Origin of the sequence: Rhizobium sp. AG207R (genome assembly GCF_027109195.1) — a bacterium.
Taxonomy (GTDB): Bacteria; Pseudomonadota; Alphaproteobacteria; order Rhizobiales; family Rhizobiaceae; genus Rhizobium; species Rhizobium dioscoreae.
This window is the reverse complement of record NZ_JAEPVT010000007.1, coordinates 282,878-340,548: the sequence shown is the minus strand read 5'-3', so window position 1 is coordinate 340,548 and position 57,671 is coordinate 282,878. Positions and strand designations below refer to the sequence as shown.

The 57,671-nt window shown below is 60.6% G+C and carries 50 protein-coding genes (1 of these 50 cut by a window edge); 24 read left to right on the top strand and 26 right to left on the bottom strand.

Annotated elements, in window-relative coordinates; genetic code table 11:
* The 3 genes in view from JJQ51_RS18975 to JJQ51_RS18965 are tightly spaced (at most 14 nt apart) and all read left to right on the top strand, a layout consistent with a single transcriptional unit that may run on beyond the window.
* Nucleotides 1-916, top strand: partial view of a UDP-glucose dehydrogenase family protein gene (locus JJQ51_RS18975; RefSeq protein WP_113395477.1) — the 3' portion only. The gene continues 407 nt to the left of window position 1, outside the view; the window shows 916 of its 1,323 coding nt (coding positions 408-1,323); the start codon falls outside the window, past its left edge; the stop codon is at nt 914-916.
* 14 nt (nt 917-930) lie between these two features.
* Entirely contained in the window at nt 931-1,935 is a 1,005-nt protein-coding gene (locus JJQ51_RS18970; RefSeq protein ID WP_269245097.1) for an NAD-dependent epimerase, read from the top strand.
* Between the two features lie 4 nt (nt 1,936-1,939).
* Complete coding sequence (locus JJQ51_RS18965; RefSeq protein WP_269245096.1) at nt 1,940-2,713, top strand: alpha/beta fold hydrolase; 774 nt, start codon at nt 1,940-1,942, stop codon at nt 2,711-2,713.
* Between the two features lie 74 nt (nt 2,714-2,787).
* Here the strand turns inward: JJQ51_RS18965 and rutF are convergent, their stop codons facing one another.
* The 5 genes from rutF to JJQ51_RS18940 form a co-directional block, all read right to left on the bottom strand.
* Complete coding sequence (gene rutF, locus JJQ51_RS18960; protein WP_113330267.1) at nt 2,788-3,327, bottom strand: NADH-dependent FMN reductase RutF; 540 nt, start codon at nt 3,325-3,327, stop codon at nt 2,788-2,790.
* 181 nt (nt 3,328-3,508) lie between these two features.
* The gene (locus JJQ51_RS18955; protein WP_113351619.1) at nt 3,509-4,237 is read right to left on the bottom strand and encodes a class I SAM-dependent methyltransferase; all 729 of its coding nucleotides are present in this window, start codon (nt 4,235-4,237) and stop codon (nt 3,509-3,511) included.
* Between the two features lie 120 nt (nt 4,238-4,357).
* A complete protein-coding gene (locus JJQ51_RS18950; protein ID WP_113330269.1) occupies nt 4,358-4,864 on the bottom strand; it encodes a VOC family protein in 507 nt (168 codons plus the stop codon).
* A complete protein-coding gene (locus JJQ51_RS18945) occupies nt 4,864-5,253 on the bottom strand; it encodes a RidA family protein (protein ID WP_113330270.1) in 390 nt (129 codons plus the stop codon). Before JJQ51_RS18945 ends, JJQ51_RS18950 begins: the two co-directional genes overlap by 1 nt.
* A gap of 61 nt (nt 5,254-5,314) precedes the next feature.
* Entirely contained in the window at nt 5,315-6,211 is an 897-nt protein-coding gene (locus tag JJQ51_RS18940; RefSeq protein ID WP_113330429.1) for a DMT family transporter, read from the bottom strand.
* A 106-nt stretch (nt 6,212-6,317) separates the two neighbouring features.
* On the opposite strand from JJQ51_RS18940, the gene JJQ51_RS18935 reads away from it, so the two are divergent.
* Nucleotides 6,318-6,881 carry a hypothetical protein gene (locus JJQ51_RS18935; protein WP_233788678.1) on the top strand — a complete coding sequence of 188 codons (564 nt, stop codon included), beginning with the start codon at nt 6,318-6,320 and terminating at the stop codon, nt 6,879-6,881.
* Between the two features lie 50 nt (nt 6,882-6,931).
* Here the strand turns inward: JJQ51_RS18935 and JJQ51_RS18930 are convergent, their stop codons facing one another.
* The 3 genes from JJQ51_RS18930 to ung form a co-directional block, all read right to left on the bottom strand.
* Nucleotides 6,932-7,543 carry an alpha/beta hydrolase gene (locus JJQ51_RS18930; protein ID WP_145632126.1) on the bottom strand — a complete coding sequence of 204 codons (612 nt, stop codon included), beginning with the start codon at nt 7,541-7,543 and terminating at the stop codon, nt 6,932-6,934.
* Nucleotides 7,544-7,558: 15 nt separating this feature from the next.
* Complete coding sequence (locus tag JJQ51_RS18925) at nt 7,559-8,491, bottom strand: VOC family protein (RefSeq protein ID WP_269245095.1); 933 nt, start codon at nt 8,489-8,491, stop codon at nt 7,559-7,561.
* A gap of 162 nt (nt 8,492-8,653) precedes the next feature.
* Nucleotides 8,654-9,355, bottom strand: a complete 702-nt coding sequence (gene ung, locus JJQ51_RS18920; protein ID WP_269245094.1) for a uracil-DNA glycosylase — start codon at nt 9,353-9,355, stop codon at nt 8,654-8,656.
* Between the two features lie 228 nt (nt 9,356-9,583).
* On the opposite strand from ung, the gene JJQ51_RS18915 reads away from it, so the two are divergent.
* A complete protein-coding gene (locus JJQ51_RS18915; protein ID WP_269245093.1) occupies nt 9,584-10,123 on the top strand; it encodes an AAA family ATPase in 540 nt (179 codons plus the stop codon).
* Between the two features lie 12 nt (nt 10,124-10,135).
* Here the strand turns inward: JJQ51_RS18915 and JJQ51_RS18910 are convergent, their stop codons facing one another.
* Both JJQ51_RS18910 and JJQ51_RS18905 read right to left on the bottom strand, forming a co-directional pair.
* Nucleotides 10,136-12,586, bottom strand: a complete 2,451-nt coding sequence (locus JJQ51_RS18910; RefSeq protein ID WP_269245092.1) for a GcvT family protein — start codon at nt 12,584-12,586, stop codon at nt 10,136-10,138.
* 6 nt (nt 12,587-12,592) lie between these two features.
* Complete coding sequence (locus JJQ51_RS18905) at nt 12,593-13,471, bottom strand: choline/ethanolamine kinase family protein (RefSeq protein ID WP_113330277.1); 879 nt, start codon at nt 13,469-13,471, stop codon at nt 12,593-12,595.
* A gap of 311 nt (nt 13,472-13,782) precedes the next feature.
* Between JJQ51_RS18905 and JJQ51_RS18900 the strand changes: the two genes are divergently transcribed.
* The gene (locus JJQ51_RS18900; RefSeq protein WP_145316257.1) at nt 13,783-14,592 is read left to right on the top strand and encodes a DeoR/GlpR family DNA-binding transcription regulator; all 810 of its coding nucleotides are present in this window, start codon (nt 13,783-13,785) and stop codon (nt 14,590-14,592) included.
* Between the two features lie 103 nt (nt 14,593-14,695).
* On the opposite strand, the gene JJQ51_RS18895 is transcribed toward JJQ51_RS18900, so the two are convergent.
* Entirely contained in the window at nt 14,696-16,327 is a 1,632-nt protein-coding gene (locus JJQ51_RS18895; protein ID WP_269245091.1) for a Hint domain-containing protein, read from the bottom strand.
* 119 nt (nt 16,328-16,446) lie between these two features.
* Nucleotides 16,447-17,328, bottom strand: coding sequence for a LysR family transcriptional regulator (locus JJQ51_RS18890; RefSeq protein ID WP_269245090.1), 882 nt, complete (start codon nt 17,326-17,328; stop codon nt 16,447-16,449).
* Between the two features lie 115 nt (nt 17,329-17,443).
* On the opposite strand from JJQ51_RS18890, the gene JJQ51_RS18885 reads away from it, so the two are divergent.
* The gene (locus JJQ51_RS18885; RefSeq protein WP_269245089.1) at nt 17,444-18,466 is read left to right on the top strand and encodes a YeiH family protein; all 1,023 of its coding nucleotides are present in this window, start codon (nt 17,444-17,446) and stop codon (nt 18,464-18,466) included.
* On the opposite strand, the gene JJQ51_RS18880 is transcribed toward JJQ51_RS18885, so the two are convergent.
* The 6 genes from JJQ51_RS18880 to JJQ51_RS18855 form a co-directional block, all read right to left on the bottom strand.
* Nucleotides 18,429-20,261 (bottom strand): bifunctional diguanylate cyclase/phosphodiesterase, encoded by a 1,833-nt coding sequence (locus JJQ51_RS18880; RefSeq protein ID WP_269245088.1) that lies wholly within the window; start codon nt 20,259-20,261, stop codon nt 18,429-18,431. The two genes, JJQ51_RS18885 and JJQ51_RS18880, sit on opposite strands and share 38 nt — an antisense overlap.
* 145 nt (nt 20,262-20,406) lie before the next feature.
* The gene (locus JJQ51_RS18875; RefSeq protein WP_269245134.1) at nt 20,407-22,191 is read right to left on the bottom strand and encodes an IlvD/Edd family dehydratase; all 1,785 of its coding nucleotides are present in this window, start codon (nt 22,189-22,191) and stop codon (nt 20,407-20,409) included.
* Between the two features lie 7 nt (nt 22,192-22,198).
* A complete protein-coding gene (locus JJQ51_RS18870; protein ID WP_183813199.1) occupies nt 22,199-23,083 on the bottom strand; it encodes an NAD(P)-dependent oxidoreductase in 885 nt (294 codons plus the stop codon).
* Between the two features lie 275 nt (nt 23,084-23,358).
* Nucleotides 23,359-26,556 (bottom strand): efflux RND transporter permease subunit, encoded by a 3,198-nt coding sequence (locus tag JJQ51_RS18865; protein ID WP_145316251.1) that lies wholly within the window; start codon nt 26,554-26,556, stop codon nt 23,359-23,361.
* Nucleotides 26,557-26,676: 120 nt separating this feature from the next.
* Nucleotides 26,677-27,867 carry an efflux RND transporter periplasmic adaptor subunit gene (locus JJQ51_RS18860; protein ID WP_069611752.1) on the bottom strand — a complete coding sequence of 397 codons (1,191 nt, stop codon included), beginning with the start codon at nt 27,865-27,867 and terminating at the stop codon, nt 26,677-26,679.
* Nucleotides 27,868-28,038: 171 nt separating this feature from the next.
* A complete protein-coding gene (locus JJQ51_RS18855; RefSeq protein ID WP_069611753.1) occupies nt 28,039-28,851 on the bottom strand; it encodes an alpha/beta hydrolase fold domain-containing protein in 813 nt (270 codons plus the stop codon).
* A gap of 234 nt (nt 28,852-29,085) precedes the next feature.
* Between JJQ51_RS18855 and JJQ51_RS18850 the strand changes: the two genes are divergently transcribed.
* Nucleotides 29,086-29,997: a LysR family transcriptional regulator gene (locus JJQ51_RS18850; protein ID WP_095435644.1), complete on the top strand. Its 912-nt coding sequence runs from the start codon at nt 29,086-29,088 to the stop codon at nt 29,995-29,997.
* Nucleotides 29,998-30,052: 55 nt separating this feature from the next.
* Here the strand turns inward: JJQ51_RS18850 and JJQ51_RS18845 are convergent, their stop codons facing one another.
* Nucleotides 30,053-30,511: a carboxymuconolactone decarboxylase family protein gene (locus tag JJQ51_RS18845; protein WP_113330284.1), complete on the bottom strand. Its 459-nt coding sequence runs from the start codon at nt 30,509-30,511 to the stop codon at nt 30,053-30,055.
* Between the two features lie 134 nt (nt 30,512-30,645).
* On the opposite strand from JJQ51_RS18845, the gene JJQ51_RS18840 reads away from it, so the two are divergent.
* Nucleotides 30,646-31,530: a sigma-70 family RNA polymerase sigma factor gene (locus JJQ51_RS18840; RefSeq protein ID WP_269245087.1), complete on the top strand. Its 885-nt coding sequence runs from the start codon at nt 30,646-30,648 to the stop codon at nt 31,528-31,530.
* A 2-nt stretch (nt 31,531-31,532) separates the two neighbouring features.
* Here JJQ51_RS18840 and JJQ51_RS18835 read toward each other — a convergent pair whose 3' ends face one another.
* Nucleotides 31,533-32,294 carry an AraC family transcriptional regulator gene (locus tag JJQ51_RS18835; RefSeq protein WP_145632104.1) on the bottom strand — a complete coding sequence of 254 codons (762 nt, stop codon included), beginning with the start codon at nt 32,292-32,294 and terminating at the stop codon, nt 31,533-31,535.
* A gap of 137 nt (nt 32,295-32,431) precedes the next feature.
* Here JJQ51_RS18835 and JJQ51_RS18830 point away from each other — a divergent pair, with 137 nt between their 5' ends.
* The 7 genes from JJQ51_RS18830 (at nt 32,432) to JJQ51_RS18800 (ending at nt 39,550) form a co-directional block, all read left to right on the top strand.
* Complete coding sequence (locus JJQ51_RS18830; protein WP_145632102.1) at nt 32,432-33,379, top strand: DMT family transporter; 948 nt, start codon at nt 32,432-32,434, stop codon at nt 33,377-33,379.
* An 81-nt stretch (nt 33,380-33,460) separates the two neighbouring features.
* A complete protein-coding gene (locus tag JJQ51_RS18825) occupies nt 33,461-34,177 on the top strand; it encodes a GntR family transcriptional regulator (protein ID WP_145632100.1) in 717 nt (238 codons plus the stop codon).
* Nucleotides 34,178-34,278: 101 nt separating this feature from the next.
* Nucleotides 34,279-35,559, top strand: a complete 1,281-nt coding sequence (locus tag JJQ51_RS18820) for a cysteine desulfurase-like protein (protein ID WP_269245086.1) — start codon at nt 34,279-34,281, stop codon at nt 35,557-35,559.
* Between the two features lie 168 nt (nt 35,560-35,727).
* Nucleotides 35,728-36,510, top strand: a complete 783-nt coding sequence (locus JJQ51_RS18815) for an HpcH/HpaI aldolase family protein (RefSeq protein WP_269245133.1) — start codon at nt 35,728-35,730, stop codon at nt 36,508-36,510.
* A 188-nt stretch (nt 36,511-36,698) separates the two neighbouring features.
* On the top strand, nt 36,699-37,904 hold the full coding sequence (locus JJQ51_RS18810) for a pyridoxal phosphate-dependent aminotransferase (protein ID WP_269245085.1): 1,206 nt from the start codon (nt 36,699-36,701) through the stop codon (nt 37,902-37,904).
* A gap of 80 nt (nt 37,905-37,984) precedes the next feature.
* Nucleotides 37,985-38,782 carry an ABC transporter substrate-binding protein gene (locus tag JJQ51_RS18805; protein ID WP_269245084.1) on the top strand — a complete coding sequence of 266 codons (798 nt, stop codon included), beginning with the start codon at nt 37,985-37,987 and terminating at the stop codon, nt 38,780-38,782.
* A gap of 93 nt (nt 38,783-38,875) precedes the next feature.
* On the top strand, nt 38,876-39,550 hold the full coding sequence (locus JJQ51_RS18800) for an amino acid ABC transporter permease (RefSeq protein ID WP_269245083.1): 675 nt from the start codon (nt 38,876-38,878) through the stop codon (nt 39,548-39,550).
* 9 nt (nt 39,551-39,559) lie between these two features.
* Here JJQ51_RS18800 and JJQ51_RS18795 read toward each other — a convergent pair whose 3' ends face one another.
* Together JJQ51_RS18795 and JJQ51_RS18790 are read right to left on the bottom strand one after the other, a co-directional pair.
* Complete coding sequence (locus JJQ51_RS18795) at nt 39,560-40,075, bottom strand: MarR family winged helix-turn-helix transcriptional regulator (protein ID WP_113330432.1); 516 nt, start codon at nt 40,073-40,075, stop codon at nt 39,560-39,562.
* A 97-nt stretch (nt 40,076-40,172) separates the two neighbouring features.
* Entirely contained in the window at nt 40,173-41,744 is a 1,572-nt protein-coding gene (locus JJQ51_RS18790; RefSeq protein ID WP_269245082.1) for a phytoene desaturase family protein, read from the bottom strand.
* 393 nt (nt 41,745-42,137) lie between these two features.
* Between JJQ51_RS18790 and JJQ51_RS18785 the strand changes: the two genes are divergently transcribed.
* From JJQ51_RS18785 to JJQ51_RS18775, 3 genes are all read left to right on the top strand, one after another.
* Entirely contained in the window at nt 42,138-42,920 is a 783-nt protein-coding gene (locus JJQ51_RS18785) for a cyclase family protein (protein ID WP_113330294.1), read from the top strand.
* 71 nt (nt 42,921-42,991) lie between these two features.
* Entirely contained in the window at nt 42,992-44,581 is a 1,590-nt protein-coding gene (locus JJQ51_RS18780; protein WP_269245081.1) for a phytoene desaturase family protein, read from the top strand.
* A 27-nt stretch (nt 44,582-44,608) separates the two neighbouring features.
* Complete coding sequence (locus tag JJQ51_RS18775) at nt 44,609-45,115, top strand: MarR family winged helix-turn-helix transcriptional regulator (RefSeq protein WP_113231756.1); 507 nt, start codon at nt 44,609-44,611, stop codon at nt 45,113-45,115.
* A 30-nt stretch (nt 45,116-45,145) separates the two neighbouring features.
* Here JJQ51_RS18775 and JJQ51_RS18770 read toward each other — a convergent pair whose 3' ends face one another.
* The 3 genes from JJQ51_RS18770 to JJQ51_RS18760 form a co-directional block, all read right to left on the bottom strand.
* Nucleotides 45,146-46,456, bottom strand: a complete 1,311-nt coding sequence (locus tag JJQ51_RS18770; protein ID WP_113420415.1) for an MFS transporter — start codon at nt 46,454-46,456, stop codon at nt 45,146-45,148.
* Between the two features lie 63 nt (nt 46,457-46,519).
* Nucleotides 46,520-48,079, bottom strand: a complete 1,560-nt coding sequence (locus tag JJQ51_RS18765) for an indolepyruvate oxidoreductase subunit beta family protein (protein WP_269245080.1) — start codon at nt 48,077-48,079, stop codon at nt 46,520-46,522.
* Nucleotides 48,080-48,088: 9 nt separating this feature from the next.
* Complete coding sequence (locus JJQ51_RS18760; RefSeq protein ID WP_269245079.1) at nt 48,089-50,242, bottom strand: indolepyruvate ferredoxin oxidoreductase subunit alpha; 2,154 nt, start codon at nt 50,240-50,242, stop codon at nt 48,089-48,091.
* A gap of 378 nt (nt 50,243-50,620) precedes the next feature.
* Between JJQ51_RS18760 and JJQ51_RS18755 the strand changes: the two genes are divergently transcribed.
* From JJQ51_RS18755 to JJQ51_RS18735, 5 genes are all read left to right on the top strand, one after another.
* Nucleotides 50,621-52,156 carry an ABC transporter substrate-binding protein gene (locus JJQ51_RS18755; RefSeq protein WP_113330299.1) on the top strand — a complete coding sequence of 512 codons (1,536 nt, stop codon included), beginning with the start codon at nt 50,621-50,623 and terminating at the stop codon, nt 52,154-52,156.
* Nucleotides 52,157-52,414: 258 nt separating this feature from the next.
* Entirely contained in the window at nt 52,415-53,422 is a 1,008-nt protein-coding gene (locus tag JJQ51_RS18750; RefSeq protein WP_269245078.1) for an ABC transporter permease, read from the top strand.
* Entirely contained in the window at nt 53,415-54,308 is an 894-nt protein-coding gene (locus JJQ51_RS18745) for an ABC transporter permease (protein ID WP_269245077.1), read from the top strand. The genes JJQ51_RS18750 and JJQ51_RS18745 overlap by 8 nt, the downstream gene beginning before the upstream one ends.
* A complete protein-coding gene (locus JJQ51_RS18740) occupies nt 54,305-55,177 on the top strand; it encodes an ABC transporter ATP-binding protein (RefSeq protein WP_269245076.1) in 873 nt (290 codons plus the stop codon). Before JJQ51_RS18745 ends, JJQ51_RS18740 begins: the two co-directional genes overlap by 4 nt.
* The gene (locus JJQ51_RS18735) at nt 55,174-56,022 is read left to right on the top strand and encodes an ATP-binding cassette domain-containing protein (protein WP_113395513.1); all 849 of its coding nucleotides are present in this window, start codon (nt 55,174-55,176) and stop codon (nt 56,020-56,022) included. Before JJQ51_RS18740 ends, JJQ51_RS18735 begins: the two co-directional genes overlap by 4 nt.
* 15 nt (nt 56,023-56,037) lie before the next feature.
* On the opposite strand, the gene JJQ51_RS18730 is transcribed toward JJQ51_RS18735, so the two are convergent.
* Entirely contained in the window at nt 56,038-57,651 is a 1,614-nt protein-coding gene (locus JJQ51_RS18730) for an AMP-binding protein (RefSeq protein WP_113395514.1), read from the bottom strand.
* Between the last annotated feature and the right edge of the window lie 20 nt (nt 57,652-57,671).

Genomic DNA, 57,671 nt, shown 5'->3' with positions numbered 1-57,671 from the left:
CGAAACCAATCCGCAAGCAGATGTCGCCATTGTCTCCAATCCGGAATTTCTGCGCGAAGGTGCCGCCATCGAGGACTTCAAGCGTCCCGACCGCATTGTCATCGGCCTCAATGACGAGCGCGCCCGCGGCGTCATGACCGAAGTCTACCGGCCGCTCTACCTCAACCAGGCGCCGCTGCTCTTCACCTCCCGCCGCACGTCCGAGCTGATCAAATACGCGGCCAACGCCTTCCTCGCCATGAAGATCACCTTCATCAACGAGATGGCCGATCTCTGCGAAAAGGTCGGCGCCAATGTACAGGAAGTCTCGCGCGGCATCGGCCTCGACGGCCGCATCGGCTCGAAGTTCCTGCACGCCGGACCGGGTTACGGCGGCTCGTGCTTCCCGAAGGATACGCTGGCGCTTGCCAAGACGGCCCAGGATTACGATAGCCCCGTGCGCCTGATCGAAACCACCGTGTCGATCAACGACAACCGCAAGCGCGCCATGGGCCGCAAGGTAATCGCGGCCATGGGCGGCGATATCAGAGGCAAAGCGATCGCGGTCCTCGGCCTGACCTTCAAGCCGAACACCGACGATATGCGCGACAGCCCGGCGATCTCGATCATCCAGACACTGCAGGATGCCGGCGCCACCGTGACGGGCTACGATCCCGAAGGCATGGACAATGCACGCCTGGTCATCGACAACATTGCCTATGCCGAGGATGCCTACAGCGCCGCGCGCGATGCCGACGCGCTCGTCATCGTGACGGAATGGAACCAGTTCCGCGCGCTGGATTTTGCCCGGCTCAAATCCGTCATGAAGGCGCCTGTTCTCGTCGACCTCAGAAACATCTACCGCCATGACGAGGTCACAAAGCACGGCTTTGCCTATACGAGCGTCGGCAGACCCTCCAGTGACGCAACATTGTAAGTAAGGGCGGGATTATGCGTTATCTCATCACCGGCACTGCCGGCTTCATCGGATTCCACCTTGCCAAGCGCCTGCTCGACGAGGGCCATTTTGTCGTCGGCTTCGACGGGATGACGCCCTATTACGATGTTCGGCTCAAGGAGAAGCGCACCGCCATCCTCGCGCGTTCCAATGGTTTCAAGGCCGTGACAGGCATGCTGGAGGACAAGGCAGCGCTGGATCATGCCGCCGAACTCGCCGAGCCCGACGTGATCGTCCACCTCGCCGCCCAGGCAGGTGTCCGCTACAGCCTCGAAAATCCGCGTTCCTACGTCGATTCCAACCTTGTCGGTTCGTTCAACATTCTGGAACTGGCAAGAAACCTGCAGCCGAAGCACCTGCTGTTGGCATCGACCTCTTCCGTCTACGGCGCCAACGAGAAGATCCCCTTTGCCGAAAGCGACAAGGCCGACGAGCAGATGACGATCTATGCGGCGACCAAGAAGAGCATGGAGCTGATGGCGCACAGCTACGCCCATCTCTTCAACATACCGACGACAGCGTTCCGCTTCTTCACTGTCTACGGCCCCTGGGGTCGCCCGGACATGGCGCTGTTCAAGTTCGTCGATGCCATCAGGAACGACAGGCCGATCGAGATCTACGGCGAAGGCAAGATGAGTCGCGATTTCACCTATATCGACGATCTCGTCGAAGGCATCGTGCGTCTCATCGGTGTCGTGCCGTCAGAGGAAAACCGGATCGTGTCGGAAACGGTCATCGACACCCTGTCGAAGAATGCCCCTTTCCGGATCGTCAATATCGGCGGCGGCCAGCCCGTCGGGCTGATGACATTCGTCGAGACGATCGAGACGATGCTCAGCAAGAAGGCGATCCGCAAGATGCTGCCCATGCAGCCCGGAGACGTCCACAACACCTATGCCGTGCCGGATCTCCTGGTGGCGCTGACGGGATTCAAGCCGCAGATCGAAGTCGATGAAGGCGTAAAGCGCTTCGTCGAGTGGTATCAGGAAAATTACTGACCAAATGGCAGAGATCGCTGAAACGGGCCATTGGATCGAGAGTTCCGGCGGGCGCCTCTACGCCAAATCATGGACGCCAACCGTCCTGAGATCGCAGCAACCGATCATCCTGTTTCACGATTCACTCGGATGCATCACGCTCTGGCGGGATTTCCCGGAACAACTCGCCCATTCCCTTGGTCGCCGGGTCATCGCTTATGATCGGCTAGGCTTTGGCCGGTCCGATGCTCGCGACGATCTTCTGACGCAGGATTTTATTGCATCGGAAGCCGAGCGTTTCGTACCGCTTCTTTGCGAGCAGTTGTCCATTCGGGACTTCGTCGCCTGTGGGCACAGCGTCGGGGGCGGCATGGCGGTGGAGACGGGGGCAAGATTTGGCGAAAGCTGCCACGCCGTGATCACCATTGCCGCCCAGGCTTTCGTGGAGGAAAAGACCCTTCAGGGCATCCGGACCGCGCAGCAGGAATTCAAATCGGCCGAAACCTTCGCCCGGCTTGCCAAATATCACGGCAGCAAGGCCGAGTGGGTGCTGCACGCCTGGATCGACACCTGGCTCGCTCCCGAACGCGCCGGCTGGTCGCTCGATCCGGCACTTGAAAAGCTTCATTGTCCGGTGCTCGCCATTCATGGAGACCGCGACGAATATGGCTCCGAAGCCCATCCGCGCCGGATCGCCGCCGGGCGTGGTCCGGTCTATATCATGCCGGATACTGGGCATGTGCCGCACCGAGAGCATCCTGCTCTGGTGTTAAAGGCGATCGAAGACTTTCTGGCGTGAACGGACCTGTTCGCCGCAAGACGACGAAGACCTTGGCAGCATGGATAATTTCGGAAGAGGCTTGAACAACTAGCCTATTCAGCCTGACCCGCAGGATGATAGGCCCGGTCGAAATAGATAAGCCCCTGTCCCTCGTCACGTTGACGAATAGCATCGACTTCGCAGAGCAGGATGTCATGCGTGCCGCCATCGGCCTGACGGACGATGCGACAATCGAACGAGACAAGAGCATCTTCCAGCACCGGAGCGCCGGTCGAGAGTTCCGACCATGCGGCCGCAGCAAAGCGCTCGGCAACCGGGGTCTTGCCGCCGAAAAGCCGCGACAGATCCTGATGTGCTTCCGACAGGACATTGACACAGAGCACGCCGTTTTGCGTGACAGCGGGATGAACGGAAGCGCCGCGATTGAGGCAGACGAGCAAGGTCGGCGGGCTGTCCGTGACGCTGCAGACGGCGGTCGCCGCAAAGCCGGCAAGCCCGGCCGGACCATTGGTCGTGACGATGTTCACTGCCGCCGCCATCCGCGCCATGGCATTGCGAAACTCGGTGCGCGCAATGTCGGGATCGGCGACAGGCACCGCCTTCTCGATTGCCACGGACGTTTTCATGTTCATCGCACTCTTCCCTAAATCGCGCCGACAGCCTCACATTATCGATGGGGAGGATGCGCCTCAAGAAACGACATTTTGCGGAAGCAGTCCTCTGCGAGCAATTAATTTTCTATAAAATCTATCAACAAAAAGAAAAATAGATCGGCTCAGCCTTCTAGGCCGTCACGGCATGCTGAAGCATGCCTCAGGTCCGGGTGGAGATCAGGAGAAACATCGGCCGCTCGCGCTCGATTGCCCAATCGGGATGCGCGGCGAGGTCGTCATCACTCGGCGACCACTCTTCGACATGGGCGATGATGAAACCGGACTTGATCAGGAGGTTAAGCGTCGTGCCCATCGTGCGATGCTGCTTGATGACGCCCTCGGCGAGCCAGTTCGTCACCCGCGGTCCCTCGATCTGATAGGCATTGAGCGGCCAGATCTTGCCACCCTCGGCATCATCGAGCCATTCCGGCCGTCGCGGCGCCATATAGATTGGATGCTCGATCGAAAAGATCAGACGCCCGTCCGGTTTGAGTGCTTGGCGGATGGTCGCCAAAAGGCCGGCGAAATCCTCGATATAGTGGAAGGCGAGCGAGCTGTAGACCAGATCGAAGCTCGCCTTGGGAAGCTCTAGCCTTTCAAGATCGGCCCGATCGTAGCGAACCCGCGCATCCGCCGTTTCCGTTCGCGCGCGTTCCAGCATTTTTTCCGAGACGTCGAGCCCCAATACGCTGGCCGCTCCCTGCTCGGCCGTCCAACGGCAGAACCATCCGAAACCACAGCCGAGATCCACGACGTCGAGGCCCTTCATGTCCGGCATCAAGGCACGGATCGCCGGCCATTCGGCCGCACCCGCCAACCCGTTGATGGAACGCTGAAGGCGGCTATAGCCCTCGAAGAAGCCCGGATCGTCGTAGATATTTTGTGTCATATTTGTCTTCCATGCCTCTCCGCAACATGCATTGGATCGGCAATATCGATGGCATTTCTTCACATAGACAACAAGGGAGCCGGCAGAAGCCGATGATGAGGAAGCCTCGTTCAGCGCCTGTCATGCTAACGGTTTCGGTCGCGACAACCATTCCGAATAGGGCTTTACACCGAAATCTGGTTCGGCGGCCTCCTCAAGCACATGGATGAATTCGATCGAATGCCCGTCGGGATCCGAAAAATATTGCGAGACGGCCGGCATCCAACCTAGAACAACGGGTTCATCGAGCGGCTCGCCATTGAACCCCTTCGGCTGAATGCCACGAGCCTTCAATGCGGCTGCGGAGCCGAGTACATCGGCGAGAGAGGTTCTGAAGGCAATATGAAGGCGCATCTTGAGCGGGGAGCAGCCCGTTTCCCAAAGGCCCAACATGCCCATGCGTTTATCGTCGATCCAAAGGAAGGCGACATTCCTGCTCTCGATGACGGTCCCGACCTCCAGCTTCAGAACGTCGCGATAGAAGGCGATGGAGCGCTGGAGATCGGCAACCGTTAGATGCGTCTCGTAAAGTCCCAGAATGCGGGGGATTGATGGATCGGCCGAATGCTCGAGATGACCGATCGTCATCACATCACCTTGGCTGCCGTGACCTCGACCTCGACCAGGAACTCGGACCGCGTAAATCCGCCGACGATCAGCAGCGTAGAGACCGGCGCGGGATTTTGGACATAGCGATCACGCACGGCCATGTAGGCGGGAAAATCCTCGCGCGTGGTCACGAAACCACCGACGCGGATGACGTCGGCAAACCCCATGCCCGCCTCCTCGAGGATAGCGCCAATCGCCTTGAAACACAGCTCGGCCTGACCGGTGACGTCAGGCGGAATGCGATCGTCGGCACCGATGCCGAGCTGGCCGGATGTGACCAGCAGGCTGGCGCCTGGCGGCACCAGCAGGCCGTGATTGTAATTGCCGAAAGGGCGGCGGACGGATGCGGGGTTGAAGACCTTTTTCATCGATTCCGACTCCTGATGACTGAACCGATTTCAGCATTTTGAGACGAAAGGGGCAAGACGGTCAGTGCGTCCGTGTTGATGTCACCACCCGATTTCGCCGTATTTCCAACAGGATATGTCCGAACAATGCGGCAAGCACGATCGGCCCGCCGATGAGTGTCGCCGTCGAAGGACGCTCGGCGAACACCATCCAGACCCAAAGTGGCGTCAGCGGCACTTCGAGCGCCGTCAGCAGCGCCGCATCCGAGGCCGGCACCAGCCGCGAGCCGAAGGTGTAGAGGCTGAGACCCATGGCGTTCTGGATGATGCCGAAGGCGATGATCAGGCCAAGATCCTGGCCGGAGATCGAAAGCGGCGAGGCGAACCAGAAGGTAATGGAGGAACACAGCCAGGCGGAAAGCGCCATGGCCGGTAGCATCGGCACATCGCGATGCTGGCGCATGACGACGGCAAGGCAGGCGACGGTCAGCGTCATGATGGCAGCAAGCCCCTTGCCGAGCCAGCTGCCGCCATCGCTCGCATGGCCGGAAAGCATGACGAGCACGCCGATAAAAGCAATGCCACTCGCAATCAGCGTCCGCAAATTTGGACGCTCGCGGATGAAGAGGAAGGCGACGCCCGCGGTTACAAAGGGCACGGTTGCATAGATGACCATGGCATCGGCGACCGACGTGTAATAGATCGAGCCGATGCCGCTGATCATGGATGCGGTGGAAAAGATCGTCGCCGCCAGCGAAGGACCACCCATGGAACGCAGGATGCGAAAAGCGTTGCGGCGCTCGATATAGAAAAACAGCGCGAAGACGCCGAGGCCAGAGACGATGCCACGGCAGAACAGAATGGTCATCAGATCGGCATGGATCGCCCGCACGAACAGGCCGGAGGTCGACCAGGCGAGCGCCGAAAGCGCCACATAGGCCACGCCCAGCCTGTATTGCTGCTGTTCCGCCAGCGTCACGATGAAATCCTCCGCCCTATAGCGGCAGAGCATTAGCGGGCGGCAAGGATCCCCACAAGCAAAGCTTGCGTCGCTGCGTGTCGCGGACGCCGGAAGATGGCAAGGGTTGCAGGAAGGCCACGCCCCTTCCCGCTGGCAACCAGGAGACGCCTACCTACCCATTGGTATTGGCTGGATCATATTGATCTTGAACATATTTGTGATCGCTCTACGGTTCTGGCGGTCCGCGTCGAAGGAGAATCAATTGCGCCTGCTGTCGGCCACCTTGTTTGCGTGCGGCTGCGTCAGCCTGGTCGACGGTCCGCTATGGCCGCCGGCGCAAACCTATGTCGACAAGACGGTGCAATGCAGCCAGAGCAGCAATCCCTCCCGCTGCGAACATACACGCGATAGCTGGAAGGCCGATTACGAGGAAGCCATAGCGGGCGGGTATCGAGCGCAGAAACATGTCGCTTTATGCCTGAGCACAGGCTGCGATCAGGCAATCCAACCCGACAGGATGCTCGGCTGCGCCTGGCGCATGGTCATTGTCGAGACAAGGCATGCGCTACCGGACAGTATGGATTTTGCCAATCTCAACCGCTTCTGCGGAACGGACTATATTGACCAGAAGGGAAAACTCGCGGCAGCCTCTCAAGCGAAGGCGATGATGCGCCTGATCGGCAAATAGCAGGCTGCGCAGCAAAATCTCTGCCGCGCAACCGGTGTTTTGCGCAGGCCCTAAGCGTAGGGCGCTAGGAAACTGCGGATTGCCTCGATTTCGTTGGGCCTGATATCGTGGCCGCCTGGATGCCAATCCAGAGTGACCTCGGCATTCTGCCGCGTAAAGTAATCGGCGAGTGCCTTGGTGACTGGAGCGGGTGCGATCGGATCGCGCTCGCCTGCCGTAATCAGCACGCGCTTGCCCTCCAGCCTTGCATTGTCCTGCGGCTGGAACGGGATCAGCGGATGCATCAGCACGGCCGCATCGAAGAGATCGCCATGCTCGATCAGCACATTGGCAAGGATGTTCGCACCGTTGGAAAAGCCCAGACCAAGTACCTGCGATGCTCCGTATTCCGCCGCCAGCTCCGAGACATAGGCGACCATTTTTTCCGTGGCGCGGGCAAGATCGGCCATGTCATAGACGCCCTCGCCCGTTCGGCGAAAGAAGCGCGCTGCGCCATATTCCGAGACATCGCCGCGTGGCGAGACGATGGTAGCGTCCGGCAATAGGCGGGTGGCGAAATCGAAGAACTGGTTCTCGTCGCCGCCGGTACCATGGAAGGTAAAGAAGATAGGCTTTCCGGGTGCACCGGCCTTCAGCCGGTGCACATAAGTCGTATCGGTCATGATATCTCTCCTGGCTTAGCCTTCCAGCGGTTCGAGATGCTGTTCGATCAGCCCACGCAGATGCGCATGCTGTTCCGGCAGCTTCAGCGCTTCGCCGAGATGGGCCGTATCCTCGTCACGATCGAAGCCAGGTTCATTGGTGGCGACTTCGAACAGCACGCCGCCCGGTGTGCGGAAATAGATCGCCCAGAAGTAGTCACGGTCGATGACCGGCGTCACCTGATAACCCGTATCCATCAGCGCCTTGCGTACTTCGAGCTGCTTTGCGCGGTTTTCGACCGCGAAGGCGACATGGTGGACGGAGCCGGCGCCCGGCAGCGCCCGGTTGATGTTCGGCATAGTTTCGAGGTCGACATAATCGGCACCGTTGCCGCCGGGAATGGCAAGCCGCTTGATGCCGTCATGCGTATCGACCACCTCGTAACCCATGTACTTCAACAACTCGGCCGTCGCGCCTTCGTCCCTGAGCCGCATGGCCACGGAGTGGAAGCCTCTGATGGCATGCTCGGCATCGACGCCACCATGCGTCCAGGGCTGACGCTTATCGTCCTTGACCTCGACAAGCGCGAAGCCATCGCCATCTGGACCGGCAAAATGCAGGCGCTTCTGGCCGAAGGATTCGTCGGTCTTCAGGCCCTCGACACCGCGCTGGCTAAGCCGTTCGGTCCAGTAGCCGATGGAACCTTCGGGAATGGAATAGACCGTATTCCCGACTTCGCCGGTACCCGGGCGACCGCGCGCCATCTTCGGGAACGGGAAGTAGGTCATGATCGTGCCGGGCGTGCCAATCTCGTCACCATAGTAGAGGTGATAGACATCGGGAGCGTCGAAATTCACGGTCTTCTTAACGCGGCGAAGGCCGAGCGTATCGGTGAAGAACTTGTTGTTAGTCCGGGCGTCTTCCGCCATCGAGGTAACGTGGTGAAGACCTTTGATCTGGTTAAGCATCTTAAACCCCTTGTCTCGCCTGCACCAGCAGGCGTTCTCATGGGCAGAAGATGATCTTGTCGGCCGCGTTTCGATAGCCCTCAATAGCCAAACGGATTGTCCTCAATGAGTGAACGATAAATTCCGATCGTTCACTGATGTAGCGGTCCAGAAAGCAGCGCCTTACTGAGCATCCGGTTTGGTTGGCAGCGCCCAATCGATCGGATCCCGGCCATGCGCGACCAGATAGGCATTGGCCTTGGAGAAATGCCGGCAGCCGAGGAAGCCGTTATGAGCCGAGAGCGGCGACGGATGTGCCGCCTTCAGCACCAGATGGCGCTCGGTATCGACAAAAGCAGCCTTCTTCTGCGCGTAGGAACCCCAAAGCATGAAGACGACGCCATCGCATTCGTCGTTGACTCTGCGGATGACCGCATCGGTGAAGCGCTCCCACCCCTTGCCTTGATGTGAGGCGGCCTGCGATTCCTCCACCGTCAGTACGCTGTTCAGCAGCAGCACGCCCTGCTTCGCCCAGCTTTCCAGAAAGCCATGGCGGGCCGGCGGAATGCCGAGATCGGTTTCCAGTTCCTTGTAGATGTTGACCAGCGACGGCGGAATGCGCACGCCGGGGCGCACACTGAAGCAGAGCCCATGCGCCTGGCCGAAACCATGATAGGGATCCTGCCCGAGAATGACCACCTGCACCTCGTCAAGCGGAGTCAGATCCAGCGCCCGGAAATACTCGCTGCCGCGGGGAAAGATCACCTTGCCGCGCTGCTTTTCCTCGACAAGAAAAGCCTTGAGCTGCTGCATGTAAGGGCTTTCAAACTCCGAAGACAGCGCCTCTTTCCAGCTCTCCTCAAGCTTGATGTTCGCCTCAGCCATCGTTTCCGGCCTCCGTCTGTTGTCAGCATGTCGATTGAGGATGAAAGAGCAGGCGTGTCAAGAAAATGGCGGACGCCGCGGTGGAGAGATCACAGGTTTTGGAGATAGCGCAGCCTGCTTCCGGGCTTATCTCGTAAATGACGTATAATAGCAGCAGGACACGCAAGCGTTGACAAGGCCGCTCACTTCCGCCAATGGAAGCCATCCCAATTTTCCGACCGGTGTCTCATGCTTCCCTTGCATTCCCTTGGCGAGCGCATCGTCGTGCTCGGCCCCTCCAATGCCGGCAAATCAACCCTGGCGGTCGCCCTTTCCAAAAAGTTGGGGTTTCCGGCTGTACATCTCGATCAGCTTCATCACCTGCCCCATACCGATTGGCAACAGCGCCCTGAAGCGGAATTTGCCGCGCTTCACGACGCGGCCATTCTGGGCGAACAATGGATCATGGAAGGCAATTATACGCGTCTGATGCCGCAACGTTTGGCCCGCGCTACCGGCGCCATCCTCATCACCTCCAATCATTGGCTGCGCTTTTCCCGCTATCTCAAGCGGACCCTGATCAACCGCTCAGATCGAGCAGGGCATCTCGAAGGCGCCAAGGACAGCGTTAAATGGGAGATGATTCATTGGATACTCGTGAAGACCCGCAACAGCGGCGCCAAATACGCAAAAATCCTCCAGGAATCCGGGTTGCCAACGGTAGAATGCCATACGGCGGAGGCTCTGAATAACCTTTATCAGGCGTGGGATCTGCCGAGCAGGCGATAGACCTCATATCAATCACCCCTTAATCCGCGCCATCTGCGGATCATAAAGCGGCTTCAGCGACACCTGGCACAAGACGCGCTGCTGCGCGACATCCAGCTCGTAACGCCCTGAAAGCACGAAATCCTCCGTTACGCCGCCGGGGTCGCGGACATAGCCGTAGCCGATTGCCTTTCCGATCGTGTAGCCGTAGCCGCCGCTCGATAGCCAGCCGACGCGCCGGCCGTCGCGATAGATCGTCTCGCGGCCGAGAAGCACGATTTCGGGATCGTCGGGTACGAAGCAGGCAAGCATCTTCTTGACGCCAGAGGCTAACTGCCGCTCGATCGCCTCGCGCCCACGGAATGCGATGTCCTTCTTCGTCTTCACCGCCCAGGCAAGCCCGGCTTCAACGGGCGTGTGATCCGGCCCAATATCCGAGCCCCAGGCGCGATAGCCCTTCTCCAGCCTGCAGCTCTCGATGGCGCGATAGCCGGCATTGACGAGGCCGTGCTCGCGGCCGGCGGCCATCAGCACGTCATAAACGGTCGTGGCATATTCCACCGGCACATGCAGCTCATAGCCGAGTTCGCCGACATAGGTGATGCGCAGCGCCCGGACGGGGCAGCCGGCGATGCCGACGGTCTTCACCTTGCCGAAGGGGAACGCGGCGTTCGAAACGTCGGCCGAGGTCACGGCCTGCAATATCTCGCGCGACTTCGGCCCCATCAGCGACAGCACTGAATAGGCGGAGGTGACATCCACCAGCTCCGCATGCATCTCGGATGGAATATTGCGGGCGATCCAATCGAAGTCGTGCGTGGCGAAGCCGGTGCCGGTGGTGATGTAGAATTCGTTCTCGGCAATGCGGGCAACGGTGACATCGCATTCGATGCCGCCGCGATCATTGAGCATCTGGGTGTAGGTCAGGGCGCCGACAGGCTTGGCGACATCATTGGAAGCGATCCATGAGATCGCCGCCTCGGCATCCCTGCCCTTCAGCACGAATTTGGCGAAGGAGGTCTGGTCGAAGATCACGGCCGCTTCGCGCGCAGCCTTATGTTCGCGGCCGACCGCATCGAACCAGTTCTGCCGTCCATACGTGTACTCGTCCTTCGGCTCCTCGCCGGCAAAGAGATCGGCAAACCAGTTCGGCCGCTCCCAGCCGAGCTTTTCGCCGAAGCAGGCACCCTGCGCCTTCAGCCGATCGTAGAGCGGCGACTTGCGGCAGGGGCGGCCGCTCGAATGCTCCTCGAAAGGCCATGCCATGGTGTAGTGCTTGCCATAGGCTTCCAGCGTGCGGGTTCGCACCCAGTCCGTATCGAAATGCGGGCGACCGAAGCGTCTGATATCGACCGGCCAGAGGTCGTAAGGCGGCTCGCCCTTGGCGACCCATTCGGCGAGCGCCATGCCCGCCCCGCCGGCAGAGGCGATGCCGAAGGCGTTGAAGCCGGCACCGACGAAGAAATTCTTCAGTTCCGGCGCCTCGCCGAGAATGAAATTGCCATCGGGCGTAAAGCTCTCCGGCCCACAAAGCAGCTGCTTGACGCCGGCCGTCTGCAGCGCCGGCACGCGCACCAGCGCCTGCTCCATGATCTGCTCGAAATGGTCGAAATTGCTGTCGAGCAGCGTGTAGTGGAAATCTTTCGGGATGCCGTCGAGCGCCCAGGGGATGGGATTAGGCTCATAGCCGCCCATGACAAGCCCGCCGACCTCCTCCTTGTAATAGGTCAGCCGGTCCGGATCGCGCAGCGTCGGCAGGTTGGAGGGCACGCCGAAGGATTCGGTGATGAGATATTGATGTTCGACGGAGACCAGCGGCACGTTGACGCCGAAGCGGCCGGCAAAGGTCCGAGTCCATTGCCCGGCGCAGACGACGACGCGCTCGCATTCGATACGGCCTTTCTCGGTGATGACGGCACGGATCCGGCCCTTGTCGATCTCCAGATCGAGAACTTCGGTATCCTCGAAGATCGACACGCCGCTCATGCGGGCGCCCTTTGCCAGCGCCTGGGTGATATCGGAAGGATTGGCCTGTCCGTCCGTCGGCAGGAAGGCGGCGCCGACGAGATCGTCGACATCCATCAGCGGCCAGAGATCGCGCGCTTCCTGCGGCGTCAGCAGGTGCATCTGCAGGCCGAAGGATTGCGCCGTCGTCGCCTGCCGCTTCACCTCCGTCCAGCGCTCCTCATTGCAGGCAAGCCGCAACCCGCCATTCATCTTCCAGCCGGTGGCAAGCCCCGTCTCCGCCTCGAGCTTCTTGTAGAGATCGACGGAATAGCCGAGCATCTGCGTGATATTGGCGCTGGTGCGCAGCTGGCCGACGAGGCCGGCGGCGTGGAAGGTCGTGCCCGAGGTCAGCTTCTTGCGCTCCAGCAGTACGGTATCGGTGAAGCCGAGCTTGCCGAGATGGTAGGCGGTCGAGCAGCCGATGATGCCGCCGCCGATGACGATGGTCTTTGCTGTAGCCGGCAGTTCCTTCATCATGTCACCTCAGGAGTTGCGAAAATCCTGCCAGGCGCTCTCGAACCGCCGCAGGTTTTCAGCTGTATAGGAAGAATAATCGAATTCGATGTCGGAATGGATTTCCGAAACCATGCTCCACATCGTCTCGCGCAGGAGTGAGGCGCATTTCATCGCCTGATAGCGCTGGCGCAGATCATCGCTGACAGAAGCCTCGAAATAGGCCTCCAGCATCGCCTCTTCCTGCGCCTCGGAAAATTCATTGTTGGAGGCAAGCCCGCCAAGATCGAAAAGCGGTGTGTTGAAGCCGGCATAATCCCAATCGATCAGCCAGAGCCGCTTGCCGTCGTCGAGGAAATTCGCCGCCAGCAGATCATTGTGACCGAAGGCAATCTCGAAAGGACCTGCTTCACGCTCGAGCCGCTCCGCAATCTCAAGAAAGGAATGCAGCAACGGTTTGTGACGACTACCGCCCGTCTCCAGAACGGCTGCATAGTCTCTGACCACATGGAAGACCCAGAAGATCGCCGCCGGTCCGCGAAAATGCCTGGCGACGTCCCGATGACAGGACCGGACGAGCGGCACGACCCGGCTTATCATGGCTGGATTTCTTACATCATCGGCTGACAGCGGTTTTGCATCGATATAGTCCAGCACCAATATGCCGGGCTCGTGATGGACCACAGCCGGCGAAAGACCGGCTGCATGGGCCGCCCTGCTTGCGGCCACCTCGTTGGTGCGGCTGATGTGATGAACCGGAATGTCCGATCCAAGCCGCACGACGAAGCGGCGACCATTATCGCCAACCAGATAGTTGCGATTGGTAATGCCGCCCACCAGCGGTTCGATGTCGATCGGCCCGCGCCAGATGCTGAGAGAATGTATCCTGTCTTCCGCCGTCGCAGTCATTCCCCCTCCGGTCCTGCTGCTGAGCATCTTTCCGATCTGAAAAGTTCCTCACAAACGTAAAGCTGTCAAGAACTTCCCCACAAAATGAAACGAATATTTGGCTTTTTGTGGAATTGAGGCTCCATCTCCAATCGGATGAGCTATGGATATCCCAAAGACTGCGCTTCACCGTAGGTGAGATTTGTCTTAAAAACTCAGGCGCGAAGCAACCAGATTGAGGTTGCGTGCATTAACGCCTCCGGCGGCAACGGAACCGGCCAGTCGAAAGCCACGCAAGTTTGGGATCAATACCCATAACAGGATCAGGAACCATGTCGGGCATATCCCAGCCACCGCTTCACTCCAATCATCGCGAGCGCGAAATACTGGAAGAGCTGCGTCTGGCAGGAGGCGCAAGCCGCATCCAGTTTTTGGCCGAACGGCTCGGCGTTTCAGAGGAAACCATCCGCCGCAACATTCGCAGCCTGGAGGCCAACGGCCTTGTGACTAAGGTGCATGGCGGGGTCCATATCAAGGACTCGATGATCGAGCCGCCGCTGCATCTGCGCATGAACGAGAATGCCGAAGCCAAGCGGATGATAGCCGCCTCGGTCGCCGCGATGATCGAGGATGGTGATGCGCTCTTCCTCGATGTCGGCTCGACCACCGCCTTCATCGCCGTCGCGCTGCAGAAGCATCAGAACCTCTTCGTCGTCACCAATGCGGTCGCTGTCGCCCATGCGCTCGCGACCCGCAACGGCAATCGCGTCTTCTTCGCCGGTGGCGAACTGCGCGGCCATGATGGCGGCGCCTTCGGCATGGAAGCGGCCAATTTCCTGCGGCGCTTCAATGTGCGCCACGCCATCCTTTCGGTAGGCGCCATCAACGCGGCCTCGGGCTTCATGCTGCACGATCTGGAAGAAGCGGAATATTCGCGGGAGGCGGCTAGCCGCGCCGAAAACCGCATCGTCGTTGCCGACAGTGCCAAGTTCGGCCGCAGCGCGCCGATCGTTCTGAGTGAACCGGAAAACTTCAACGTTCTGGTTACGGACGAACAGCCGCCGGCAGACATTCGCGCCATGCTGGAGCGCAACGAGATCGAACTCGTCATCGCCAACCGGCAACGGGATGAACGACGTTGAACTGAGATGCATCAGTTTTCTGAGGTAATCCTGACGCGACTGCATCGATAAGGCTTCAGTCAGGCAAGAGGAGGAGCCTCCTAATCGATCCTAGCATGAACGATCAGGCAGCTTGCTCTTGGTCTCGCTCGATTGCAGGTTCTTCGGAAGACTGTGGTGGGATCCAACGCGGCACCGCCGGACCTGCAAATTCGAAAGTTAGCCGAAGAATCCCACCGTAACCTTCCCATAACGAAGAAGGCAGGTGCGCGCGGCCGGCAGTCCAGCGCCGACGGCCATCCTCGACATAATGGAAACCATCATTCAGCCTATTGTCGTCAGCGAAAATATGCCTGGGCTCCGCTACGCCATCCTCAATGACCAATCTCGAAAAGCAGACGCCGAGCCGGCGGCCATCGCCTGAAGAACTGACGAGATTTGGCGCCCCCCATTCCGAGGCAAGCCATAGTTCCGATACTGACGACCGGACGCGGAACTCTGCCCTGCCCTCGTCGATCATGGGATCAATGCGTTGCCCGTCGGCAATGAGATGTATGTCGGCGAAAGGATCGTCACTCAAGGTCCAGCCCATATCCAGAGCGCGTGCATGGATTTGCATTCGCACAGCCTCGATCAGCGGTCCATCTGAGACATAGGTCAGGCATCTTTGTTCGTGATCGTTCACCAGCTGGATCGAAGCGCCCATCGTTTGAGAAAAGAAGCTTCGATTGCCATGATCGACGTAGCTTTCAGTCGGCAATCCGTTCGTCACGAGGATGTCGTGCTCGTCCAGCTCGACATGCCAGTATGTGACTTTTGCGCATTCGACATGGTCGATCGTTGCTCCATTCACGAGCACTGAAGCAGGCATCAGAACATCGGTTACGACAGTGACGCAAATTCCATGAGCCGGAGAGACGATGAGGTCATGCGAGGGTTTATCCGGCCCCATAGCCCCGGCGGCAATACGGATCGGCCAGCACTTCCGAGGATTGGCCGCTTTGCCGCACTCAAGCTCGGTGCTTCCGATCCATCGGATGGGGCGAAGCTGCGATGATGCCGTAACCGCAACATCGCCGATCCGCAGATCCTCGACCGGGATATCTCCTCGTGTCGTGCGGACGAGCGTCCCTGTAACAAGACAAACGACGATCGTTCCTGTGGCGGCGTCCAGTACAAATGCCGAAGGGTCGAGATCGGCGGCGAAGTTGAGCGCATAGTTGCCCGCGGACGTTACGAATGTCGCCGTCTGACCGTCGATCGTGATATTCGAGACCACTCCCGCGCCATTATATGCGATGGTTGTCGCATCGGTGCCACGCTCATCAATTGTCCCGTCGAATTGCGTGGAAAAATTGAAATGTGCGCCAGCATTCAGCGTGACCGATTGAGAAGAACCGGCTCCTCCCCATTGATAGGTTCCGAAGACAACAACCGCACCATCAGCGGAGCTTACCCCACTGCCGGCTTCAAGTGTGGATAGAGGGCCGATATAGAGCGTGCCACCTCCGGATATCGTCCCATCTATCGTCAAGAAGGTTGCGTGGATGCCGCCATAAGCGGACAGCGTGCTTGTCGACGAAACAAAGACGCTGCCAAGAACCGTCGAAACACCCGCTCCCTGGTAACAAAGGACATTGTCGCCATTGTTGATGATGATGGAATCCCCGTTGCCGGGAACGGCATTCGGCGACCAGTTGTCGGGATCGCCCCAAGCGTTGTTGGAGGCGCTGCCGGTCCAGGTGAAGGTTGCCATTGATATCCCTCGGATCATGACGCCACCTGCATAAGCCGCAAAGGCGCCTATCAGTTACCGACTATCACGATAGCACCCAACCCACTTATTAGTCGAATCGAATATATAGATTTCGCCGTTCAGCCCTTACACATCGCCTCCAGCGTCTGCGCGGCTTTGCTCGCGTGGCGCTCCTTGTGACGCAGCAGCCGGAAACTGCGGGCCGGCAGATCGAACTTTGCCTGAACCAGCAGCCCTTGCCCGAGATAGGCTCTCGCTGCGGCACTGGAAATGGCAGCAGCACTTTGCCCCGCGCAGACTGCCGATAGCACGGCCTCATTCGAAGGGAGGACGAGCGCGACATCGAGCTCACGCGGCGAAGCACCAAGCTTGACGATCGCATTCTCGAACTCGGAACGCGTGCCCGACCCCTCCTCCCGCATCACCCAGGACGTGCCGCTTACTAGGTCGGCGGCGGTGAGCTGTCGCCCGTCCCCCCAGGGATGGTGTGGCGGCACGACGATAACAAGCGCATCCTGCGCAACGATCTTCATCGACAATGCCGGCGCATCCACTTCCCCCTCGATGAAACCGAGCTCGGCCGCACCATCGATAACCGCCTCGGTGACGGTCCGGGTATTGCCTATCGTCAGATCCAGCTCGATGCCGGGATAATCGCGGTGAAAGTGCATCAGCAGCGGCGGCAACCAGTAGCTGGCGATGGTCTGGCTTGCGCAGAGGCTGAGCCGCCCGCGCTGCAACCCCCCAAGTTCGGACAGCATGAGTTCGGCCGAGCGCACGCGTGCGAGTGTCGCTCTTGCTTCTCCCAGGAAGGAACGGCCGGTTTCCGTCAGCTCGATCCGCCGCCCGACGCGATGAAAAAGTTCGACGCCGTAATAGGCTTCAAGATTCTTGATCGCGGAGCTGACGGCGGATGGCGTCAAATGGATCGCTTCGGCGGCATTGGTCAGATGCTCTCGCTCCGCGACGGCGACGAAAATGGCGAGCTGTTCGAAGGTCATGGGAAATCATTCTAATTTATCGAATAAAACATAGGATAATATTCGATGGATGTCGACATCGACAGATGAGACTTTCCAGCCGTCACCAAATCACAAGAAACGAATGACAGCACCCATGTCCATCGCTCAACGCGCAAACGAGATCCTTCCCGGCCTGGCCCTCACCTCGGCCGTAGCCCTTGCGGCCTATGCTGCGGAACATGTTGAAGTGGGCCTCCTCGGCGGACGGTGGATCGAAAGCCTGGTGCTTGCTATCGCCTTCGGCATCGCCGTCTGCACGATCAAGCCGCTGAAGCCGGCCATGAAGCCGGGTGTCGATTTCAGCGCCAAGTTCCTTCTGGAAATCGCCATCGTCCTTCTCGGCGCATCCATCAGCCTTTCGGCGATCCGCGGCGCCGGCGTCTGGCTGATCGCCGGCATCGCCATCGTCGTCGTGCTGTCGATCGCCGCCACCTATCTCATCGGTCGGGCGCTCGGCCTGCCGCCGAAGCTCGCAACCTTGATCGCCTGCGGCAACTCGATCTGCGGCAATTCGGCGATCGTGGCCGTTGCGCCCGTGATCGAGGCCGACTCGCAGGAGATTGCCGCAGCACTTGCCTTCACCGCCGTCCTCGGCATTGTCGCCGTGTTCCTGCTGCCGCTTTTCTATTTCCACTTCGGCATGAGCGTACCGCAATACGGGACACTTGCTGGACTGACGGTTTATGCCGTGCCGCAGGTATTGGCGGCGACCGCGCCCGTCGGCCTGCTCGCTGTCCAGACCGGCACGCTCGTCAAGCTCGTCCGTGTCCTGATGCTCGGCCCGGTTATCTTCCTGCTCGGCATCCTCACCAAGGCTGAAGCCTCAGGCAGCGATGAAAGCAGCGGCCATCACCATTCTCTGGTCCCCTGGTTCATCTGCGGCTTCCTGGGATTGATGACGCTACGCTCCTTCGGGCTGATCCCGGATATGCTGGTGACACCGATGGAAACTGTTTCCGGTATTCTGACCGTCATCGCCATGACAGCGCTCGGCCTGTCGGTTAGCATCCGCTCCGTCGCCCATGCCGGCGGCCGGGTGATCGCGGCAGCGACACTATCGCTGTTGACGCTGGGCGCCATCAGCTATGGTCTGATCCTCGCCCTGCAGCTTCAGTAGCATGTGCGGCAACGCTGACTGAAGACCGCCCCGAGCTCGACGCCTCGGCCGATTTCAGCAATGCTGCAGTCTCGCTTTCGGAAGAAGGATAGCCGATAGCATAGCCCTGAAGTTCATCGCAGCCGACCTCGGCCAGAACGAGCGCGTGATCCTCGGTCTCGACCCCTTCGGCGACCACCTCGACATTCAATGTGCGTGCGATTTCGATGATAGAGCCGACAAGACGACGCTGCTCCTCGGACACCGTAACCGCAGTCACCAATTGCCGATCTATCTTGAGCCGCTTCGGTTTGAGTTTGACGAGGCCAATCAGCGAGGCATGACCGGAACCGAAATCGTCGATCTCGATATCGATTCCCATCTCCTTGATGCCGGCGATATTGGCAAGCACCGCCTCGTCGGGTTCATCCAGGAAAATGGTCTCCACCAGCTCGAAGGCGATGGCGTGGCGCGGTATTCTGAGCGCCCTCAATCCGTCGATCAGGTCGGGATCGGCAAGCCGGCGACCGGAGATATTGACAGCGATGCGCGGCGGTGAAAGACCCTGCGAAACCCAGGCTGCCCGATCCGCCAGTGCGCGCTTCAGCACGGCCGCATCGATCTCCGCGGTAAATCCATATTCATCGGCGACCTTGAGGAAGGCTACTGGGCTTAGCAATCCCCTTCCCGGATGCCGCCAGCGTGCCAGCGCCTCCAATCCGACGATGCGGCGGCTCTGCGCATCCACTTGAATCTGATAGAAGGGCTCGATCTGCCGCAGCACCGGCGCCAATCGCAACTCATCGGCCAGGCGGCGTTCTGCATGCAGATCGGACTGGAGCTGTGGCGTGAAGAACTCCACCCGGTTGCGGCCGAGTTTCTTGGCTTGAAAAAGGGCGACATCGGATTCTGCCAGAAGATTGCCTGCGCCACTCGTCTGGCCCATCGCCACGCCGATGGACGCGCCGATCTTCAGCATCTCGTTGCCGAAACGCACTTCGCGGCGCAATCGCGATAGAATATCGCCGGCGATCGCCTGAAGCCTTTCGACACTGGCGATATTGACCAGCACGGCCACGAACTCGTCACCGCCGATGCGGGCAACAATGTCGTTGGCAGTTATCGCTCCGGAAATGCGGGCGGCGGCGCTTTGCAATGTGGCATCACCGGCCGCATGGCCCCATTTGTCGTTGATCTCCTTGAATCCATCGAGATCGATATGGAGGATTGCAAGAGTGCCGATAGACGCATCGCTGCGCAATTCGGCCAGACGCCGGTCGAAATACCGGCGGTTCGGAAGGCCCGTGAGATAATCGTGATCGGCGGCATGTTCTATTCGCGCCCGGCTGTGCTCCAATGCAACGGCACGCGCTTCGGCGATAGCTTTTTGACCGCTCAGCTCGCGATTGAGCAGGACGTCGGCGGTGACGTCCCATTCCGCGCCGATGAAAGAAGGCGCCCCTTCGGCATCCTCATAATAATGCGCGCGCGAGCGCAGATGACGCACCTCGCCTCCGGGCAGGATGATGCGGAACTGAGAATTATAGAAACCCTTCCTGGCCAGCGCGACATCGAAGTCGTGGACGGCCCCTTCGATATCCTCCGGATGCAGCGCGTTCATCCAGACGTCGGAGGAAACCCTATGCTCGTGAAGTCCGGTCCCGTAGAGCTTGTGCATCTGCGAATCCCAGAGCAGTTCCTGCTCGTTGACATTATGCTGCCAGACACCGATTTGAGACGCCTCGAGCGCCAGCTCCAGCCTCCTTAAAAGGTCCTGGAACTCTTCTTCGCTTCGTCCTGATGTCGTCTCTGCCAAAGAGCACCACCCCGTTCGGAAACTGAAGAGACTAACTAACCGCAGCCAATTATAGTTGCACTACTCCCTTTCGCGAACTTTAATGGCTGCGCAAGCTACCCAAATTAACAGCAGCACTGCAATCCTTGCCAGCGGCCGGCGCCTGTCAATGGTTATGCCGCGGCGGATTGGCAGCGATGTCGCGAAAATCGGCGGCGCCATCCAGCACGGCTCCGTCGGAAAGCTGCGTGACCGAACGACGATAGATGCGCTGCCACGGCGTCGCATCCGGCGGCACCACTGGAATGCCATCGCCTTTACGACGCGCAATCTCCGCCTCGTCCACCTGCATGTCGCAGCGCCCCTGATTGAAATCGATGCGGATGATATCGCCGGTCCTGAGCCAGGCAAGCCCGCCACCGGCCGCACTTTCCGGCGAGGCATTCAAAATGGAGGGGCTGTCGGCCGTGCCAGATTGACGCCCGTCGCCGATCGTCGGCAAGCTCTTGATGCCCCTTTTAAGAAGATGATCCGGTGGCTGCATGTTGACAACTTCGGCCGATCCCGGCCAGCCGATCGGCCCGGCGCCGCGAATGACGAGAATGGTCTTTTCGTCGATGCCGAGAGCGGGATCGTTGATGCGCTTGTGATAATCCTCGGAGCCGTCGAAAACGACTGCCCTGCCCTCGAACACGCCTTCGTGGCCAGGCTCCTGCAAATAGCGGCTGCGGAACTCCTCTGAGACGACGCTCATCTTCATGATGGCGAAATCGAACAGATTGCCTTTGAGCACCAGGAAGCCGGCGCGCTCCTTCAGCGGCTCGCCGAAGGGACGGATGACCTCGCGATCCGTCGCCTCCCGGCCCTTCAAATTCTCCGCCATCGTCCGGCCTGTCACTGTCGGACAGCTTCCATCCAGCTTGCCGGCCTGCAGCAGCTCCCACATGATGGCCGGAACACCGCCGGCGCGATGGAAGCGCTCGCCGAGATAGGCGCCCGCCGGCTGGACATTGGCGAGCAGCGGAATGTCGAAGCCGTGCACCTGCCAGTCGTCGGGGTAAAGCTCGACGCCGGCATGCTTGGCCATAGCGGCGAGATGCGGCTGCGCATTGGTCGAGCCGCCGATGGCTGAATTGACCCTTATGGCATTGAGGAAAGCCTCACGCGTCAGCACGTCCGAAGGCTTGATATCCTCCAGCACCAGCTCGACCGCCCGCCGGCCTGTGCGATAGGCCATCTGGCCGCGCTCGCGATAGGCGCCGGGAATGGCGGCACAGCCGGTCAGCGACATGCCAAGCGCTTCCGCCATGGCGTTCATGGTCGAGGCAGTCCCCATGGTGTTGCAATGGCCGATCGAGGGCGCCGAGGCGAGCGAGGCTTCCATGAATTCCTCCTCGTTGATCTCGCCTGCCGCCAGTTTGCGGCGCGAACGCCAGATCACCGTGCCGGAGCCGGTAAGTTCACCCTCATGCCAGCCATCGAGCATCGGACCGCCGGAGAGAACGATCGCCGGAATATTGACTGTCGAGGCCGCCATCAATGCCGATGGCGTGGTCTTGTCGCAGCCGGTCGTCAGCACGACGCCATCGAGCGGATAGCCATAGAGCACTTCGACAAGGCCGAGATAGGCGAGATTGCGGTCGAGCGCAGCCGTCGGCCGCTTGCAGTTCTCGAAGATCGGATGGGTCGGAAATTCGATTGGGATGCCACCGGCGTCACGAATGCCGTCGCGCACGCGCTTGGCGAGATCGAGATGATGGCGGTTGCAGGGCGTGAGATCGCTGCCGCTCTGAGCAATGCCGATGATCGGCTTGCCGGACCGCAATTCCTCCGGCGTGATGCCGTAATTCATGAAGCGCTCGAGATAGAGCGCCGTCATATCGATATGATCCGGATTGTCGAACCAGTCCTGCGAACGCAGACGACGCTTGGATGCACCCTTATCGCTCATCTCTTCCTCAAGCCTTTCCTCGGGCATTCTTGTCTTCCAGATGCTGCAGCAGGCCGCTGTGATCCTGCTCGCCACCGCCGTTTTCGACGAATTCGGCAAACTCCGCTCGAACGGCTTCGGTCAGCGGCAGATGAAGCGACAGGTTCTGCGCCGCCGCCAGCACCGTATCGAGGTCCTTCAGCTGGTTGCGGGCGGTGCCGCCGGGCTCGAAGTTGCGCTCGATCATGCGCTGGCCATGCAGCTCCAGAATCCGGCTTTCGGCGAACCCGCCGCGAATAGCGTCACGAAACGCCTCGCGCGAACCGCCGCCGGCCTCGACCAGTAGCATCGCTTCCGCGACGGCCCCGATGGTCACGGCAACGATCTGCTGATTGCCGAGTTTTGCGAGCTGGCCTGTCCCGCTCGGACCGACACGGGTTACGCGCCCGAGAGGCGCCATGATATCGCGCACGCTGTCGATGACGCCGGCATCGCCACCAGCCATGATCGCGAGCGTTCCGGCGGCCGCCCCGACCACGCCACCGGAGACCGGCGCATCGATGTGTCGGATACCGCGCTCGGCGAGTTTGAAGGCATGTTCGCGGGCAACGGCCGGCGATATCGAGCTGTTGTCGATAACGATCGCGCCAGCCTCCAGCACATCGGCCACGCCGCTGCCGAACAGGACTTCGCCGACAGCTCCGCCATTCGTCAGCATTGTGAAAAGCACCGCGGCGCCTCGCGCCGCCTCCACCGCCGTATCTGCGACGGTTGCACCGTCGGCAGCCAGAGGTTCCGCCTTGCTGCGATCGCGATTCCAGACGGTCACGGCAAACCCGGCCGCCAGCAGACGCCGCGCCATCGGCGCACCCATCAATCCCGTGCCGAGAAAAGCGATCTTCCTGCCGCCCATAAACTATCCTCCGAATGCGGCGCACCAGCCCCGAGACTATATGCTATCGCCCTTTGGGTCCTTGCGCCAACGGGCCACTCCTCATGCCCGATGTACGTCAATCAAATCATCCAAGAGCTTGATAAACCTATGGTGCCAGCATGCAAAGAAAATCGGTGGCCTGGCCGAAAATTCTTCGACGCTGAATTCGTAATAGGCCGGCAGATAAGAAAAGGCGGGACCTTATGGTCCCGCCCCTGGCCTGTCGAGGACTGGAGGTCGGTTCGGCACGGCCCCTATTCGGCGGCGATCGGGAGTACCTCCGCCGAATGCTCGTTGTCATTGTGCGGATGCTGCTTCAGCGGACGGTTGCCCGTCAGCCGGCGGGTCAGCACGTAGAACACGGGCGTCATGAAGATGCCGAAGAAGGTCACGCCGATCATGCCGGCAAACACCGCGACACCCATGGCAGCGCGCATTTCGGCACCGGCACCGGTCGAGGTGACCAGCGGCACGACACCCATGATGAAGGCCATGGAGGTCATCAGGATCGGGCGAAGGCGCAGGCGGCTGGCTTCGATTGCGGCCTGGACCGGCGTGCGGCCCTCGAATTCCAGCTCGCGGGCGAATTCCACGATCAGGATGGCGTTCTTTGCCGACAGGCCGACCAGCACCACCAGGCCGATCTGGGTGAAGATATTGTTGTCTCCACCCGTGAGCCAGACGCCGGTCAGCGCCGCCAAGACGCCCATCGGCACGATCATGATGATGGCGAGCGGCAAGGTCAGGCTCTCATATTGGGCAGCCAATACGAGGAAGACCAGGAGCAGCGCCAGCGGGAAGACGACGACGCTGGAATTGCCCGCCAGGATCTGCTGGTAGGTCAAATCAGTCCATTCGAAGTCGATGCCGGGCGGCAGCGTCTCGTGCAGGATCTTCTCGATCGCCGCCTGTGCCTGGCCCGACGAGAAACCGGGCGCCGGGCCGCCATTGATGTCAGCCGCCAGGAAGCCGTTATAGCGGTTCGTGCGTTCCGGACCGGTCGTGGCATCCACCTTCAGCAGGGCTGAAAGCGGGATCATCTGACCCGATGCCGAACGAACCTTCAACTGGCCGATATCTTCCGGCTGTGCGCGGAACTTGGCATCGGCCTGCACACGGACGCTGTAGGTGCGGCCGAAGGCGTTGAAGTCGTTCACATAGAGCGAGCCGAGATAAATCTGCAGTGCCTGGAAGACGTCGGTGACGGAGACCCCGAGCTGCTCGGCCTTGGCGCGGTCGAGATCAGCAAAGAGCTGCGGCACGTTGATCTGGAAGCTCGAGAAGATACCTGTCAGTTCCGGTGTCTGGTAGGCTTTGGCGATCACTGCCTTGGCCGCCTGATCGAGCACCTGGTTGCCGAGGCCGGCGCGATCTTCGATCTGCAGCTTGAAGCCGCCTGTCGTACCGAGGCCGTTCACCGGCGGAGGCGGGAACATGGCGATGAAGGCATCCTGGATGGCGCCGAACTTGTGGTTCAGTGCCATGGCGATCGCTCCGCCCGAAAGGTCCGGCGTCTTGCGCTCGTCGAAGTCCTTCAGCGTTACGAAAACGATGCCCGCATTCGAGGAATTGGTGAAGCCGTTGATCGACAGACCCGGGAAGGCGATCGCATTGGCAACGCCAGGCTGCTTCAACGCGATATCCGTCATGCGCTTAATCACGCTTTCCGTACGGTCAAGGCTTGCAGCATCCGGCAACTGTGCAAAGCCGATCAGATACTGCTTATCCTGCGACGGCACGAAACCGCCTGGAACCGTTGTGAACAGGCTATAGGTCGCGCCCACCAGCGCGAGATAGACCACCATGACGATGCTCTTGCGCGACACCAGGCGGCCGACGCCCTTGCCGTAATATTTCGAACCGGCTCCGAACGCCCGGTTGAAGCCGCGGAAGAACCAGCCGAAGACCGCGTCCATGATCCGCGTCAACCGATCCTTCGGCGCATGGTGGCCCTTCAGGAGCAGGGATGCCAGCGCAGGAGACAGGGTGAGCGAATTGAAGGCCGAGATGACGGTCGAGATGGCGATCGTCAGCGCGAACTGGCGATAGAACTGGCCGGACAGGCCGGAGATGAAGGCGAGCGGCACGAAAACCGCGACGAGGACCAGCGCGATCGCGATGATCGGACCGGAGACTTCCTTCATGGCCTTGTAGGTGGCGTCTCGCGGATTGAGCCCGGCCTCGATATTGCGTTCGACGTTCTCCACCACCACGATCGCGTCGTCCACGACGATACCGATCGCCAGCACCAGGCCGAAGAGGCTGAGCGCGTTGATCGAGAAACCGAAGACATACATCACGGCAAAGGTGCCGATGATCGACACCGGAACGGCGATCAGCGGGATGATCGAGGCGCGCCATGTCTGCAGGAACAGAATGACGACCAGGACAACGAGCGCGATAGCTTCGAGCAGCGTGTCGATAACCTTCTCGATCGAGGCGCGGACGAATTTCGTCGTGTCGTAGACGATCTCATACTTGACGCCCGCCGGCATGGCCTGCTGCAGCACGTCCATGGTCGAGCGCACGTTGTTCGCGATCTCGATCGCGTTCGAACCGGGCGCCTGGAGAACCGCTACGGCGACCGCCGGCTTGCCGTCGAGCAGCGAGCGTAGCGTATAGTCTTCCGCACCCAGCTCGACGCGAGCGACGTCGCGAAGGCGGGTGATCTCGCCATTGGTGCCCGTCTTGACGATGATGTTGCCGAACTCCTCGGGCGTGCGCAGGCGGCCCTGGGCATTGACGTTGAGCTGCAGATCCACGCCCGGCCGGCTGGGTGAGGCACCGATGATGCCGGCCGCAGCCTGGACGTTCTGGGAGCTGATCGCATTGCTGATGTCGCCGGCGGCAAGATTATGCTCGGCCGCCTTCTGCGGATCGATCCACACGCGCATGGAATAATCGCCGGCGCCGAAGACCTGCACCTGCCCGACGCCCTCGATCCGGGCGAGCCGATCCTTGATGTTCAGGGTCGCATAATTTCGCAGATAGGTGATGTCGTGATCGGCCCCGTCCGAGACGAGGTTGACGACCATGATGAAGTCGGGCGAGCTCTTGACGGTCGTGATGCCGAGGGCACGGACTTCCGTGGGTAGGCGCGGCTCGGCCTGCGAAACGCGATTCTGCACGAGCTGCTGCGCCTTGTCCGGATCGGTGCCGAGCTTGAAGGTGACAGTCACGTTAAGAACGCCGTCCGATGTCGCCTGGCTGGACATGTAGAGCATGCCCTCGACGCCGTTGATCTGCTCTTCAAGCGGCGTCGCCACCGTTTCGGCGATGACGGTCGGGTTAGCACCGGGATAGGTGGCGCGCACGACAATCGACGGGGGCACGACCTCTGGATATTCGGAGATCGGCAGCGCCCTGAGGCCGATCAGGCCGGCGACCACGATGAGGACCGAAAGAACACCGGCAAAGACCGGACGGTCGACAAAGAATCTGGAGATGTTCATATCAAAGCCCCCTCTGGGGTAAGAACGGATGCAAAATTCCCGTCCGACGATTTGAGAGCCGCCGGTGGATCATGTGATTTTGGAATGTCGGCCTTCTGCCCACGGGCAGAAGGCGAAGTCTTACTGAGCGGTCGCGACCTTCTCTGCCAACTGCGGCGCGACGACCGCACCGGGACGGATGCGCTGCAGCCCGTTGACGACGATCTTTTCGCCGGCTTTCAGGCCGTTCTCGATCACTCGCTGACCGTCGACAACCGATCCGAGCTGGACCTGCCGGTAATTGACCTTGTTCTCGCCATCCACGACGAAGACGAACTTCTTATCCTGGTCGGTGCCGACTGCACGGTCGTCGATGACGATCTTATTCTCGGCCTTCGGTTGGCCCATGCGAACCCGCACGAACTGGCCGGGGATGAGACGGCCGCCCGGATTGTCGAAGACGGCTCGAACGCTGACGGTGCCGCTCGCCGCATCGACCTCGTTGTCGATCAACTGCAACTTGCCCTTGATCGGCGTGCCATTGTCGCTTGCCGTGCCAATCTGAACCGGGATCTGCTCGACTGGCGGAACGATGCCGCCGGCAGCCGGCAGTTCGGACAGCGCCTGGGTCACGGTCTGTTCGTTGGCACTAAAGCTCGCATAGATCGGGTCGACGGAAACGAGCGTCGTCAGTACTGAAGAGGACGCGCCGGCTGCAACGAGGTTGCCGACGGTGACGGCGATCTTGCCGACGCGGCCAGCGATCGGGGCGCGGACCTGCGTGTAGTCGAGATTGAGCTGCGCTGTCTGCAAGGTTGCTTGCGCGGCCTTCAGATTGGCTTCCGCCGCAGCATAGTTGCTGGCGCGCGTGTCCATATCGCTCTGCGAGATCGTCTTGTTGTCGAAGAGCTTCTGGCCACGGTCGACCTCGACTTTCGTCAGGTTGAGAGTGGCTTTCGCCGCGCCGACCTGCGCCTGAGCCTGGGCGACGGCCGCCTCATAAGGTGCGGGATCGATCGTGACAAGCAGGTCACCCTGCTTGACCAAGGCGCCCTCGCGGAAATGCACGGACTGGATCGCGCCAGCCACGCGCGGCCGGATCTCGACGCGGTCAATGGCTTCGAGCCGGCCGGAGAATTCCTGCCAGGATGTAACGTCGCGCGGCTCGACAACAGCAACCGTAACGGGGATAGCCGGCGGTGCCGCCTGGCTCGCCGCCTCGGTTGCCTGAGCGCCGCGCGGCAGCTCCAGATAGAAGGCTGCGCCTGCAACAGCCGCAGCGACACCCATGCCGGCGCCCCACAGGGCCCAGCTCTTACCGTTGGACTTCATGTTAGTCTCTCCTTTGGCCCCGGCTTGGGACACGGGACCACAAATTCCTATCGTCTCAATAAAATCAGGGGGCCGAAGCACCGCGCATCCGCGTGACCATCGCTCCGGTCTCATGCCTTCGACATCAGTCCAATCCGCGCTCATCCCTCGCGGACCGCATACCCTAGTCGATCAAGCCTGCACGTCTTCGACAAAACCCTTGAAACAACAGCAGATATCCTGCTGCCATGAAGGCTTGTCCTTCGACTGCCCGCCATAGAGAGTGGGCCAGCCTGTCCCGGCGGGAAGGACTTGCTGGCGAACACGGACGCCAGCCGCTTTCAGCCGACTGCCGTATTCCATGCTCTCGTCGCGGAGCGGGTCGTCCTCGGCCGTGAGCACCAATGCCGGCGCGAGGCCCGAAAGCCGCGAACAGTATCGAGGCGCTGCATAGGGGTGACAGACACCGCCCAGGAAACCCAGGTAACGGTTCCAACCCTCCGTCCAGCGCTCGCGCATGCCGCTTTCCTCCGCCTGGAGGAAAGATTTCGACCCCATGAAGGGATCAAGCAAAGGCGATATCAAAACCTGTCCGTCCAACGAACCGGGTATTTGATCGCGCGCCTTTAAAGCGACGCCCGCTGCAACATTGCCACCCGATTCCTCTCCGGCGACAAACAGCAGCGATTTTTTCGCCCCGCCCAGCGCAAGCATGTTCCGCTTGTTGCTGAGATAGGCGAGAAGCCCGTAGGCGCATTCCAGCACCTTCGGAAAAGCATTCTGATTGCAGCTGGTATAATCCGCCGCAACCACGATGGCCCCAGCCTCAGCGAGGCTTGCCGCCACCGGCCTGTTGGTCGCGTGACAGGTATCAAGAAAAGCGCCGCCGTGCAGATAGAGCACAAGGGGTGCCGCCTTCTTCAAACCTTCACCGTTGTAGATCCGCGCTTCCACCGGCCCCGTTGGCACGTTTTCCAGCACAACATCTTTCCACGGCGCACTCATCGACCCAAATCCCTGTCTGCTCGAGCGAATATGTTCCAATCCAAAAAGCGGTTTACCACGCTTTGCGACCATATTCTCGAAATGCGGTCTTTGGCGCCCCCATGCCGCATTGCAACAACTTACGAAACAACATATTGTTATTCCGCTTCGAGAATAAGTAGCCTATATTCGATCAGACTATTCACCATTACAAACAATCGACCTCTTTTTCATCGGGTCGAGGGACATCATGGAATGGACCAGTTATCAGCAATGCGGGCATTCGCGCGTGTGGTGGAGACGGGCAATTTTACCCGCGCCGCAGCCGCCCTCTCCATGCCGAAAGCGACGGTGACGACGCTCATCCAGTCGCTGGAGGCGCATTTGCACGCGAAACTCCTCAACCGTACGACCCGACGCGTCATGGTGACGACGGATGGCGCACTCTATTACGAGCGCGCCATCCAGATCCTCTCCGAGATTGAGGAGCTGGACGGCAGCATCAGCAATTCGCAGAGCCTGCCAAGCGGCCGCCTGCGCGTGGAAATGGCCGGCGCCTTCGCCGAAAAGATCGTCATGCCGGCGCTTTGCGATTTCCACCAGCGATATCCGGATATTCATATAGACCTCGGAGTCGGCGACCGATTGGTCGACTATCTGGCCGAGAATGTCGATTGCGCATTGCGAGCCGGCATGCCGAGCGACCAGTCGCTGATCGCCCGTCGTGTCGGCGAGATCCATCTCGTCACCTGCGCCGCTCCGCTTTACATCGAGAAGCACGGCATCCCGGAACGGCCGGAGGAGTTGGAAACCAGTCACTACGCGGTCAGCTATTTCCGTGCGCAAACCGGCCGCACGATTCCTTTCCTCTTTGAGCGCGGCAATGAGTCGTTGGAAATCACTCCGCGCTACATCCTCTCGGTCAATGACAGCCGCAGCTATTTGCAAGCAGCCATGACCGGTCTCGGCATTGCGCAGGTTCCAAGCTTCATGGCGCGGGACGCCCTTGCCAAGGGCGACCTCGTGCCGGTCCTCTCCGGCTGGACCCGGCCGACATTGCCCATGCACATCGTTTATCCGCCCAACCGGCATCTGAGCAACAAGGTGCGCGTTTTCGTCGACTGGCTGGCGAAGCTGCTGGCAACCTCGCGGGTCGGCGAAGCTTGAGAGGCAGACCACCTTCTTCTCTCTGTCGGAAGAAGGTGGCGCCGATTGCGAACAATCAGTTCCAGGAAGCACCAGCCTGCTGGCGGACCGTTGAGTTCAAGCGATTCCAGACGTTGTCGATCGCAATCGCGACGATGAGGGCAGAGAGCGCCTTTTCGTCGTAGTGTCTTGCGGCCTCGTTCCAGATTTCATCGGTGACGGCATCCGGCCGGTCGGCAAGCCGGGTGACCGCTTCTCCGAGCGCCAGAGCCGCGCGTTCGGCATCGGAAAAATAAGGCATTTCGCGCCACGCGGAGACACCGACGATGCGCTCCATGGTCTCGCCATCTTTCTGCAGCTTGCGAAAGCCCATGTCGGTGCAGACGCTGCAGCCATTGATCTGGCTGACCCGCAGATGCACGAGATCCATGATGTTTTCCGACAAGCCGCGATCTTTAATCGAATTGCTGACGGCCAAGAGCGCCTGCAAGGTTTCGGGCAGAACGAGGACTGGGTTCTTCATACGAGCTTGCATAATTCTTTCCTCTGATTGTGAGAGCCCTGTTGCGGCTCATCTTCCGACGATGCATTTTCCCGCCGATACGATGTCACACCGGCGGGATTTCGTTCGTCATGGGTTTGACGGAGCAGAATGAGGAGATGTGACCGATGGACGAAAAAAAGTGGCAGGCCGAAAAATTCGAAGCGAACCGGCCGCATCTGCGCGCCGTCGCTTACCGCATGCTCGGCTCGCGCACGGAGGCCGAAGATGCAGTGCAGGAAGCATGGCTGCGCCTGATGAGGAGCGATAGGTCTGACGTCGAAAATCTGAGCGGCTGGCTGACAACAGTCACGGCGCGTATCTGCCTCGATCTGCTGCGAGCTCGCAAATCCCGCCGCGAGGAGCAGCTGACGATCCATGCTCCCGAGCCGATGGTGGCGCCTGAGGCAGGAAACGGCATCGACCCGGAACAGGATGCCTTGCTGGCAGACTCCGTCGGCCTCGCTCTTCTGGTCGTCTTGGAAAAACTGAACCCGGCCGAGCGGCTCGCCTTCGTCCTGCACGATATGTTCGACGTCCCTTTCGATGACATTGCCCCGATTCTGGGGCGCACGACGGTCGCGACACGCCAGCTTGCGAGCCGCGCCCGCCGCCGTGTGCAGAATACGCCATCAACAACGGAGGCTGACCTTACCCGCCAGCGCCACGTCGTCGATGCCTTCTTCACAGCCTCGCGTGACGGCGACCTGCAGGCGCTGCTCGCCGTCCTCGATCACCAAGCCATCTTCAGGCCGGATGTGGTTGCCGCCCGCATGGGGGCGGCCGGCGAAATCCGCGGGCGCGTGGATGTCGCCAAGACCTTCCAGGGCCGTGCGCGGGGAGCGCGGCTGGCGGTCATCAACGGCGCGGTGGGTGCCATCGTTGTCATCGACGGACAGCTGCGCATCGCTCTTCGTTGCACCTTCAATGCAGATGGCATGATTACCGTCATCGACGCGATGGCCGATCCGGAAGAACTGCGCAAGCTGGAGATCGTTTTGATTGAAACCTGAAATTAGCGCATCTGTGTCGGGCTTGTGCCAGTCAGTCTGCGAAACATGGCGATGAAGGCCGACGCATTGCCGTAACCCAACTGCGCTGCAATCCGATACACGGGCTCACCGGCCTCGATCATCGACAGCGCGGCAACGAGCTTCAATCGCTGCCGCCACTCGTTGAAGGAAAGGCCTAGATCCACCTGGCACCGGCGCGACAGCGTACGCTCGGTCGTCCCCATCCGGCGCGCCCATTCCGTCAGGGAATGCCGGTCGCCGGGATCGGCCTGCAATGCGCTCAGGACTGGACCGAGCAGCGGATCGTCGGAAAGCGGCAGATAGCTCTCGCAGCGCGGCGCCAGGCGAATCTGATCGACCAGAACCTGTGCAAGCCTGAGATCTTCGGCCGTTTCCGGTATGGTGACCTCGCGGGCCGCGAAATCCGCCAGAATCGCCTTCAACAGCGAGCTGATGCTGAGCGTGGAAGGTTTGTCCGGCAGGTCGGCGCAAAGGGCGCGTTCGATATAGACGGTCACATAGCGCAGATCGTGCTGGTTATAAGCACCGTGCATCGTATCCGGCGGCAGCCAGATGGCATAATGTGGCGGCGACAAATAGCGTCTGCCTTGAATATCGAAGTCGCAGACGCCGATAAGCGCATAATTGAGCTCGCCCCAGGGCTGGCTCTTTTTTGGAAAGACCGTACCCGCCCGATAGTTCTCGGTTCGGAAGGAAACCGGGTTCGGCGGATCGCCCTCGATGCGTGGAGGCCTGCTGGACATGTCCTCATTTCACTACCACTTGTCTTAATCTCGTTATATACCGGAATTCGGACAAGCGGTACAAGACCTTCGGGACGGCGAGCCCTATCCGCCTTCCTTTGTTTCGCCAGAAGCCAGAAGACGCAGAGACTATTCATATGAGCACCGAGCAGAATGCTTCCGCATCCATAATAAGCACCGCCGGGCTCGCGCCCCTGCTGACGGTGCTCATCTGGTCCGGCAATACCGTTGTCACCAAGGCATCCGCCGGCGTGATATCTCCAGGTTCCATCTCTTTCTACCGCTGGCTGCTCGCATTCATCGTCCTCCTGCCCTTCGTCGGCCGGGCGGCATGGCGCAACCGCGCGCTGATACGCGAGTACTGGCTAAAGCTTGCCGTTCTCGGCGCACTCGGCATGGTGATCTACCAGAGCCTTGCCTATGAGGCAGCTAAGACGACTTCCGCCGTCAACATGGGCGTCATTGTTGCTCTGATGCCGTTGCTGTCGACGTTTTTCGCAAGCCTGCTGGCCGCTGAAAAACTGACTGCGACAAGCCTTATGGGCGGCAGCATTTCATTGATCGGACTCGTCTATTTGACATCGCAGGGCGATCCGATGCGTCTTGCGAATGGCGGATTCCATATCGGCGATGGCCTGATGATCGTTGCCGTCCTTTCGAATGCGCTTTATGGCGTGATGCTGAGACGGTGGGCGATGCCGTTTCCGATGTGGCAGCAGCTTTTCTGGCAGATCGGCTTTTCAACCCTGTTGCTGATCCCGATCTTCCTGATGGGCGATATCTCGCCGATCACCACGGCCAACCTGCCGCTGATCCTCTATGCCGCGATCCCGACCTCTCTCCTCGCGCCCCTTTGCTGGATGATCGGCATTCAGAGGCTCGGAGCAGGCCGGACGTCGCTGCTGATCAATCTCCTGCCAATCGTCGTTGCAGTGCTGGCCTGGGCGCTGCTTGGAGAACAACTGTATTCCTATCACGCTATCGGCGGGGCACTCGCCCTCATCGGCGTTGGGCTCGGCTTACACAAGCCTCGGACGAAGAATGGCCCGGCCGATGACGAAGGCTGGGAGACCGAGGAAGCCTGACCGCCGCTCAGAGAACCCTTTCCTTCCGCCCACCCTTCGTTCTACCATGAACGAGTCCCGAAAGACGGAGAGGAAACAAGCGTGCGCATAGCCCTGGAACCGGTGTCCTCCAGAACGACGATCCAGGAGAGCGTCTATCAGCAGCTGCGAAACGCGCTGATGGCAGGCAATTTCGATCCCGGCCAGACGCTGACCATCGCCTCGCTCGCCGAAACCTTCGGCACCAGCAATATGCCGGTGCGCGAAGCCCTGCGCCGGCTGGCGGCCGAAAATGCGCTTGAGATTGCCGCCAATGGCTCGGCCCGCATCCCTATCGTCACGCTTGCCCGCCTGGACGATCTCTGCCGCGCCCGCATCGCCGTGGAAGGGCTCGCCGCCGAGCTCGGCATCCCGAACCTGACCCCTACAGATATCGCCGCACTGGAACGCATCGCCGGCGAGCAGCATGTGATCGGCCTCGGCGCCAACATCTACGACCTGATGGCCAAGAACCAGCAGTTCCACTTCACCATCTACCGCGCCTCTGGCTCCGAGGTACTGCTGCAGCTGATCGAGACCTTATGGCTGCGTTTCGGCCCCTATATGCGCATGCTCTCAGCCTCCGTCGAACCTTTGATGCGCAGCGGCGAGCTTGACCCTGCCGGCGAGCATGTTGCCATCGTCAAGGCGTTGAAGGCGGGAGACTTCGCCGCAGCTCGCGACGGCGTCGTCGCCGATATTAGACGCACCCACGAAATCCTGCAGGATTATTGCCCGACCACGCAGGACGAGCCGCGCAAAGGCTCCGGCCGCCGCTAAGCTTGCTAGAAGAGAATCAGAAATTTGGTTGAACCTTAAAGTATTTTGTGATCAAATGATCAAAATTGAGGTTCCAATCCCAACATCCAGAGCGAGATCCCATGAGCTCCGCCGCTTCCGCATCGCAATTCGCCGCTCACAACAGCTTCCCGGTCGACGAGGTTCGTGCCATGTTCCCCGCCATCCGGAAGGCGGGCGATTTCGTCTTTCTCGATAATGCGGGCGGCGCGCAGGTGCCGCAGACGGTCGTCGATGCTGTTGCCAATCATCTCATCGATTTCAACGTGCAGCGCATGGCGAAATACCAGCACAGCCAGGGCGTCGACCGCAATCTGGAAGAAGCCCGCGAAAGCGTCGCCATGCTGGTCAACGCCTATCGCCCGGAAGAAATCTCCTTCGGCCAGAACGCCACCTCCTTCATCCGGCTTGTCAGCCTCGGCATTGCCAAGCTGCTCGGCGAACGCAACGAGATCGTCGTCACCGACATGGATCACGATGCCAACATCGCCACTTGGATGGCCCTGGAAGCCGATGGCGCCAAGATCGTCTGGTGGCGCATGCGCGAGGACGGCACGCTGCATGTGGAAGATCTGAAGCCGCTGCTGAACGACAAGACCCGCCTCGTTGCCTGCACCGTCACCGCGCATTCCATCGGCACGATCGTCGATGTCGCAGCCGTCTGCAAACTGACACAAGCTGCCGGCGCCGAAACCTTTCTCGATTGCGTCCATTACGGCCCGCATGGCCTGATCGACGTGCAGGCTTGGGGTTGCGACTATCTCGTCTGCTCCGGCTACAAGAATTTCTCGCCGCATATGGGCTTCCTCTGGGGCCGCTACGACGCGCTGGTCAAGCTTCCCACATTCAAGGAAGACTTCATTCCAGACGTCCCGCCCTACAAGATCGAAGTCGGCACCTTTACCTATGAGAACGTCGCCGGCATGAATGCCGCGGTTAAATATCTGGAAGGCCTTGGCCGCCGCTTCCTGCTGACCGGTGACCATAGCCGCCGCGAGGCGCTCGCCGCCGCCATGGGCGCAATCCGCCAATACGAACAGATGCTGTCGCGCGAGATGATTACCGTGTTGAAGCGCCACGGTGCCACCATCTACGGCATCTCCGACGAGAACCGCCTGGAGCAACGCGTTCCCACGATCTGCTTCAACATGCCAGGCATCACGCCACAAGAATTCGCAGACGAGATGGGCAAGCAGCGCATCGGCCTGCGTGACGGCCACATGTTCGCACCACGCCTGATGAAGCGCCTTGGCTTGTCCATGGAAACGGGTGCCATCCGCGTGTCGCTGGTGCATTATAACAAAGTCGAGGAGATCGCGCGGTTCGACGCTGTGCTGACCGAGATCATGGCGCGGCGCAAGTAAGCCGTGCCTCAGAGCGGTGGCGGCGCCCGAACAACTCCGCCACCGCAATGCTTCCGTGCCGCTGCTTGATGGCACGAAAAGCTGTTCTGAACGTAGAACAGATTGCCGTTTCGCAGTTGTATCTTTCGGTCTATCCCTCGTCGGGAGACCGCTAAAATGAGGATGATGATGAGCGATTTCCGCCAAAACTGTATCGAGCAGAAGCTGCTTATCGGTACATTCGCGGCGATTCCACACCCCGTCGCCATCGAAGTCACGGCAGCCTCCGGCGTCGATTTCCTCTGCATCGACTGGGAGCATTCGCAGATCAGCCGCGAACGCATCGAGGATCTGATCCGCGCCGCCGATGTCCATCACGTTCCCGCCATGGTGCGCGTGCCCGGCCATGCGGCGGAGGATATCGCGGCTGTGCTGGATGCCGGTGCCGCAGGCGTTCTCGTGCCGCGCGTTTCGACGGCGGAACAGGCGCGCGCCGCCGTCAAGGCCACCCGCTATCCCCCGCTCGGTGCCCGTGGCGTCGGCCCCGGCCGCGCCGCAGCCTATGGCTACCGTATCCCGGATTACCTCGCCAAGGCGAATGATGAATTGCTGCTCGCCATCCAAGTCGAGACGGCCGAGGGGCTTACCAACATCGCCGAGATCGCCGCCGTCGATGGCGTCGATCTCCTCTTCATCGGCCCTGGCGATCTCTCCGTTTCGATCGATGCCATGGGACCAACCGGCAAGGACAGGCTCGATGCGGCAATCAGAACCATCACCGAAACCGCTTTGGCCGCCGGCCGCTCAGTCGGCATCTTCCGCCCCTCGCCCGATGATATCGGCGCATGGTCCGAGGCCGGTATCAGCTTCTTCATTCTCGCGAGCGACGCGATGTTTCTCGGCGCCAGTCTGGCCGCCGGTGTCGATGCCGCGAAGCAAGTCAAGCATGTGAAGGAGACGAAAGAAAGATGATCTCTTTCAGAGTGTTACCACTTCGAGGGGCAATAGAAAATCGAGCAAGAGGCCAGACTTTTTAAGCTTAAAATTTGTCCTTGAAATACGACGGCTTTTGGATAACCATTCGAAATTGAGGGGTTGCTCAAGTGAAAGCTGCCGCAGCCGTTTGAACCCTCCAATACAGAATTCCCAGGGGAAATTTCTTGTCTCTACCGCAGCATAACCTGCCGAACGCGATGACGGGCCGCGATGCTCTTGAAGGCATTCGCGCCCAGATCCGCGACATGCGCACCGACAATATCGCCGTGCTCGCCAAGCGCGCCCGCGAACTCGGTGGCGTCATTCCGCTCTGGTTCGGCGAAGGCGATATCGTGACGCCGGAGTTCATCCGCGATGCTGCGAAGAAAGCGCTCGACGACGGCGCAACTTTCTACGTTCCGAATATGCGCGGGTTGGCGACGCTGAACGAAGCCTTATCCGACTATCAGACGCATTGGCACGGCCGCCCCATCCCGATCGAACGCACGACGGTCGCCCCCGGCGGCATGCAGGCGCTCTACATGGCGCTTGAACTGCTCGTCGATGTCGGCACCAATGTCGTCTATGTCGCGCCGCAATGGCCGAACATCCACAACGCCATCCATCTGATCGGCGGCGAGCCCCGCGCTGTGTCACTCGATTTCGATACCGATTGGCGCCTCGATCTCGACAAGCTTTTTGCCCGCTGCGATGCCCGCACCCGCGCCATCTTCCTGTCGACGCCCTCCAACCCCACGGGCTGGACAGCGTCGCGCGAGGAAATGCAGGCACTGCTGGATTTCAGCCGCCGCACCGGCATCTGGATCATTTCCGATGAGGTCTATGCCCGCCTCTATTTCGATGGCGACATTGCCCCTTCGATCCTGCAAGTGGCCGAGGATGGCGATCGCGTCATCGCGATCAACAGCTTCTCGAAAGCCTGGGCGATGACCGGCTGGCGCGTCGGCTGGCTGACACACCCATCTGCCGTTGCCGACCAGCTTGGCGCCATGACGCAGTATATCAACAGCGGCACCTCGGCCATGGTTCAGGCCGGTGCCGCCGCCGCCCTTCGTGAAGGCGAGCCGCTGGTTTCAGAAATCCGGGGCCGGATCAAGGCAGGGCTCGACCTCGCCTATGAGAAGCTGCCGAAAATACCCGGCATCATCCTGCCGGAAAAGCCGCGCGGCGGCATGTATGCCTTCTTCGCGCTGCAGGGCGAGCCCGACGCAACGGCACTTTGCGAGCGCATTCTTGAAACCGCCCGCGTCGGCCTGGCGCCTGGATATCACTTCGGCGAGGCATCACGCGCATTCCTGCGCATGTGCACATTCCGCGAAACCGAACAGATGCGTATCGCGCTCGACCGCATGGTCAACGCGATGACATAAGACGGCCGCCAATCGGGCGGACGGGGAATACCGCGGGTGAGAGGAAAAGCCGGCGGCCATAACCAGAGGGAGACTAAAGAATGTCCATGACTCGTCGCAGTCTGCTGGTCCTTGCGACCGCCGTCGGCCTGGCCGGCGGAAGCCACTTCGCCTATGCCGCCGATGTGCTGAACGTCGGCTCCTATCCCAACAACCCGCCCTTCGAATACAAGACCGCGAATGGCGGCTTCGAAGGCTTCGAGGTCGACATCGTCAACGAAGCGGCCAAGCGCGCCGGCATGACCACTAATATCGCCGACTACGGCTTTCAGGCCCTGTTTGCGGCAACCAGTTCCAAGCGCATCGACGTGGCGATCTCGTCCATCACGATTACGCCGGAACGCCTGAAGTCGCAGTCCTTCACCCAGCCCTATTACGACTCCGATATGGGCGTCGCCGCCAAGGATGGCAGCGCGATCAAGGCGCTTGCCGATCTCAAGGGCAAAACTATCGGCGTACTTTCGGATTCCACGGGTGAAAAATGGGCCAACGACAACAAGGCCGCGCAGGGTTTTGCCGACGTCAAGGGCTACAACTCGCAGCAGGACATGTTCCTTGATCTCGGCGCAGGCCGCATCGACGCCGTCGTCAGCGACATCCCGGGCATGCAGTATCTCTTCGTCAAGACCAAGGGCTTCGCCATCAAGGATCGCATCAAGACCGGCGAACAATACGGCCTGATGATGACCAAGGATTCGCCACTCGTCGCCAAGATCAACGATGCGATCACCGCGATGAAGAAGGACGGCACGCTGGATAAGATCCACGAGAAGTGGTTCGGCAGCAAAGCGCCTGCGGGCTCCTCCACCGTAACCGAACTGCCGATCCCCAAAGCGTGATCAAAAAATCATTATTGAAATGAGACTGCGCCGGTCGCGACGACCGGCGTGGATACAGGAAACCTCGTCTTCGTTTCGCACGCGGGAGTGCCAATGTCTTTCGTCGATACCTTCTTCAATTCCGACGTCATGATCTCGGCCTTCCCGCAGCTGCTACGCGGGCTTTGGATGACCATCGCCCTCGGCGTGGTCAGCATCCTGATCGGCGTCAGCGGCGGCCTCGTCGTCAGCCTGGTGCGCCTCTATGCCCCCAAGCCGCTGCAGCTCCTGATGATCGCCTATATCGACATCATGCGCGCCATGCCGATGCTGGTCGTGCTGATCCTGATCTATTACGCGCTACCCTTCGTCGGCATCAGCTTTTCCGCATGGTGGTCGGCGATCCTCGGCTTCTCGATCGTGCTGGCCGCCTACTCGGCCGAAGTCTTCCGCTCAGGAATCGAAAGCGTGCCGCGCGGCCAGTTCGAGGCGGCCGCCGCTCTCGGCATTCCCTTCCTGATCACGCTCTACAAGGTCGTGCTGCCGCAAGCGGTCCGCATCGTCATCCCACCGACGACGAGCAATTGCGTGTCGATGTTCAAGGATACGTCGCTTGCTTCGACCGTGGCTTTGCCGGAACTGCTGAAAGAAGGGCAGAACGCCCAAGGCTTCTACGCCAACCCATCGCCGCTGATCATGGCCGCGCTGATCTACATCATCCTGCTCTGGCCGATGGTCCGCCTCGTCAGCGTGCTTGAAAAGAAGTTCAAGAGCGAACGTGCCAGATAAGGGCCAGCATCAATCGAAATCGACACCTGAAAGATGATTGCTGACGGATGATTTCACCGCACCGATATCCCGCCACAGCTCGCTAACGATTGCGGGCTCCACATCTGCCATCATGTCGCGCAGCCAGCCTTCATGAGCGGCGGCCATGGCGCTGAATTGGGTCTCGCCCTTCGCCGTGAGCTTGGCGACCGTCACGCGCCGGTCGCCATCGGGCGTCACGCGCTGCACGAGGCCATCCGCTTCCAGCCGTTCGACCAGTCCGGTGACATTGCCGTTGGTGACCATGGTGCGCTTCGAAAGCTCCCCGAGCCGCAGACCCTCCCGCTCGCGATAAAGCTGCGCCATCAGGTCGAATTGCGGCAAGGTCGCGCCGAACTCGTTGCGCAGCCGGCGACGAATTTCCTGCGAGATCAGCTTCGTCGTCGAAAGCATGCGCAGCCAGAGCCGCAGCTCCAGTTTTTTGCCTTCCTGCGCTCCCTGAACAATGATCTCCAGGTCAACGGTTGCACTCTCGGACTCTGTCATGACGTCGCCTCGGCCTATCATTCCGCATCATCGATCTAAGCGATCTAGGGGACGATATTTGAAATGTCAAAGGTTTGGCCGTCAAGTCGCATAACTGTCACTTTGCCAGCATTTTCCCCAGCATGAAGCCGGAGCCGGCACCCGTTCCGGCGCCCGGCCATGTCGAAGCCCCGCACATGTAAAGCGATGCCACCGGCGTCCTGTATCGCGAATAGCCGGCAACGGGGCGGAACAGGAAATTCTGGTCGAGATGATGGCTGCCCGAGAGATTGTCGCCGCCGACGAGGTTCGGGTTCTCGCGTTCGAGATCGACGGGCGAAAAGACCGAACGGCCCAGTATCTTGCCACGCAAGCCTGGGGCATAGCGCTCGATGATATCGAGGACACGCTCGGCATAGGCATCCTTGATCTCGTCCCAGCTTGTGCCGGTGATCTCGCCGGCGGCATCACCGCGGAATTCCGCCGGCAGGACACGCACCTGTATCCAGAGCACATGCTGTCCGGCCGGCGCGCGCGACGGGTCGATGGCCGTCGGCTGGCCGACCACGAGCGCAGGCTCCGCCGGCAGAAGCCCGCCCATTGCCTCGGCATAGACGCGCGACATCATTTCGAGATCCGGCGCGATATGCACATAGGCGAAATTCTGCAGCGCCTGGCCTGCCGTCCAATCCGGAAGGCCAGACAGCGCCAGATGGATCATCATCGTGCCGGGTCCGGCCCGGAAGCGGGACACCTTGCCGTCGAACTCCCGGCGTGACGGGTCCTGGTCCAGAAGCTTACCGAACAAGATCTGCGGATGGACATTGGCGATAACGGCCCGCTTCGCCTCGTAGCGGCGCCCATCGGCTAGCACGACACCCGTCGCCTTTCCACCTGACGTGACGATCTTGTCGACGCGCGTACCCAGCATCAACTCGCCGCCCTTGCTCGTCAGCACGGCCGCCATCGCCTTGATGATCGTATCGGCTCCGCCCTTGCCGATCACCATGCCGAAGGCCTGATTGGCCATGGATTCGAGATAGGGAAACAGCGCACCGCCGGCGACATCGGGCGCAAAGTCGAGATGCAGACCCCAGGCGGCCATCATCGTCTTGAGCTTGGTATTCTGGAAACGGGCATCGAGAAAATCGCGCGGCGAGGCAAAGAGCATACGCGCGGTGTCATAAATCCAGCCCATTCCCTTTTCGCGCCAAGCCTTCCAGACAACCCTGGCGGCGGCCAGGGATGGCATGGGCGAGCCGAGCAGGCCGAAAATATGCGGGGCATCCGCACCGAACGTAGAGAGCATATTGCGCCAGGCTGCAGCATCCTGCGGTGAGATATCGGCGATGGCTCCCGCGGTCTTTTCCAGATCGGTGCTGACGCCGAGATAGGTGTTGTCGCGAAACACGCTAGCGAAACAATCCGCTGCAGGTATGAAGTCCAGCCCTTCGGCCGAAAGCTCGTTCTTATATTGCGCAAAGAAGGCCGAGCCGGCGAACATGGAGAGATTCATGGCACAAAGATCATGCCGGAAGCCGGGCAGCGTCACCTCACGAGTCTTGACCGCCCCGCCGGGCTCTGCATTTCCCTCGATGACGGCAACCTTCCAGCCCTTGGCGGCCAAATGCACCGCCGCCGCCAGGCCATTGTGGCCGGCCCCGACTATGATCGCATCGTAGCTCATCATCTGCCCCTTTTTGGTTTGTGATTATTATTATCACATGCATACATTTTGAGTTTTAAGCTTCAAGTATCTGTTGGCGCGAGTCACAAGAGGCAAAAGCAACCAATGATGGTGTTTTGCCGAATTACCTAGAAGAATTCCGTTTTACTTCAGCAGTTTACAAACTCATGACGGCCGCTGATCTCAGGCCAAAATTGGCTCCGCGAACCCCAGCGGAATGCTTGCAATATCATATATTGTGACATAGGCTCCCCTTATTCCGCCGCCGCGCGGAGCCGGTGCCAGGAGGAAAGGCACCCCACGCCTGGCGATACCAACTTCATGCCTGATCCTGAACAAAAGACCCACAAAAAGGCTCTTTGCATGGATCATGCAACAACAAGGGGAACGCAAAATATGACAGCCACCACACTCGCCAGCCTCGCCTCGGCCCTTCTTTCGGGCTCCGTCAAGGTCGTCGATCTCACCGCGCCGCTCGGTCCGGATACTCCGGTGCTCTACCTGCCGCCACAGTTCGGCAAGAACACGCCGAACGTCAAGGTCCATACGATCTCGGAATACAATCAGGACGGCCCCTTCTGGGCCTGGAACTGGCTGGAGCTCGGCGAGCATACCGGCACGCATTTCGACGCGCCCTGTCACTGGATCACCGGCAAGGACCATCCGAACAACACGACGGACACCATTCCGCCGCAGAATTTTGTGGCGCCGGTCAACGTCATCGACCGCTCCAAGGAAGCCGCCGCCAACCCCGATTATTTGCTGACGGTCGACAGCATCAAGGAATGGGAAGCCCAGAACGGCGCGATCGAAGCCGGCAGCTGGGTACTGCTGCGTACCGACTGGTACAAGCGTAACGGCTCGACCGAGACCTTCCTGAATGCCGATGAAAACGGCCCGCATTCCCCCGGCCCGACGGCCGAAGCGATCGAATATCTGCTCACCAAGGGCATTATCGGTTGGGGCCAGGAGACCATCGGCACCGATGCCGGTTCCGCCGGCGGCATGAACCCGCCTTTCCCGGCGCACAACCTCATGCACAAGGCCAATCGCTATGGCCTCGCCAGCCTCTCGAACCTCGACCAGCTTCCGGCCAAGGGCGCTGTTCTCATCGCTGCGCCGTTGAAGTTCGTCAAGGGCACCGGCTCGCCGGTTCGCGCACTGGCATTGATTGCATGATAGGCTGGAGAGGCAGGAGCCTGGGGCAGGCTCCTCCTTTCTGTTCATCTTGCCAGTGAGGGGCGGCAGCAATGGGCGATCATGACTACATCATCGTCGGCAGCGGCATAAATGCGCTCGTCGCAGCCGCCATGCTCGGCAAAAAGGGGCACAAGGTTCTTGTCCTTGAGCGCAACGACCGCATCGGCGGCTGCCTGCGCACCGAGGAGATCACCGAGCCCGGCTTCATCCACGACGTCATGGCAACGACCATGGTGCTTTTCCTCACTTCGCCGGCCTATGGCGCCATCGGCAAGGATCTCGAGGCACGAGGCCTGGAATTCGTCCATGCCGACCTCCCCACGGGCGTGCTGAGACCTGGCGGTTCGCATGTGATCTTTTCCAAGGACCGGCGGCGCAATATCGCCACCTTCGATGAACTGTCGCTCGGCGATGGGCAAACCTTCGCGCGCGAAATGGATGCGCTGGCCGCAGATGCGCCATTCCTGTTTTCGCTGCTGGGCGGTGCATTGTGGTCGGGATCGATGCTCAAGACCATCGGCAAGCAGGGCTGGAACCGTGGCCTGCGCAAGCTCGCTGCCTGGTTTGGCGATGCTTTGACGCCGGCACGCGGCTATCTCGAAACCAGCTACAGGTCCGAGGATATCCATGCGCTCTGGGCGCCGTGGGTGCTTCATTGCGGCCTTGGGCCCGAAAGCTCCTATTCCGCCGAAATGCTGAAGGTGATCGGCTTCGCATTGGAATTGGGCGGCGCGCCGATCGTCAAGGGTGGCGCCGAAAAACTGCTGACGGCCTTCGAACGGTTGATCACCGACAATGGCGGCGAGATTCGCGTGAGTGCCGATGTCGAGGCCATCATTCCGGACGCCAATCGCAGTGCCGATGGCATACGTCTTGCGAACGGCGAAACCTTGAGAGCAAAGGCCGGCGTAATCTGCTCGGTCACACCCAATCAGCTTTATGAGCGGCTGATGAAGGATTGGCCGGATCCGCTGCCGCCGGAGATCAAATCAGGCGTTGCCAGCTACCGCTACGGCAAGGGCGATATGCAGATCCACTATGCGCTTTCCGAGCCGCCGCGCTGGAAGGCCAATGCCGAACTCGGCAAGGTGGCACTGCTGCACCTCACCCCCGGCCTCGACGGCGTCTCGCGCGCCGCCAACGAATGTGAGCGCGGGCTTCTGCCGGCCGAACCTACGGTCTGCGTCGGGCAGCCTGTCGCGCTCGATCCCAGCCGCGCACCGGAAGGAAAGTCGATCCTCTGGCTGCAGCTTCCCGAAGCGCCGCGCCACATCAAGGGAGATGCCGCCGGCGAGATCGAAACACCAGGGGACGGCCGCTGGACGGAAGAGGTGCGCGAGCGCTATGCCGACCGTATTGAGGCGCTTCTATCCAGCCATATCGAGAACTTCTCCGGCATAAAACTCGCGCGCCGCGCCTATTCTCCTGGCGATCTGGAGGCGATGAACATGAACCTTGTCGGCGGCGATCCCTACGGCGGCTATTGCGGCATCGACCAGCTTTTCATCTGGCGTCCTTTCAAGTCATCTGTTAACCACCGCACCCACATATCGGGCCTCTACCACATCGGCGCTTCGGCGCATCCCGGTGCGGGCCTTGGTGGGGGCTCCGGCTTCCTGCTTGCATCATCGCTGAAGTAACACGTTTCCGGAGGAGGAGTTTCGTCGATGGAGGAACGGTTTTCAGGCACCATTTTGAGGCGCAAGCGGGATGAGAACGCGAAGCGCCCGACCATGGGCGAAATCGGCCTCAATCACTTCGCGCCTTATCTCATGAACCGGCTGATGGCGCGCTGGAACGCCAATCTTTCGGAAGAGCTGCGTGAATACGATATGACGACCGCCAAGATGCGCGCGCTTGCCGTTCTCAGCGTCTCGTCCAGCGTCACCATCAACGAGCTCTCCGTCTTTGCGGTGACCGAACAATCGACGATGAGCCGCACTTTGGATTCCCTCGAGCAGCAGGGCTACATCCGCCGCCAGCCGCGCGCCGAAGACATGCGCATCCGCGATGTCTCCATCACCGAGGAGGGCCGCGCCGCCTTCGAGAAGGTGTGGCCGACCATGTACGACCTCTTCCTGCAGATGTTCGACGGCGTCGATGAAGCAGAATACCGCACCTTCATCTCGACCCTGCATAAGGTGCTGCACAATATCAGGAAGCACGAGATCTGAGCGGCCTGATAGATTCCGCTCCGGTTCGGATCACCGCCTGTTCGGTATCAGCGCCGTTGCCAATGCCGCGATGGCCGCAACAATGGCGAAAATATAGAAATTCCATTCCGGGCCGACATTCAGGCTGGCGATGTATCCACCCATCAAGGGGCCGGAAAGCGCGCCGATGCGCGAAAAGCTCAGCGCCCAGCCGGTGCCGGCTGCCCGCACGAAAGGCTGCAGATAAGCGGCAAGATAGCCGGTGAGGATCAGCGATGCCGAAACCGTGCCGAAACCGGCAATGGCGACGACCGTGTAGTTCAGCCAGATGGATCCCTTGAAAGCGAGAAGCGCTATACCGACGGCACCAAGCAGATAGGATAGCGTCACGGTCAACCGCACGCCAAAACGATCCGCCCATTGGCCAAGCACGATGCCGCCGATCGCGGAGGTGAAGCTGAAGACGGCGAGGAAGAGCAGGCTGTCGCCGAGATCATAACCACTCTTGCGCATGATCTGCGGCAGCCACTGGGCCAGCCCGTAGACGAGGAGCAACCCCATGAACAGTGCGATCCAGAAGCAGGCGGTGGCGAAGGCGTTTCTCGGCGAAAAGATCTCGCCCAACACTGCGCGCCAGCCGAGGCCGGTTTCCCTGGGCGCGCTTCCCGCAGGGACGGGAACGCCAAGCCGGGCAGCAAGCCGCCTCGCATTCTCGCCTCGCCCCTTCGCAACGAGGAAATCAAGCGACTCGGGCAGCAACCATGCCATAATAGGCACGAACAATACCGGGAGCGCGCCGATAAGAACGACCGGCCGCCATCCATAATCCGGCAATAACCATCTACCGACGAGCGCAGCGGCAAACAGGCCCAGCGAATAGCCGGAATACATGATGCCGTAATTGAGATTCTTCTTCGCGGTCGGCGAATATTCGATGGTTAGCGCCGCCGCCAACGGAATGATGCCGCCGAGGCCAAGACCGGCGGCAAAACGGCTGACACCGAACCATGTCGGCGTCGGTGACCATGCGGTGACAGCCGTGCAGACGGCGAATAGCGAAAGGCAGGCGAGAAACATCGGCTTGCGGCCGTAGAGATCGCTCAGCGTACCGACGACAATGCCACCGACAAGCATGCCGAAGACGGTGTAGCTGCCCATGGCCCCGAGCTGGAGCGGCGTGAGGTGCCAAACATTGTCGGTGGACAGCGCCGGCAGAATGGCGCCGAGAACGCCGACATCGTAGCCCTCCGCAAAGATCGCCAGCCAGCAGATGAGCACGACGACGAGGCTTCTGGCATGCGAGATCTCACCGCCGCGAGGACTTGAAAGGTCCTTCGCAGCGCCATTTCGAAGAGTGTCCATGCGACTGTTCCCTTTTGGAATTGTCGGTCTTGGCCGATATTATTTGCGTCCGGCGTGGTCGTGTCAGAGCGTCCCGACCGTTTTGAGCGCTCCGTCGAGCGCCGTACCCTTTTCGTCCAGAAGTGCAGCCTGCCGCAGCCGTCGCATCCACGCGGCTCCATCCTCGCGCTCGCGCAGGAGCGGCAGCGCCGACATGACGCGATCGAACTTGGAAAGACCGCGTGCATGCGTATCGGAATAGCCTTTGACGAGGCGGCGATTGCCGAGCACCTCGACGGCAAGATCGTAATTCGCAGCCAGCAGATTGGATGCGGCTGCCAGCCAGGCCTCGCGATGCTCCACCTCGCGCGCATGCCGCAGCGTGCTGCGACGGAAGCGCCGCAGCGCCGAGACCAAGTAGAGGCCGAGGAACCAAAACAGCGTAGCGGTCTGAACCCGGCGTCCCTTGTTGATGAAGCGGTCGAACCGGGCAAACAGGCGCGGACGGCTTTCAATCCAGAGTCCCATACCCTTCGGCATCGTGCCGCAGACCTCATCCATGCGCGGATGCATGTATTCGGTCATGTAGACGATCTGGTCGTCCTTGGCGCCGACTTCCTTGCGCACGCGCTCGAAGCGCGAGCCACGCACCTTCAGATCGGCAACGCGTATGACGTCGTCATAAGCCATGGCAACGGCCACATATTTCGCCGCCTGTACGGTGAAGGCGAAGTCCTTGGTCGCGCCGCCGGCCTTGCGATCCAGCGCTTGGAGTGCCGCGACGCGGCTCAGATACTCATCGGCATAGGCCGGATCCTGATAATCGGTCAGCTTCTTGACCCCGGCAAAGAGCAGCGGCCAGGCAACTTCGGGAAATTCGGCGCGGATGCGATTGACGAGGCGATCTAGGGCCGGATGACCGGCGGTTTCAGGCAGCGCACCGAAATGCTTCTGCGGCGTTGCGGAAACCGCATCGCGCGGCTTCTCCTTGACCCGGTCGAAGGCGGCATTGAACGCCTTGAGGCTGGGCTCGATGCCCTTGCCGCCGGCGCGGATCATCGCCTCGAAAGCCTGCTTGCCGAACGGCAATGCACCGGAGCCGGCCAATGCGCCGAACATGGAAGCGGAAATCACGCTGCCGTTCCTGACAGCCATCGTTTCCATATCGAAGGCGATGGTGCGCTTGGCGGCGAAATCCGTGGCATCGACCACCACCTCGGCATTGCCGATGCCATCGCCCGGCTTTTCCTTTTCGGCAACCGCAAAGGAGCGATGCGTCGAGGCGATCAGTAGCGTCTTTTCCGGCGTGACTAAGCCGCGCAGCACGGAGCGGCCGGCTTCCATCAACTCGGCCGCCATGACGACATCGACATCGCCCGGCGTCGGCATCAGAGAGAAGATCGGCGCGTGGCCATCCTTCGCCGGCAGCATTTCAATATAATAGATCGTCGCGCCCGTCCGCTGGGCAACGCCGGGCACAGAGGTCGTCTGCGCCATCCAGCCTTCGGCTTCGGCAAGGCCGACGATCCAGTCGGCCAGGACACCGCCACCCTGCCCGCCCATGGCGAGAATGGCGAGCGACAGCGGCTTATCCGTAGAAAGTCTGGCGGCGCCGAGATCACTCATGCCCACATGTTCGTTCATCTCGCCCTCTCAATCTGAAAAGACGATGCGGCCGGCGCGGCGACGCGCCTGCAGCCAGCCGATGATGCCGGAACGCATGCGGGCGACGAAGCGATCCCAACCCGTCGGATTATGGATGATGTCGGCCCGATAGAAGGAGGGACAGAGCACCGCCGCCTCCGAGACCTCGCCGCAATTGCCGCATCCCACGCAATTATTGTCGATCGCCGCCACCGGATCGTCCTTCAGCGGATCGTCGGTATGCTTGACCGACAGCGATGGACAGCCGGAAAGGCGGATGCAGGCGTGATCGCCGGTGCAGACATCCTCGTCCACACCGAAGCGCTCCTTGACCATGCGCCTGCCGTCCTTGACAGCCTTTGCGAATTGCGGCTTCACGCGACGCTGCTTGTTGAGCATGCATTCCGAGGAGGCAACGATGATCTTCGGCCCCGGCTCCTTCGAGGTCAGAGCCTCGCGCAGCGTATCGCGCATCTTGGCGACATCATAGGTCCGATCGATCTGACGCACCCAGGTCGCGCCGATGCCCTTGACGGCATTGACGATGGAATTATTGGTCTTGCGGCGCGGATTGAGAGCGCGCGAAGAGGGTATGTCCTGCCCGCCGGTCGCCGCCGAGTAATAGTTGTCGACGACGAGGATGACGCCATCCTGCTTGTTGAAGACGGCATTGCCGACCGAGGTCGCAAGCCCGTTGTGCCAGAAGCCTCCGTCGCCCATGACGGAGATCACGCGCTTGTCGGCTTCGACATTGAAGGCTGAGGCCGCGGCCGGTCCCAGCCCGTAACCCATGGTCGTGCTGCCGATATTGAAGGGCGGCAGGATCGAGAAGAGGTGGCAGCCGATGTCGCCGGAGATATGATGCTGGCCGAGTTCGCCCTCGACCATCTTCATGGCAGCGAAGATCGGCCGCTCCGGACAGCCGATGCAGAAACCGGGCGGCCGCGGCGGCACGACTTCGGCTAGCGCCTTGATCTTCGGGTCGTTGAGAACAGGCGTCGGATCCGGCAGCGGTGGCTGGTTGCCGAGCAGCACACGCTGGTGAACTTCCAGAAAGTTCTTGATGCCCTTCATCAGCACCGGCGCGGTATATTCGCCGCCCATCGGCAGCACGTCCTTGCCAGCGACCTTGGTCTGGATATCGCGGCGGCGCAGGATGGTATTTAGGGATTGCTCGATATATTCGGGCGCCCCCTCCTCCACCATCAGCACCGCCTTCTTGCTGGCGCAGAACTCAGCGATCTGGTCATCCACAAGCGGATAGGCGACATTCAAGACATAAAGCGGCACGGCGGAGTTGCCGTAGACATCGGCAAGGCCGAGCTGCTGCAGCGCGCGCAGCACGCCATTATACATGCCGCCAAGCAGGATGATGCCGACATCGCCCTCCGAGGGGCCGAAATACTCGTTGAGCTGGCGTTTCTTGATGAAGTCAACGGCAGCCGGCCAGCGCTTCTCCAGCTTTTCCTTCTCATGCAGGAAGGAGGCCGGCGGCAGGACGATACGGTTGACGTCGCGAACCGGATTTTCCAGCGCCTGCTTCAGCGTATAGGCCGGCCGCTTGTTGTCCTTGGCGACGAACTGGCCATGGACATGACAGCTACGGATCCCGACCTGCAGCATGACGGGCGTGTTCGACACTTCCGAAAGCTCGAAGCCCTCTTCCACCGCCTGCACGATCGACGGCAGGTTCGGACGCGGATTGAGCAGCCACATCTGCGATTTCATTGCATAGGCATGGCTGCGCTCCTGCATGATCGAGGAACCCTCGCCGTAATCCTCGCCGATGATGATGAGCGCGCCGCCCGTCACCCCGCCTGAAGACAAGTTGGAAAGCGCGTCGGAGGCGACATTGGTGCCGGCCGTTGATTTCCAGGTGACGGCGCCGCGCACCGGATACATGACGGAGGCGGACAGCATGGCGGCTGCGGCCGCTTCCGAAGCCGATGTCTCGAAATGGACGCCCAGATCCTGCATCACGTCCTTGGCGTCGGCCAGCACGTCCATAAGATGGGAAATCGGCGAGCCCTGATAGCCGCCGACATAGGAGACACCGGATTGCAGAAGTGCCTTGGTGATCGCGAGAATACCCTCGCCGCGGAAGATATCGCCTTCCCCGAGCTTCAGATCCTCGACCTCGCGCGCAAACGATCGCTCGGCCATGACGTTATCCCTTTGCCCTTGCGGGCTTGTTTTAAATCATTTGCAAAATCATATTTTGAACTTCCTTGAACTGTCAACGAACAATTATGCGATATCGCCGCATCATTTTGCGACATCGGCTGGGCAGCAATATGCTGACGCCAGCCGTTATTGTTGACTCGGATATCTCCGTTGCACTCAAATGTATGCGTATGCATAAAATTTATGCGAACATGTGAAGCCGAGTAAGAATTGCGGACCGGGATTTTACGGAAGCACCAGAGAAAGCGCTTGCCGCTCCAAAATATGTATTTTAAGATTAAAACATTCCGACAATAAATCGCCAGCGGCAGTTGGGCGTCATGCTTTTCTGTCGCTTAACAGGGGAACGGAGTGACCATGACAACGCTTACTCGGCGCGAGGCCCTGAGCCTCGGCGCAGCCGCATTCATGACTGGGATTTTAGCCGGCAGAACGCCTGTGGAAGCAGCGGAAGCCGGCACACTGACCATCGCTTTCAACGTCAATTTGCCCTCTTTCGATCCGACGACAGGCCCGTCGGCCGTTAATCCGACGATCCAGGCGATCTATCGCTCGATCTTCGACCAGTATATCGGCCAGGGACCGGACCTGAAGTTCCAGCCGGGCCTTTTGACGGCCTGGGGCTGGAACGATGACAAGACAAAAGTCTGGATGGACGTTCGCGAAGGTGTGACCTGGCACGACGGCTCCAAGTTTACACCGGATGACGTCGTCTGGTCGCTGGAGCGCGCCGCCAAGCAGGACACCGGCAACCCGATCCAGTTCATCTGGTCGACCGCCAACAATTACAAGGTGGAAGGCAACCGCATCACCGGCGATGTCGTCCGTTTCGAGCCGACCTATTTCAAATGGATGGCCTTTCTCACCGGCTATGTCCTGCCCAAGGACTATTACACCAAGGCGGGCGCGCAGGGCTTCGAAAAGAAGCCGATCGGCACGGGCCCCTATATGGTCGATGCCTATGAGGGCAATTCCTATCTGCGCCTGAAGGCAAACCCGAACTATTTCGGCGGCAAGCCCGCCTTCGATACCGTCATCTTCAAGTTCGTGCCGGACACGACGAGCCGTGTCGCCGAAATCGAGTCCGGTTCGTCCGACGTGACGCTGGAAATCCCCTATGAGGATTTCGACCGGCTGAAGAAGAAATCCGGTCTTGCGGGCGTCGCCACCCCAATCTCCGATATCGGCATGATCTTCATCAGCAATGTCGATCCGATGCTCGACAAGAATGTCCGCCTCGCCGCGAATATGGCGATCGACAAGGAAGCGATCATCAAGCGGCTGCTGCGCGGCTACGGCAAGCCGCTATCGACACTGGAGGCGCCGGAGTACGAAGCCTACGACGCGTCAGTCAAAATCCCTTACGATCCGGAACAGGCCAAAAAGCTCCTGGCCGCCAGCGGCTATTCGCCGGACAAGCCGGTGAAATTCACCATCAAGACGACCCGCGGCTTCAAGCCGAAGGATTACGAGATGATCCAGGCGATCGTCGGCATGTGGCGCAAGGTCGGTATCGAGGCTGAGATCGAAGTTTACGAAATCGCCAAGCATTATGAGCTGCGCGCCGCCCATCAACTCGGCCCAGCCGCCTTCTACAACTGGGGCAACGCCATCGGCGATCCGACGACCTCGACCGGCTTCGCCATGTTCGGCCCCTCGCCGCACTCAGCCTGGAAAACCAAGGATGTCGACGACATGCTGGGGCCGCTCTGGGTGGAAAAGGACGAGTCCAAGCGCATCGCCGGCTGGAAAGCGGCGATCAAATATATCGCCGAGCAGGGCTACGTGATCCCGTTGCTGCAATATGCCCAGCCGATCGTTTATAAATCGAGCCTGAAGGTTACGCCGAACGTTTCCGGCGCCCTGCAGCCGACGCTGGTGTCGAAGGCTTGATGCGTCGAGCTTTGATCGTGCAGCCTTGCCCCACACCCTAGCCCTCTCCCCGTCCTGAGCTTGTCGAAGAGGCGGGGAGAGGGGACGACCTTTGTATCCTCGCCGGAGCACGTTGTTAGGGGTAGGCTGCAGGTGCCTCTTTCCCCTTCTCCCCGTCAAAACGGGGAGAAGGTGCCCGCCCTTCGACAGGCTCAGGAGGGCGGATGAGGGGCTTAGGACTCTTCAGCGCCACAGCCGTGCCATCGGAACTCATAACGCATGATAGCAGTCTCCATTCTCAACCGGCTGATCATGGCCGCGATCACCCTCCTCGGAGTGGCGGTGATCGTCTTCGTCCTGCTGCGCGTCGTGCCGGGCGATCCGATCGCGATGATGATCTCGCCGGGCGCAAGCCCTGCCGACATCGCCGCGCTGCGCGCCCATTACGGGCTCGATGCGAGCCTGACCACGCAATTCTGGCTTTGGCTGAAAGCGGTTCTGACGGGCGATTTCGGGACATCGATCTCCCTGAAACGCGATGTGCTCTCCCTGCTCCGCGAGCGCCTTCCCGCAACGCTGGAGCTTGCCTTTGCCGCGCTGGTCCTGGCGGTTCTTCTCGGCGGCGCGGTTGCCATTGTCGGCACGCTCGCCCGCCGCACGATTTTCGAACCCGTGATCGACAGCCTGAACGGCCTTTTGCTGGCTGTTCCGGATTTTGTCTGGGCGCTGGCGTTGGTCCTTGTCCTCGGCGTTCTTTTTCCGCTTTTCCCGCTCTCCGGACGCATCGATCCGGGCATCGACGCGCAATTCGCAACGCCCTTCTATCTCATCGAAAGCCTCGTAACGTTTCGCTTTGCGATCTTCGCCGACATCTGCGCCCATGTGGTCATGCCGGTCCTGGCGCTCGGCCTGCCGCTGGCGGCCATCATCGCCCGCGTGCTGAAGGCAGCGCTCTCCGAGGCCATGGTGCAGGACTATATTCTGCTCGCCAAGCTGAAAGGCATGTCTGAGCTGCGGCTGGTGCTGCAGGAGGCGCTGCGCAATGCCGTCGGCCCGACGATCGCGCTGACCGGCGTGCAATTCACCTTCCTGATCGGCGGCACCGTCATCGTCGAGCGCATCTTCGCCTATCCCGGCATCGGCAACATGGCGATCGATGCCGTCATCAACCGCGACCTGCCGCTGATCCAGGGGCTGGTGCTGGTCTTCGGCGCCCTCTTCATTCTCGTCAATCTGGCGGTCGATCTGCTGGTCGCGGCCTTCAATCCGAGGCTCGCTCATGGCTGACGTTACCTCGCCCGCGATGCCGCAATCACCCTCCAGAATGGCGAAACGTTTGCGCGCGCTGCTCGCCGAGCCAAAGGTGATCTTTGGTGGCGGCTTCATCCTCATCCTCCTCATCCTCGCGATTTTTGCTCCCTATATCGCACCGAAGGACCCGTTGGAGCAGGATCTGATGTCCGGCACCTTACCGCCGGCATGGATCGAGGGTTCCGATCCAGGCTTCCTATTCGGCACCGACGATCTCGGCCGCGACGTGCTGTCGCGCGCCATCTTCGGCACACGCATCGCTCTCACGGTCGCCTTCGTCGCGGCTGGGCTTGCGGCCCTGATCGGCACGCTGCTCGGCCTTCTCGCCGGCTGGTATGGCGGCTGGATCGACAAGGCGATCTCCCGCCTCGTCGATATCTGGATGGCCTTCCCGCCGGTGCTGCTGTCGATTCTGCTGGTTGCGGTCTTCGGTTCCGGCGTGCACTCGGTCATCGCGGCCATCGTCATCATCGACTGGACGCGCTTCTGCCGTGTCGTGCGCTCGGAAACGCAGGCGCAGGCGCGGATGGATTATGTGACCGCCGCCCACACGATCGGCTTTTCGCGGGCCAGAATCCTCTTCAGCGAAATCCTGCCCAATGTGACGCCGGTGCTGATCGCCCTCGTCAACCTGGAAATGGGCATTGCCGTCATCGTCGAAGCTATCCTGTCCTTCGTCGGCCTGTCGGTCGCCTCCGATACGCCGACCTGGGGCGGCATGATCGCCGAGGGGCGGCAGATGATCTATCAGGGCTGGTGGGTACTGGTCGTACCGCTGATCGCGCTCTTCGCGACGGTGCTTGCCTTCAATCAACTCGGTGACGGTCTGCGCCGCGCCCTCGATCCGGTGATGCGCCGATGACATCTCCACTTCTCTCCATGACGGGCCTCAGCGCCATATCCGACCGCGACGGCGGCGCATCGATCCTGCGCGAAGTTTCCCTGACGCTCACGCGTGGCGAAGTGCGCGGTCTTGTCGGCGAAAGCGGCGCCGGAAAATCCACTATCGCCAAGGCCTTGCTCGGCATCCTGCCGCGCAGCGTCCGCATCACAAACGGCTCGATATTGTTCGAGAACCGCGACCTGCTCACACTCTCCGCCAGGGAATTGCGAGACATCATGGGCAGCGAAATCTCGCTGATCCCTCAGGACCCGCAAACGGCCCTCAATCCCGGCCGGCGCATCGAAGCGCAACTGACCGACGGCCTGCGGTTGAAACGGCGCCTGTCATCAGGCGACGCCCGACGGCGGGCACTGAAGTTGCTGGAAGAAGTGCATATCCGCGATCCCGAGCGTGTACTGCGCGCCTATCCCCACGAATTGTCCGGAGGGATGCGGCAGCGCATCCTGATCGCCGCCGCCTTCGCGCTGGAGCCGAAACTGGTGGTCGCCGACGAGCCGACCACCGCGCTCGACGTCACCGTGCAGAAGCAGATCCTGCGGCTGATCCGCGGCCTGCAGGAAGCGCATGGCACTGCCGTCATCTTCGTCACCCACGATCTCGGCGTCGTCGCCCAGATCTGCGACAGCGTGACGCTGCTCTACGCAGGCAAGGTGATCGAAGACGGGCGCACGAGCGACGTGCTGACGCATCCCAAGCATATCTACACGAAATCATTGCTATCGGCCGGGCCGCGCTACGACCGGCCGGATGCCGGGCTGACGCCGGTGCCGCAAGCCGTTTTCGAACAATTGCGCCGCGAGATCGGCATTCCGGAGGGAAGCCGATGAGCGTTTCCGATACTCTCCTTTCGGCCAGAGGCATCGAGGTCACCTATGGCGCCAAGCGGCACCTTTTCGGGCCGCCGGGCTTGGGCATCAAGGTGCTGCACGGCGTCGACATCGATATCAACCGCGGCGAAACCGTGGGCATCGTTGGCGAAAGCGGCTCAGGCAAGACGACACTCGGCCGCGCCCTGCTGCGGCTGATCGACGTAAATGCGGGCAGCATCCATTTCGACGACCGAGACATTACCCGTCTGCCTGATGCCGATATGCGACCGCTGCGTCGTCGCATGCAGATGATCTTTCAGGACCCGATGGCCTCGCTCAATCCGCGCCACACGATCCGCCGCATCCTCGTCGAGCCGTTACTGCTACATCGGCTGGCTTCGGACCGGAAAGAAGCGGAGCGGCAGGTTGCCGCAATTCTCGAACGCGTGACGCTGCCTCAGGCATGCCTCGACCGCAATCCGCATGAACTCTCGGGCGGCCAGCGCCAGCGCATCGGCATCGCGCGTGCCGCGCTGCTGAAGCCGGATTTTGTGCTCGCCGACGAGATCGTCTCCGGCCTCGACGTGTCGACCCAGGCCCAGGTTCTGAATCTGCTGAAGGAACTTTCGCGCGATCTCGGCCTCTCAATGGCCTTCATCAGCCACGATCTCTCCGTCATCCGCGCCGTCTGCGACCGCGTCTATGTCCTGCGCCATGGCCGTGTCGAGGAGGAAGGCGATTGCGAGCGCGTCTTCACGGCGCCGGCTTCGGCCTATACGCGAATGCTGCTCGACGCCATTCCCCTGCCGGAAATCGATCCGCATTGGCTCGGTCGCGAGACGGGCCAGGAAAACGCTGCCTGATAAGCACTCGGACGTTCAGTTGCGCAGGCGGAAACGCTGTATCTTGCCCGATTCCGTCTTCGGCAGAGCTTCGACGAAGATAATGGAACGCGGATATTTGTAGGGCGCGATGACCGCCTTCACATGATCCTGCAGCTTGCGAACCTGCAGATCCGAGGCAGCAATGCCTGGTGCCAGCACCACATGCGCCTGCACGATATGGCCCCTTTCCTCGTCGGGCTTGCCGACGACGGCACATTCCAGCACATCGGCATGCGAAAGAAGGGCTGCTTCTACTTCCGGTCCGGCAATATTGTAACCGGCCGAAAGAATGATGTCGTCGGAACGGGCGGCAAAATGGAAATAGCCGTCCTCATCCTGAATGAAGCTGTCGCCCGTCAGATTCCAGCCATCTCGCACGTAGTCGGCCTGTCTGTGGTCGGCGAGATAACGGCAGCCGATCGGCCCGCGAACGACGAGTTTGCCGATAACCCCACGCGGAACCTCGTTCATATCGTCATCGACAACGCGGGCCTCATAGCCCGTCAGCGGCTTGCCCGTGCAGTTCGGCTTGGCGTCGGACAGGCGGTTGGAAATGAAGATATGCAGCATCTCGGTCGAGCCGATGCCGTCGAGGATGGGCTTGCCGGTCTTGCGCGTCCATTCCTCGAAAATCGGGCCTGGCAGCGTCTCGCCGGCCGAAACGGCGATACGAAGTGAAGACAGATCCGCCCCCTCTTCCATCGCTGCCAGCATGGCGCGATAGGCCGTCGGCGCCGTGAAGCTGATGGTCGCGCCGTACTCCTGAATGATCTCGACCATGTTCTTCGGCGAGGCGTTTTCGAGCAGCGCCGTCGATGCGCCGAAGCGCAAGGGGAAGACGACCAGACCGCCGAGCCCGAAGGTGAAGGCGATCGGCGGCGAGCCGATGAAGACATCATCCGGCGTCACCTGCAGGACTTCCTTGGCATAAGCGTCGGCAATGATCAGGATATCTCGATGAAAGTGCATGGTGGCCTTCGGCACACCCGTCGAGCCCGAGGTGAAGCCGAGCAGCGCCACATCGTCACGCCCGGTTTTGACCGGCTCGAAGCGAACGGGCTTGTTGAGCGCGATGCGGTCGAGTTCGGCATCATGGTTGGCGGTGCCGTCGAAACCGACGACCTGCTTCAGGAACCGACTGTCTTTGGCGGCTGTGACGAGTTCCTCCAGTAGCCTCGTATCGCAAAGCGCAAAGGAGATCTCCGCCTTGTCGATGATCTTCGAAAGCTCTCCGGCCCGCAGCATCGGCATGGTATTGACGGCGACGGCACCGACCTTCGTCACCGCCAGCCAGCAAGCAATCATGGCTGGGTTGTTGCCGGAGCGGATGAGAACGCGATTGCCCGGCCTGACGCCGAAATCCTCGACAAGCGCGTGGGCGATGCGATTGGTCCAGTCCGCCAGTTCCTTGTAGGTGCGACGACGGCCATTACCGATCAGGGCCACGTGATCGGCGAAACCCTTTTCGACCATCCGGTCACTGAGTTCGAAGCCGGCATTCAGCCATTCCGGATAATCGAAACCCTCCATCCGCAGTTCCGGCCATTGGTCGAAAGGGGGCAGATTGTCTCGCGTGAATGTATCGGTATGACCGGTCGGTCCCAGCATTGCCTTGCTCCCACATTCTT

Bases quoted from the DNA above. Each gene is read 5' to 3' on its own strand.
- JJQ51_RS18875 (WP_269245134.1), bottom strand. From the start codon at position 22,191: ATGAGCGATAAGGGTGCATCCAAGCGTCGTCTGCGTTCGCAGGACTGG.
- JJQ51_RS18755 (WP_113330299.1), top strand. From the start codon at position 50,621: ATGACAACGCTTACTCGGCGCGAGGCCCTGAGCCTCGGCGCAGCCGCA.
- JJQ51_RS18820 (WP_269245086.1), top strand. From the start codon at position 34,279: ATGAGCTCCGCCGCTTCCGCATCGCAATTCGCCGCTCACAACAGCTTC.
- JJQ51_RS18870 (WP_183813199.1), bottom strand. From the start codon at position 23,083: ATGGGCGGCAGGAAGATCGCTTTTCTCGGCACGGGATTGATGGGTGCG.
- JJQ51_RS18760 (WP_269245079.1), bottom strand. From the start codon at position 50,242: ATGGCCGAGCGATCGTTTGCGCGCGAGGTCGAGGATCTGAAGCTCGGG.
- JJQ51_RS18925 (WP_269245095.1), bottom strand. From the start codon at position 8,491: ATGCTTAACCAGATCAAAGGTCTTCACCACGTTACCTCGATGGCGGAA.
- JJQ51_RS18795 (WP_113330432.1), bottom strand. From the start codon at position 40,075: ATGACAGAGTCCGAGAGTGCAACCGTTGACCTGGAGATCATTGTTCAG.
- JJQ51_RS18800 (WP_269245083.1), top strand. From the start codon at position 38,876: ATGTCTTTCGTCGATACCTTCTTCAATTCCGACGTCATGATCTCGGCC.
- JJQ51_RS18965 (WP_269245096.1), top strand. From the start codon at position 1,940: ATGGCAGAGATCGCTGAAACGGGCCATTGGATCGAGAGTTCCGGCGGG.
- JJQ51_RS18740 (WP_269245076.1), top strand. From the start codon at position 54,305: ATGACATCTCCACTTCTCTCCATGACGGGCCTCAGCGCCATATCCGAC.
- JJQ51_RS18895 (WP_269245091.1), bottom strand. From the start codon at position 16,327: ATGGCAACCTTCACCTGGACCGGCAGCGCCTCCAACAACGCTTGGGGC.
- JJQ51_RS18785 (WP_113330294.1), top strand. From the start codon at position 42,138: ATGACAGCCACCACACTCGCCAGCCTCGCCTCGGCCCTTCTTTCGGGC.
- JJQ51_RS18850 (WP_095435644.1), top strand. From the start codon at position 29,086: ATGGACCAGTTATCAGCAATGCGGGCATTCGCGCGTGTGGTGGAGACG.
- JJQ51_RS18950 (WP_113330269.1), bottom strand. From the start codon at position 4,864: ATGACGATCGGTCATCTCGAGCATTCGGCCGATCCATCAATCCCCCGC.
- JJQ51_RS18905 (WP_113330277.1), bottom strand. From the start codon at position 13,471: ATGACTGCGACGGCGGAAGACAGGATACATTCTCTCAGCATCTGGCGC.
- JJQ51_RS18770 (WP_113420415.1), bottom strand. From the start codon at position 46,456: ATGGACACTCTTCGAAATGGCGCTGCGAAGGACCTTTCAAGTCCTCGC.
- JJQ51_RS18815 (WP_269245133.1), top strand. From the start codon at position 35,728: ATGAGCGATTTCCGCCAAAACTGTATCGAGCAGAAGCTGCTTATCGGT.
- JJQ51_RS18970 (WP_269245097.1), top strand. From the start codon at position 931: ATGCGTTATCTCATCACCGGCACTGCCGGCTTCATCGGATTCCACCTT.
- JJQ51_RS18885 (WP_269245089.1), top strand. From the start codon at position 17,444: ATGTCCATCGCTCAACGCGCAAACGAGATCCTTCCCGGCCTGGCCCTC.
- JJQ51_RS18805 (WP_269245084.1), top strand. From the start codon at position 37,985: ATGTCCATGACTCGTCGCAGTCTGCTGGTCCTTGCGACCGCCGTCGGC.
- JJQ51_RS18735 (WP_113395513.1), top strand. From the start codon at position 55,174: ATGAGCGTTTCCGATACTCTCCTTTCGGCCAGAGGCATCGAGGTCACC.
- JJQ51_RS18730 (WP_113395514.1), bottom strand. From the start codon at position 57,651: ATGCTGGGACCGACCGGTCATACCGATACATTCACGCGAGACAATCTG.
- JJQ51_RS18745 (WP_269245077.1), top strand. From the start codon at position 53,415: ATGGCTGACGTTACCTCGCCCGCGATGCCGCAATCACCCTCCAGAATG.
- JJQ51_RS18930 (WP_145632126.1), bottom strand. From the start codon at position 7,543: ATGACCGATACGACTTATGTGCACCGGCTGAAGGCCGGTGCACCCGGA.
- JJQ51_RS18910 (WP_269245092.1), bottom strand. From the start codon at position 12,586: ATGATGAAGGAACTGCCGGCTACAGCAAAGACCATCGTCATCGGCGGC.
- JJQ51_RS18775 (WP_113231756.1), top strand. From the start codon at position 44,609: ATGGAGGAACGGTTTTCAGGCACCATTTTGAGGCGCAAGCGGGATGAG.
- JJQ51_RS18900 (WP_145316257.1), top strand. From the start codon at position 13,783: ATGTCGGGCATATCCCAGCCACCGCTTCACTCCAATCATCGCGAGCGC.
- rutF (WP_113330267.1), bottom strand. From the start codon at position 3,327: ATGAACATGAAAACGTCCGTGGCAATCGAGAAGGCGGTGCCTGTCGCC.
- JJQ51_RS18890 (WP_269245090.1), bottom strand. From the start codon at position 17,328: ATGACCTTCGAACAGCTCGCCATTTTCGTCGCCGTCGCGGAGCGAGAG.
- JJQ51_RS18790 (WP_269245082.1), bottom strand. From the start codon at position 41,744: ATGATGAGCTACGATGCGATCATAGTCGGGGCCGGCCACAATGGCCTG.
- JJQ51_RS18915 (WP_269245093.1), top strand. From the start codon at position 9,584: ATGCTTCCCTTGCATTCCCTTGGCGAGCGCATCGTCGTGCTCGGCCCC.
- JJQ51_RS18845 (WP_113330284.1), bottom strand. From the start codon at position 30,511: ATGCAAGCTCGTATGAAGAACCCAGTCCTCGTTCTGCCCGAAACCTTG.
- JJQ51_RS18860 (WP_069611752.1), bottom strand. From the start codon at position 27,867: ATGAAGTCCAACGGTAAGAGCTGGGCCCTGTGGGGCGCCGGCATGGGT.
- JJQ51_RS18855 (WP_069611753.1), bottom strand. From the start codon at position 28,851: ATGAGTGCGCCGTGGAAAGATGTTGTGCTGGAAAACGTGCCAACGGGG.
- JJQ51_RS18840 (WP_269245087.1), top strand. From the start codon at position 30,646: ATGGACGAAAAAAAGTGGCAGGCCGAAAAATTCGAAGCGAACCGGCCG.
- JJQ51_RS18945 (WP_113330270.1), bottom strand. From the start codon at position 5,253: ATGAAAAAGGTCTTCAACCCCGCATCCGTCCGCCGCCCTTTCGGCAAT.
- JJQ51_RS18750 (WP_269245078.1), top strand. From the start codon at position 52,415: ATGATAGCAGTCTCCATTCTCAACCGGCTGATCATGGCCGCGATCACC.
- ung (WP_269245094.1), bottom strand. From the start codon at position 9,355: ATGGCTGAGGCGAACATCAAGCTTGAGGAGAGCTGGAAAGAGGCGCTG.
- JJQ51_RS18955 (WP_113351619.1), bottom strand. From the start codon at position 4,237: ATGACACAAAATATCTACGACGATCCGGGCTTCTTCGAGGGCTATAGC.
- JJQ51_RS18780 (WP_269245081.1), top strand. From the start codon at position 42,992: ATGGGCGATCATGACTACATCATCGTCGGCAGCGGCATAAATGCGCTC.
- JJQ51_RS18765 (WP_269245080.1), bottom strand. From the start codon at position 48,079: ATGAACGAACATGTGGGCATGAGTGATCTCGGCGCCGCCAGACTTTCT.
- JJQ51_RS18865 (WP_145316251.1), bottom strand. From the start codon at position 26,556: ATGAACATCTCCAGATTCTTTGTCGACCGTCCGGTCTTTGCCGGTGTT.
- JJQ51_RS18830 (WP_145632102.1), top strand. From the start codon at position 32,432: ATGAGCACCGAGCAGAATGCTTCCGCATCCATAATAAGCACCGCCGGG.
- JJQ51_RS18835 (WP_145632104.1), bottom strand. From the start codon at position 32,294: ATGTCCAGCAGGCCTCCACGCATCGAGGGCGATCCGCCGAACCCGGTT.